Source organism: Nocardioides secundeburneus, assembly GCF_039939255.1.
Taxonomy (GTDB): domain Bacteria; phylum Actinomycetota; class Actinomycetes; order Propionibacteriales; family Nocardioidaceae; genus Nocardioides.
This window is the reverse complement of sequence record NZ_JBDUUE010000004.1, coordinates 113,890-171,266: the sequence shown is the minus strand read 5'-3', so window position 1 is coordinate 171,266 and position 57,377 is coordinate 113,890. Positions and strand designations below refer to the sequence as shown.

General features: G+C 73.2%; 48 protein-coding genes and 4 tRNA genes (2 of these 52 only partly in view). 21 read left to right on the top strand and 31 right to left on the bottom strand.

What is annotated here, in order from left to right:
• Positions 1-849, top strand: partial view of an MMPL family transporter gene (locus tag ABFT23_RS11775; protein ID WP_347895360.1) — the 3' portion only. Its footprint begins 1,323 nt before the window's first position; only the last 849 of its 2,172 coding nucleotides appear in the window; its start codon lies beyond the left edge, outside the window; the stop codon is at positions 847-849.
• A 57-nt stretch (positions 850-906) separates the two neighbouring features.
• Entirely contained in the window at positions 907-3,237 is a 2,331-nt protein-coding gene (locus ABFT23_RS11770) for a SpoIIE family protein phosphatase (protein WP_347895358.1), read from the top strand.
• Here the strand turns inward: ABFT23_RS11770 and ABFT23_RS11765 are convergent.
• The gene (locus ABFT23_RS11765) at positions 3,230-4,096 is read right to left on the bottom strand and encodes a helix-turn-helix transcriptional regulator (protein ID WP_347895356.1); all 867 of its coding nucleotides are present in this window, start codon (positions 4,094-4,096) and stop codon (positions 3,230-3,232) included. The two genes, ABFT23_RS11770 and ABFT23_RS11765, sit on opposite strands and share 8 nt — an antisense overlap.
• Before the next feature lie 102 nt (positions 4,097-4,198).
• Between ABFT23_RS11765 and ABFT23_RS11760 the strand changes: the two genes are divergently transcribed.
• Positions 4,199-4,957, top strand: a complete 759-nt coding sequence (locus tag ABFT23_RS11760; protein WP_347895354.1) for an SDR family NAD(P)-dependent oxidoreductase — start codon at positions 4,199-4,201, stop codon at positions 4,955-4,957.
• Positions 4,958-5,155: 198 nt separating this feature from the next.
• Here the strand turns inward: ABFT23_RS11760 and ABFT23_RS11755 are convergent, their stop codons facing one another.
• The 6 genes from ABFT23_RS11755 to ABFT23_RS11730 all read right to left on the bottom strand — a co-directional run bounded on the left by ABFT23_RS11755 (position 5,156) and on the right by ABFT23_RS11730 (position 10,177).
• Entirely contained in the window at positions 5,156-6,232 is a 1,077-nt protein-coding gene (locus ABFT23_RS11755) for a fatty acid desaturase family protein (protein ID WP_347895352.1), read from the bottom strand.
• 2 nt (positions 6,233-6,234) lie between these two features.
• Complete coding sequence (locus ABFT23_RS11750) at positions 6,235-6,639, bottom strand: DUF5994 family protein (RefSeq protein WP_347895350.1); 405 nt, start codon at positions 6,637-6,639, stop codon at positions 6,235-6,237.
• 403 nt (positions 6,640-7,042) lie between these two features.
• A complete protein-coding gene (locus ABFT23_RS11745; protein ID WP_347895348.1) occupies positions 7,043-7,540 on the bottom strand; it encodes a hypothetical protein in 498 nt (165 codons plus the stop codon).
• Complete coding sequence (locus tag ABFT23_RS11740; RefSeq protein ID WP_347895346.1) at positions 7,537-8,493, bottom strand: glycosyltransferase family 4 protein; 957 nt, start codon at positions 8,491-8,493, stop codon at positions 7,537-7,539. Before ABFT23_RS11740 ends, ABFT23_RS11745 begins: the two co-directional genes overlap by 4 nt.
• Positions 8,494-9,004: 511 nt before the next feature.
• Entirely contained in the window at positions 9,005-9,310 is a 306-nt protein-coding gene (locus ABFT23_RS11735; protein ID WP_347895345.1) for a hypothetical protein, read from the bottom strand.
• Positions 9,311-9,406: 96 nt separating this feature from the next.
• Positions 9,407-10,177, bottom strand: coding sequence for a GAF and ANTAR domain-containing protein (locus ABFT23_RS11730; RefSeq protein WP_347895343.1), 771 nt, complete (start codon positions 10,175-10,177; stop codon positions 9,407-9,409).
• A 420-nt stretch (positions 10,178-10,597) separates the two neighbouring features.
• Here ABFT23_RS11730 and ABFT23_RS11725 point away from each other — a divergent pair, with 420 nt between their 5' ends.
• A complete protein-coding gene (locus ABFT23_RS11725) occupies positions 10,598-10,831 on the top strand; it encodes a hypothetical protein (RefSeq protein WP_347895342.1) in 234 nt (77 codons plus the stop codon).
• 264 nt (positions 10,832-11,095) lie between these two features.
• Here ABFT23_RS11725 and ABFT23_RS11720 read toward each other — a convergent pair.
• Positions 11,096-11,168 (bottom strand) — tRNA-Lys (locus ABFT23_RS11720).
• 95 nt (positions 11,169-11,263) lie between these two features.
• Here ABFT23_RS11720 and ilvA point away from each other — a divergent pair.
• Complete coding sequence (gene ilvA, locus ABFT23_RS11715) at positions 11,264-12,538, top strand: threonine ammonia-lyase IlvA (RefSeq protein WP_347895340.1); 1,275 nt, start codon at positions 11,264-11,266, stop codon at positions 12,536-12,538.
• Here ilvA and ABFT23_RS11710 read toward each other — a convergent pair whose 3' ends face one another.
• The 3 genes from ABFT23_RS11710 to ABFT23_RS11700 form a co-directional block, all read right to left on the bottom strand.
• A complete protein-coding gene (locus ABFT23_RS11710; protein WP_347895338.1) occupies positions 12,539-13,483 on the bottom strand; it encodes a MerR family transcriptional regulator in 945 nt (314 codons plus the stop codon).
• Between the two features lie 79 nt (positions 13,484-13,562).
• Positions 13,563-14,219, bottom strand: a complete 657-nt coding sequence (locus tag ABFT23_RS11705; RefSeq protein ID WP_347895336.1) for a response regulator transcription factor — start codon at positions 14,217-14,219, stop codon at positions 13,563-13,565.
• Positions 14,220-14,362: 143 nt separating this feature from the next.
• The gene (locus ABFT23_RS11700) at positions 14,363-15,637 is read right to left on the bottom strand and encodes an acyl-CoA dehydrogenase family protein (RefSeq protein WP_457623343.1); all 1,275 of its coding nucleotides are present in this window, start codon (positions 15,635-15,637) and stop codon (positions 14,363-14,365) included.
• 145 nt (positions 15,638-15,782) lie between these two features.
• On the opposite strand from ABFT23_RS11700, the gene ABFT23_RS11695 reads away from it, so the two are divergent.
• Positions 15,783-16,481 (top strand): hypothetical protein, encoded by a 699-nt coding sequence (locus ABFT23_RS11695; protein WP_347895334.1) that lies wholly within the window; start codon positions 15,783-15,785, stop codon positions 16,479-16,481.
• 31 nt (positions 16,482-16,512) lie between these two features.
• Here the strand turns inward: ABFT23_RS11695 and ABFT23_RS11690 are convergent, their stop codons facing one another.
• A complete protein-coding gene (locus ABFT23_RS11690) occupies positions 16,513-18,024 on the bottom strand; it encodes an NAD(P)/FAD-dependent oxidoreductase (RefSeq protein WP_347895332.1) in 1,512 nt (503 codons plus the stop codon).
• Positions 18,025-18,265: 241 nt separating this feature from the next.
• On the opposite strand from ABFT23_RS11690, the gene ABFT23_RS11685 reads away from it, so the two are divergent.
• On the top strand, positions 18,266-19,261 hold the full coding sequence (locus ABFT23_RS11685; RefSeq protein ID WP_347895331.1) for an ATP-binding protein: 996 nt from the start codon (positions 18,266-18,268) through the stop codon (positions 19,259-19,261).
• An 83-nt stretch (positions 19,262-19,344) separates the two neighbouring features.
• Here the strand turns inward: ABFT23_RS11685 and ABFT23_RS11680 are convergent, their stop codons facing one another.
• The 3 genes from ABFT23_RS11680 to ABFT23_RS11670 form a co-directional block, all read right to left on the bottom strand.
• Positions 19,345-19,695 carry a metallopeptidase family protein gene (locus ABFT23_RS11680; protein WP_347896066.1) on the bottom strand — a complete coding sequence of 117 codons (351 nt, stop codon included), beginning with the start codon at positions 19,693-19,695 and terminating at the stop codon, positions 19,345-19,347.
• 58 nt (positions 19,696-19,753) lie between these two features.
• Positions 19,754-20,137, bottom strand: coding sequence for a hypothetical protein (locus ABFT23_RS11675; protein WP_347895329.1), 384 nt, complete (start codon positions 20,135-20,137; stop codon positions 19,754-19,756).
• Between the two features lie 176 nt (positions 20,138-20,313).
• A tRNA-Asp gene (locus tag ABFT23_RS11670) sits at positions 20,314-20,387 on the bottom strand.
• A 145-nt stretch (positions 20,388-20,532) separates the two neighbouring features.
• Between ABFT23_RS11670 and ABFT23_RS11665 the strand changes: the two genes are divergently transcribed.
• The 5 genes from ABFT23_RS11665 (at position 20,533) to ABFT23_RS11645 (ending at position 24,853) form a co-directional block, all read left to right on the top strand.
• A tRNA-Glu gene (locus ABFT23_RS11665) sits at positions 20,533-20,608 on the top strand.
• Between the two features lie 104 nt (positions 20,609-20,712).
• Positions 20,713-22,029 (top strand): TerD family protein, encoded by a 1,317-nt coding sequence (locus tag ABFT23_RS11660; RefSeq protein WP_347895327.1) that lies wholly within the window; start codon positions 20,713-20,715, stop codon positions 22,027-22,029.
• Between the two features lie 18 nt (positions 22,030-22,047).
• Positions 22,048-23,610 carry a TerD family protein gene (locus ABFT23_RS11655; RefSeq protein ID WP_347895325.1) on the top strand — a complete coding sequence of 521 codons (1,563 nt, stop codon included), beginning with the start codon at positions 22,048-22,050 and terminating at the stop codon, positions 23,608-23,610.
• Between the two features lie 65 nt (positions 23,611-23,675).
• A tRNA-Phe gene (locus ABFT23_RS11650) sits at positions 23,676-23,749 on the top strand.
• Between the two features lie 75 nt (positions 23,750-23,824).
• Positions 23,825-24,853: an Atu2307/SP_0267 family LLM class monooxygenase gene (locus tag ABFT23_RS11645; RefSeq protein ID WP_347895324.1), complete on the top strand. Its 1,029-nt coding sequence runs from the start codon at positions 23,825-23,827 to the stop codon at positions 24,851-24,853.
• A gap of 81 nt (positions 24,854-24,934) precedes the next feature.
• On the opposite strand, the gene ABFT23_RS11640 is transcribed toward ABFT23_RS11645, so the two are convergent.
• Positions 24,935-25,933, bottom strand: coding sequence for a phosphatase PAP2 family protein (locus ABFT23_RS11640; RefSeq protein ID WP_347895323.1), 999 nt, complete (start codon positions 25,931-25,933; stop codon positions 24,935-24,937).
• 305 nt (positions 25,934-26,238) lie between these two features.
• Here ABFT23_RS11640 and ABFT23_RS11635 point away from each other — a divergent pair, with 305 nt between their 5' ends.
• The 6 genes from ABFT23_RS11635 to ABFT23_RS11610 all read left to right on the top strand — a co-directional run bounded on the left by ABFT23_RS11635 (position 26,239) and on the right by ABFT23_RS11610 (position 34,681).
• Positions 26,239-28,170: an LTA synthase family protein gene (locus ABFT23_RS11635; RefSeq protein ID WP_347895321.1), complete on the top strand. Its 1,932-nt coding sequence runs from the start codon at positions 26,239-26,241 to the stop codon at positions 28,168-28,170.
• On the top strand, positions 28,149-29,486 hold the full coding sequence (locus tag ABFT23_RS11630) for a hypothetical protein (protein WP_347895320.1): 1,338 nt from the start codon (positions 28,149-28,151) through the stop codon (positions 29,484-29,486). Before ABFT23_RS11635 ends, ABFT23_RS11630 begins: the two co-directional genes overlap by 22 nt.
• A 69-nt stretch (positions 29,487-29,555) precedes the next feature.
• The gene (locus ABFT23_RS11625) at positions 29,556-29,708 is read left to right on the top strand and encodes a hypothetical protein (protein ID WP_347895318.1); all 153 of its coding nucleotides are present in this window, start codon (positions 29,556-29,558) and stop codon (positions 29,706-29,708) included.
• Positions 29,709-29,840: 132 nt separating this feature from the next.
• Positions 29,841-30,119 (top strand): HU family DNA-binding protein, encoded by a 279-nt coding sequence (locus ABFT23_RS11620; RefSeq protein ID WP_347895317.1) that lies wholly within the window; start codon positions 29,841-29,843, stop codon positions 30,117-30,119.
• Between the two features lie 118 nt (positions 30,120-30,237).
• Positions 30,238-33,486: a response regulator gene (locus tag ABFT23_RS11615; RefSeq protein WP_347895315.1), complete on the top strand. Its 3,249-nt coding sequence runs from the start codon at positions 30,238-30,240 to the stop codon at positions 33,484-33,486.
• A 103-nt stretch (positions 33,487-33,589) separates the two neighbouring features.
• Entirely contained in the window at positions 33,590-34,681 is a 1,092-nt protein-coding gene (locus tag ABFT23_RS11610; protein ID WP_347895314.1) for a Glu/Leu/Phe/Val family dehydrogenase, read from the top strand.
• Between the two features lie 577 nt (positions 34,682-35,258).
• Here the strand turns inward: ABFT23_RS11610 and ABFT23_RS11605 are convergent.
• From ABFT23_RS11605 to purF, 3 genes are all read right to left on the bottom strand, one after another.
• Positions 35,259-35,441 carry a DUF3073 family protein gene (locus tag ABFT23_RS11605; protein WP_347895312.1) on the bottom strand — a complete coding sequence of 61 codons (183 nt, stop codon included), beginning with the start codon at positions 35,439-35,441 and terminating at the stop codon, positions 35,259-35,261.
• A 162-nt stretch (positions 35,442-35,603) separates the two neighbouring features.
• Entirely contained in the window at positions 35,604-36,674 is a 1,071-nt protein-coding gene (gene purM / locus ABFT23_RS11600; RefSeq protein WP_347895311.1) for a phosphoribosylformylglycinamidine cyclo-ligase, read from the bottom strand.
• A gap of 13 nt (positions 36,675-36,687) precedes the next feature.
• Entirely contained in the window at positions 36,688-38,232 is a 1,545-nt protein-coding gene (gene purF / locus ABFT23_RS11595) for an amidophosphoribosyltransferase (RefSeq protein WP_347895309.1), read from the bottom strand.
• Between the two features lie 102 nt (positions 38,233-38,334).
• On the opposite strand from purF, the gene ABFT23_RS11590 reads away from it, so the two are divergent.
• Positions 38,335-40,122 (top strand): sensor histidine kinase, encoded by a 1,788-nt coding sequence (locus tag ABFT23_RS11590; protein WP_347895308.1) that lies wholly within the window; start codon positions 38,335-38,337, stop codon positions 40,120-40,122.
• Positions 40,123-40,132: 10 nt separating this feature from the next.
• On the opposite strand, the gene ABFT23_RS11585 is transcribed toward ABFT23_RS11590, so the two are convergent.
• Complete coding sequence (locus ABFT23_RS11585; protein WP_347895306.1) at positions 40,133-41,557, bottom strand: FAD/NAD(P)-binding protein; 1,425 nt, start codon at positions 41,555-41,557, stop codon at positions 40,133-40,135.
• Between the two features lie 91 nt (positions 41,558-41,648).
• On the opposite strand from ABFT23_RS11585, the gene ABFT23_RS11580 reads away from it, so the two are divergent.
• On the top strand, positions 41,649-43,997 hold the full coding sequence (locus ABFT23_RS11580) for an outer membrane protein assembly factor BamB family protein (protein ID WP_347895304.1): 2,349 nt from the start codon (positions 41,649-41,651) through the stop codon (positions 43,995-43,997).
• A 143-nt stretch (positions 43,998-44,140) separates the two neighbouring features.
• Here the strand turns inward: ABFT23_RS11580 and ABFT23_RS11575 are convergent, their stop codons facing one another.
• The 11 genes from ABFT23_RS11575 to ABFT23_RS11525 all read right to left on the bottom strand — a co-directional run bounded on the left by ABFT23_RS11575 (position 44,141) and on the right by ABFT23_RS11525 (position 56,772).
• Entirely contained in the window at positions 44,141-44,620 is a 480-nt protein-coding gene (locus ABFT23_RS11575; RefSeq protein WP_347895302.1) for a (2Fe-2S)-binding protein, read from the bottom strand.
• Positions 44,621-44,637: 17 nt separating this feature from the next.
• Positions 44,638-47,037: a molybdopterin cofactor-binding domain-containing protein gene (locus ABFT23_RS11570; protein WP_347895301.1), complete on the bottom strand. Its 2,400-nt coding sequence runs from the start codon at positions 47,035-47,037 to the stop codon at positions 44,638-44,640.
• Between the two features lie 155 nt (positions 47,038-47,192).
• Positions 47,193-48,380, bottom strand: coding sequence for a PucR family transcriptional regulator (locus tag ABFT23_RS11565; protein ID WP_347895299.1), 1,188 nt, complete (start codon positions 48,378-48,380; stop codon positions 47,193-47,195).
• 24 nt (positions 48,381-48,404) lie between these two features.
• Entirely contained in the window at positions 48,405-49,745 is a 1,341-nt protein-coding gene (locus ABFT23_RS11560; protein WP_347895297.1) for a dipeptidase, read from the bottom strand.
• A gap of 34 nt (positions 49,746-49,779) precedes the next feature.
• A complete protein-coding gene (locus ABFT23_RS11555; protein ID WP_347895295.1) occupies positions 49,780-50,136 on the bottom strand; it encodes a sterol carrier family protein in 357 nt (118 codons plus the stop codon).
• Positions 50,076-50,996 (bottom strand): NAD-dependent epimerase/dehydratase family protein, encoded by a 921-nt coding sequence (locus tag ABFT23_RS11550; RefSeq protein WP_347895293.1) that lies wholly within the window; start codon positions 50,994-50,996, stop codon positions 50,076-50,078. The genes ABFT23_RS11555 and ABFT23_RS11550 overlap by 61 nt, the downstream gene beginning before the upstream one ends.
• Positions 50,993-52,054 carry a hypothetical protein gene (locus ABFT23_RS11545; RefSeq protein WP_347895292.1) on the bottom strand — a complete coding sequence of 354 codons (1,062 nt, stop codon included), beginning with the start codon at positions 52,052-52,054 and terminating at the stop codon, positions 50,993-50,995. Before ABFT23_RS11545 ends, ABFT23_RS11550 begins: the two co-directional genes overlap by 4 nt.
• Entirely contained in the window at positions 52,051-53,598 is a 1,548-nt protein-coding gene (locus ABFT23_RS11540; RefSeq protein ID WP_347895290.1) for a YhjD/YihY/BrkB family envelope integrity protein, read from the bottom strand. Before ABFT23_RS11540 ends, ABFT23_RS11545 begins: the two co-directional genes overlap by 4 nt.
• A complete protein-coding gene (locus ABFT23_RS11535) occupies positions 53,595-55,025 on the bottom strand; it encodes a class I adenylate-forming enzyme family protein (protein ID WP_347895288.1) in 1,431 nt (476 codons plus the stop codon). The genes ABFT23_RS11540 and ABFT23_RS11535 overlap by 4 nt, the downstream gene beginning before the upstream one ends.
• A complete protein-coding gene (locus tag ABFT23_RS11530; protein ID WP_347895286.1) occupies positions 55,022-55,759 on the bottom strand; it encodes a glycosyltransferase family 2 protein in 738 nt (245 codons plus the stop codon). Before ABFT23_RS11530 ends, ABFT23_RS11535 begins: the two co-directional genes overlap by 4 nt.
• On the bottom strand, positions 55,756-56,772 hold the full coding sequence (locus ABFT23_RS11525; protein ID WP_347895284.1) for a 3-oxoacyl-ACP synthase III family protein: 1,017 nt from the start codon (positions 56,770-56,772) through the stop codon (positions 55,756-55,758). Before ABFT23_RS11525 ends, ABFT23_RS11530 begins: the two co-directional genes overlap by 4 nt.
• Positions 56,773-56,853: 81 nt before the next feature.
• On the opposite strand from ABFT23_RS11525, the gene ABFT23_RS11520 reads away from it, so the two are divergent.
• Positions 56,854-57,377, top strand: the 5' portion of a protein-coding gene (locus tag ABFT23_RS11520) for an SCO6745 family protein (RefSeq protein WP_347895282.1). Its footprint extends 325 nt past the window's final position; the window shows 524 of its 849 coding nt (coding positions 1-524); it begins with the start codon at positions 56,854-56,856; its stop codon lies beyond the right edge, outside the window.

The window sequence follows — 57,377 nt, the reverse complement described above, 5'->3', positions numbered from 1 at the left end:
GGCACCCTCCAGGTCGTCGCCGACGCCGGCGAGGCCGACGCCACCGCCGCCACCCTCGTCGCCGACGCCGGCGTCGCCGCCACGCTGCCGCCGCAGCCGGCCGACGACGGCAGCGGTCTCGTGCTGATCCAGGCCGTCCCCACGGTCGACCCCTCCGACCCCGCGCTCGCCGACACCGTCGACCGGCTCCGTGCCGAGCTGCCCGGCAGCGCCCTCGTGGGCGGCGCCGCGGTGGAGAACCTCGACCTCACGACCCAGCTCGACGACTCGACCCCACTGGTCATCGGGGTCGTCCTCGTCCTCGGCTTCCTGCTGCTGCTCGTCGCCCTCCAAGCGCCACTGATCAGCCTGCTCGGCACGGTGGTGAGCCTGCTGTCGACGGCTGCCGCGTTCGGCGTGGCCCGCCTGGTCTTCCAGGAGGGCATCGGGTCCGACCTGCTCGGCTTCGAGTCCCAGGGGTTCCTCGACGCCTGGGCGCCGGTGTTCTTCTTCGCCATGATCTTCGCCATCGCCATGGACTACACGGTGTTCCTGCTGGCCTCGGCCAAGGAGCACTACGAGCGCACCGGCGACCCGCGCGAGGCCATGGTCGGCGCCCTGGCGCACTCCGGGCGCGTGATCTTCGCCGCCGGCGCCGTCATGGTCGCGGTGTTCTTCACCTTCGCCCTCTCCGGACCCCTGCCTCCGAAGGAGATGGGCATCGTGCTCGGCGTCGCCGTGCTCCTCGACGCCTTCCTGGTCCGGCTCGTGCTGCTGCCCGTGATGCTCCGCCTCACCGGGGACGCCGCCTGGTGGAGCCCGGCCTGGCTGCGCCGGGTCCTGCCCACCATCACCTTCTCGCACGGCTGACCGCCTCAGGACGCCTCGGGTGCTGCGTCGCGCTCCGGCTCCTGGGAGCATCTCGTCATGACCACCCCTGGTGACACCGGCCTCGGCCCGGTGTCAGAGCTGCACTCGGTGATCCGCGACGCTCCGGCTGCGGTGCTGGTCGTCGACCTCGGCGCCGGGCAGGTGGTGCACGCGAACGACGTCGCCCAGCAGCTGGCGCCCGGGCTGAGCCTGCCGGTGGGCCTGGAGGCGTGGTCCGACGCGGCCGCGCTGCGCGACGCCACCGGTGCCGAGCTGTCCGAGACCGACCACCCGTTGACCAGGCTGTTGCGGTTCGAGGAGATCCCGGGCCAGCGGGTCACCGCCCGACGCCGCAGCGAGATGGGCGAGGCGCGCGAGCCGCTGTGGGTGGTCGGGCTGCCGATGACCGACGCGCCGGTGCTCTCCGACCACGCGCTGGTGGTGCTGTTGTCGGTGCGGGAGCGCGACGCCGTCACCGCGGTCGACGCCGTCACCGCGGCGGGGGCGTTCGGAAGGCACGACGCGGAGATCCGCGACCGTGCGGTCCTGGCGACCGGGCTGTCGTTCACCGTGGCCGACGTCAACGACCCCGACATGGCGTTGGTGTGGGTGAATCCGGCGTTCACCGCGACGACGGGCTACGGCTTCGACGAGGCCGTGGGGCGCAACTGCCGGTTCCTGCAGGGCGCCGACACCGACCCCGACGACGTCGCAGCCATCCGACGCGCGTTGGCGGCCCGGGAGTCGGTCTCGGTCACCGTGCTGAACTACCGCAAGGACGGCCTGGCCTTCTACAACCACGTGACGATGACCCCCGTCTACGACGGTGACGGCGTCGTCACCCACTACGTCGGCGTCCAGACCGACGTGAGCGGTCGCGTCGAGTCCGACCGCCAGCGCGACGCCGCGCTCGCCGCCGAGCACGAGGCACGCACCCGCGCCGAGCAGGCCCAGGACCGGCTCGAGCTCCTGGCGAGCGCCAGCGAGTCGCTGACCGGCGAGCTCGACACCCACGAGGCCCGAGCCCGGCTGCTGCAGCTGCTGGTGCCCACGCTGGCCGACCTGGCGATCTTCGTGCACGTCGACGACTCCGGCACAGTGACCGAGCACCTCACCCGCGACAGCGATCCCGAGCTCGCCGAGGTCACCGAGCACTACGCCTCGCTGATCCCCACCTTCGCGACGCCCGACGGCCTGATCACGACCCTGCTCGACGGAGCCGCGTTCCGGATGTTCACCGACATCGAGTCGGCGGCGAGCCAGGAGCTGCAACGCCGTCTGCTCACCAGCGACGACTACGCCCGTGAGAGCGTCGACGCCCTCCAGGTGGTCTCGACCCTCACCGTCGGGCTCCCGGGGCGGGGCCGGACCCGCGACGTCGTCATCCTCAACCGCCGTGCGGGCCGGGCGCCGTTCACCTCGGACGACGCCGAGGTCGCGGTCGACCTCGGCCGCCGGGCCGGGCTGATCCTCGACAACATCCGGCTCTACGCCACGCAGAGCAACATTGCGCAGACCCTCCAGCGCAGTCTCATCTCCGCGATGCCCGACCTCCCCGGTGCCGTCATCGAGGCCCACTACCTGCCCGGCGCCGACGGCGCCGAGGTCGGCGGCGACTTCTACGACCTCATCGAGGTGGCCCCGAGGTCACCCGACGCCCTGACCGAGGCGGTCCAGGCCGTCCGCTACGCCGCGAAGAACATCGCGGGCAAGGCGCTCGGCGCGGCCTCGAGCATGCTCGGCGCGACGCGCGACGACGCAGCCCCCGTCGACCACTGGCCCGCCGAGGAGCGCGAGGGCGACCGGCACGAACGGCGACCGTTCGCCGTGGTGGTCGGCGACGTCAGCGGGCACGACGTGTACGCAGCGGCAGCGATGGGTCAGCTCAAGGGGCTCGTGCAGGCGACCGCGACGCTGCAGGACCTCATGCCGGCATCGGTGCTGAGCCACGTCGACCGGTTGATGCAGGCGTTGAACGACGAGCCCCGCACGGCCACCATGGTGTTCCTGCACCTGGAACCGCTCGAGACCGGCGACTGGCTCGCCACCCTCTCCAGCGCCGGGCACCCCCCGCCCCTGCTGAGGCTGCCCGACGCCACGCTCGAGTTCGTCGACCCCGACGGCTCGCGCGGCCCCCTGCTCGGGCTGGGCACGCCCGAGCGGAGCGAGGTGTCGCAGGTCGTGCCCGCGGGCTCGACGTGGTTCCTCTACACCGACGGGCTGGTCGAGCGACGCAGTGAGCACCTCGACGTCGGCCTCGACCGGTTGCGCAGCGCGGTCGCCGACGAGCCGTCGTCCGAGGAGATGACCGGGCGCGTGATCGAGCAGCTCACCTCGGACCAGCCTCTTGGCGACGACGTCGTCGCCGTCGCCATCCACCTCACCTGAGGTCCGAGCCGGCGGCGTTACAGGAGGCGGATCCCTCCCACGATGCGAGGACCGGGAGGGCGCGAGCCGTCGCGGAGCCCGGCTCGACCGTGTAGACCACGAGACGTTGATCGGGGTCGTGGGGCGGCATCACCGCCTCGATGCCGAACTCGAGGGGTCCCACGACGGGGTGGTCGATGCGCTTGGCGACCGAGGTGCGGTCGGTGACGCCGTGGTCGTCCCACCACCGGGCCACGTCGGCGTCGGCGCCCCGGACCTCCTCCACGAGCTGCCGGAGCCGGCGGTCGTGAGGGTGACGACCGACCTCGTAGCGCATCGCCCCCACCGCGGCAGAGGCGTAGTCCGACCAGTTGACGATCCGTTCGCGAGCGCGCGGGTCGAGGAAGAGCCACCTCAGCAGCACGGCGCCCGGCTCGAGACCGGCGCCGAGGACCGCGGGCAGCAGCGAGTTGCACGCCAGCACCTCGGAGCGTCGTCCGAGCAGCAGGGTGGGGACGCCGTCCAGCGACGTCATCAGACGCAGCAGTCCGGGGTCCGGCCGTTGCGGTGCCTCCCACGCTGCCGGACGCCGGCGGCCGGCCGGCGCAGCCAGGTCGCGCAGGTGCGCCCGCTCCACGTCGTCGAGCCGGAGCGCTCGCGACAGCGCCTCCACCACGTCGTCGGTGACGGTGTGCTGGCGTCCCTGCTCGAGGCGGCTGTAGTGCTCGGCGCTCAGCCCGGCGAGGAAGGCCAGCTCCTCCTTCCGCAGGCCAGGGACCCGGCGCGGCCCGGGGAACGGCTCGATCCCCGCCTGCGACGGAGTGAGCCGGTCGCGACGCGACCGGAGGAACGCGCCGAGACCGGAACGGTCGACAGGCATGGGCTCAGCCTAGGACCGGCTCCGGGGGTCGTGACTGGTCACGGCGTGACCAGTCACCGTCTGCTCTGGCACGACCGACGAGGCCGGGGTGGACTCGACCCCATGAGCACACCCGACCTCACCGGACGCACCGCCGTCGTCACCGGCTCCACCAGCGGCATCGGCGCCGCCATCGCCCGCACCCTCGCCGCTCGCGGCGCCCGGGTCCTGGTCACCGGCCGCGACCCCGCACGCGGCCGGCTGGTCGTCGCCGAGATCGAGTCCTCCGGGGGCGCGGCCGTCTTCGTCCACGGCGACCTCTCCGCTCCCCCGGCCGAGCTGCGCGACCTCGCGGCCACGTGGTCCGCCGCCCTGGACGGGCGCGTCGACGTCCTCGTGCACAACGCGGCGCTGTGCCCCGCGGTCGACACCGTCACGCTCACCGACGCCGACCTGGAGGACACCCTGGCCGTGAACGTGCGCGCACCGCACGTGCTCACCGCCGCTCTTGCCCCGGCGATGGCCGAGCACGGCGGTGGGGCCATCGTGGTCATCGGCTCGTGGATGGCCGAGGTGGGTCACGCCTTCGTCGGCCTCTACTCGGCCACCAAGGCCGCCGAGGCCCAGCTCGCCCGCAGCTGGGCGGCCGAGTTCGGTCCCCGCGGGGTCCGCGTCAACACCGTCGCCCCGGGCGCGACCCGGACGCCGATCAACGCCGGCAGCGGCGACGTCATCTCGCAGATGACCGCCTCCACGCCGGCAGGCAGACCCGGCACCCCCGACGAGGTCGCCGCAGCCGTGGCCTGGCTGGTCTCGGACGACGCCGGCTACGTCCACGGTGCCCTGGTCCCGGTCGACGGTGGGATCAGCGCGACGCGGTGAGACGCGGTCGCAGGTGCCGCCCGGGCGCCCCGTGGCGTGCTAGCTCAGGACGTCGGAACGGGGTGTCTCGAGACCTCGACCCAGCACGACTCGAGCATGCCGCGCGTGCGTTCCGACCGACAGCCATGGCGGGATGGACGACGTCGGCGCCACCACGTCGAGCGCGTTGGCCCCGGCGCCTGGCCCGCGACCCGTCGGTCAGGCACGCCCGCCTCGGAGCTGCGCCGAGAGCGGGCAGTCGAACGGGTCGCGCGCCCGCAATCCCACGTGGTTGAGGTAGTCGACGACGATGGCGTACGAGCTCAGGAGGCCGACCTCGGTGTAGGCGACCCCGACCCGCTCGCAATGGGCGCGGACCAGGGGCTGGGCCAGCCGGAGGTGACAGCGCGGCATGCTCGGGAACAGGTGGTGCTCGATCTGGTAGTTGAGCCCGCCCATGGCCCAGTCGACGAGCACGTTGCCCCGCACGTTGCGCGAGACCATCACCTGACGTCGCAGGAAGTCGAGCTTCGTCGTCGGCGGCACGATCGGCATGCCCTTGTGCGCCGGGGCGAAGGAGGCGCCCAGGCAGACACCGAAGACCGCGACCTGGACGCCGAGGAAGGCCACGGCCTGACCGAGCGGCAGCACCACCACGACCACGGCGACGCAGGACCCGAGCCGGATGAGCACCACGGCCAGCTCGGTGCGTCGCCAGGGCTGGTCCGACCCGGCGCGCAGGAGGGCGCGCACGCCGGCCACGTGCAGGTTCAGGCCCTCGAGCGTGAGGAGGGGGAAGAACAGCCAACCCTGACGACGCACGAACCAGCCGGCGAAGCCGGTGGTGCGACCGGCGACGATGCCCGGGGTGAAGGCGATCGCCCCGGCCGCGATGTCCGGGTCGAGACCCTCGACGTTCGGGCCACGGTGGTGCGCGTTGTGCTTGGCCCGCCACCAGGCGCGGCTCAGGCCGGCGAAGCCGCCGGCGAGCACCCGCGCGGTCCACACGTTCCAGGTGGCGGACTCGAGGATCTGCCGGTGGGCGGCGTCATGGCCCAAGAACCCGAACTGCGTGACGACGACGCCCAGAGCGGCGGCCACCAGGAGCTGCCACCACGAGTCGCCGAGAAGAGCGAAGGCCACCCACAAGCCGGCGAACGCTGCCACGTGCGCCGCGATCTGGGTCAGGTAGTAGCCGCGGCGCCGCTCGAGCAGACCCGCCTCGCGGACGCCGCGCAGCAGGTCGGTGAAGTCGCTCGTGAACTCGCGTCCCGGTCGACTCGGCGCCGCGGACACGACTACGACCCGATCGCGGCGCCGTAGCCGAGCCGGCGGGCCTCGTCGGCGTCTGCCGTGCTCGGCACGACGGTGAGGTGCAACCCATCGCCCGTCGACATCGTCAGGACCATGACCCGGGTGTCGTCGCGCGGGAACGAGCCGACCTTCACCATGCCTCGCGTGGCCCGCACGCTGCGCACGCCACGGCCGTCGACGACGACGTCGTCCCAGTCGGGCCGCGAGAACAGCAACCGACTCACCCGCCCGGCGTCATGGGGGAAGTGATCGACGAGGTCGCGGACCTCCGCGCGGAGGTCGCGCGACCGCGGCCACCACGCCCCGTGCGGTCCCCGCGCGAGCGGGTTCGGGTCGAGCCACAGCCGAAGCGCCGACGGCGACCGAGGAGTGGCGGAGGATGCGGACATTGCTGGGAGCGTCGCCATGGACGTCTGCCCTTCGTCCTGCCTTGGCGGCTCGAAGAGCACAGGCGTGACAGGTTGGTTGAGCTCAACCATACGCACAGGCGCCGTCGATCGCGCTATCGCAGACAGCCGCACTCCCCACCCGACGCCGGCTGCTCCAGACCGATCGGCATCGGTGGCCGCTGATCCACCACCGGAGGACGGCTCAGCCTCCGAGTCATGAGTGCCCAGGAAAGATGTGCGACAGCGTCTCGACCCTCCACCATCGGCCGGGCTCGACGTGGGAGCGGCCTGGGTTCGAGTGCCGCGGAAGCGGTCCGGTCGAGCTCGGTCACGAGGCGGCCCCTCCACAGCGGTGAGCCTGGTCGTCCTGACGCCGGGGAGGAGCCTCGGCGGGCGTGCGAGGTCAGGCGGGCGCTGATCCACGGAGCCGGTGCTCGGGCGCGAGTGCACGCCGCAGCGCGGACAGGTGCCGGGCCGCGTCACGGAGGTGGTCCTCGGCGAGGTCCCGGGCGGCCGGCTCGCACCCGTGGATCATCTCCGCCCGGTCGCGCAGGATCGCCGCCTCGACAGACTCCGAGAGCGCCGCGACCAGCCGCAGGTCGTGCGCGGGTCCCGGAGCGATTGCCTGCAGGGGTGGCACGGACAGCTCCGTGGCTGCCTCCATGGCGGGGCGAGCCGTGCCCTCGGGCCGGTCCCACCGTGCGAGGAGCGCGACGATGCGGGCGTTGTCGTCGTCCCAGGCGACCTGACCGCGGCGGGCCACGTCTCGCAGAGCGGGTTCGTGCGCCTTGTCCGCGGCCAGACGGAAGGCCTCCCGCGCGTCCCGCGCGGCCCGCAGCGCGGACAGGACGTAGGCCAGGTCCGTGGCGGTGAATCGTAGTTCCCGAGCGGACGAGCTCACGAGGGGACCTCCTCGACCGGTCGCGTCGTGGTCGCGGGACGTCGTACCGAGGCGGGGGCGTCCGGCAGGCTGATGAGCGCCTCGAGCTCACGCACCATGCGGAGCGGGGTGACCGGCTCCGGCTCCTCGAACACGCCGAGCAGGGCGTCGACGGACTGCTCGATCGTGAAGCAGGTCGCCGCAGCCGCCCTCTGCGTCGGAGTAGGCGGGGCGCACGACAGCGCGTCCAGGATCCCCCGGGCCAAGGCCTCCGCATCGTCGGGTGCGACCAGGTGGAGGGCACCGCACTGCGTCTCGGGCAGACCTCCGTCGTCGGACGCGACCACGCGCGCGCCCGAGTGCTGCGCCTCGATCGAGACGATTCCGAAGGTCTCGTGCCAGTACTGACCGTTCGAAGGCATCACGACCACGTCGTGACCGGCCACCAGGACCGCCATCTCCTCCGGACTCACGCGCGCCGACACCAGGTCGACCCGGGGGTGGGCGCGCACCATCCCCTCGATGATGTGTCCTTGGGGTTTGTCCGCACCGGCGGTGGTGACGGTGAAGAACAACGACGGGTCATCCTCGACGATGTCGGTGTGCAGCATCGAGAGAAACGTGTAGATGCCCTTCTCGGGACTCAGCCTCCCGGCGTAGAGCACCCGAGCAACGCCCCGCGGTGAGGTCGTTCTGGCGACCTGGGCGAAGGCCGCCTCGGCGAACGGGTAGACGACGTGGACTGTCGCCACGTCGACGTCCAGGAAGCGCGCCCACAGGTCGGCGGCGTACCTGCTCGTCGCGATCGGGATCCGGTCCCGCATCGAGGCAGCCACCTCCGTCTGCCGCTGCCGGCGCAGGGGCGGCGGGACGTGGAGCATCTGGTACGCCGGGCGCCGGGTGGCGACGAACGGCGCCTCGCTCACGAACACGACGACGCCGGCCAGCTCGCCGACATCCTCGAGAGCGGGCACCGACGTGAACGGTATGTCCACGAACTCGTCGCGTCCGTCATCGGGTCCGAGACCGATCGTCACGACCTGCGCCGCGATCCCGCGACGGTTGAGCTCGCGGACCTGTCCCACCGTGTAGTTCTCCGAGCCTCCGGTCCCCGCAGGGAGGCGCTCGTGCGCCGTCCAGACGAAGGAGATCATCCGCGTCGTCCGCGTCGATGGGGCCGACGGACGTCAGGCACGCCCTCCCGGACGAGATCACCGTTGCACTGTCGCAAGCCCATTCGGGTGCCGCCTCGACTTGCTGCCTGCGCCGGCACCTGAGGCCGTAAGACACGGCAGGAGGCCTGGCACTCGCAGTCTCTCGGTGAGCATAGCCGAGTGACCCTCGAGGTGGGTGACACCGACCGCCGTCCGGCGGTGACGCCGACGGGCGGACAGTGCCCCACCAGCACGTGCCAGGAGCCGAGTCCGCCGGTCGTGGCCTCCAGGTGACCCGCGAGAGATCGATCACCTCCACGAGGTGGCGGCGCTACTCGGCAACCGTGGCGATGGGCGGCGTCGTCGACCGCTCGGGTGAGGGAGCGTCTCGAGAGGGGTCCATGAGCCCCAAGCGCACCTTCATGCTGGCGAGGTCGCCCAGGAGGGCATGGACTTGACGGTACGCGTCCCGCTCGGCGCCGTCCGGGGACCGCCGTAGCCCCTCGAGCGAGAGCAGAGCCCGAGCGGTGTGCCGTGCGATCAGGTCGACCATCTGGTCCAGGCTGTCGAACTCTCGCTGCTGCACCTGGTCCTCCGAGACGTCGACGTTCGTGCAGTGTGCGCTCTCCGTCGCCACGGGCGGCCCTCGGGCGGGGAACGGTTCCCCCACAGTCCGGGGGCGAGCGCAGCAGAACCGGCTCAGCTCACTGCATCGTCGGCGACTCCCGCGGGTCTACGAGGCCGGGGTGGACCTCTCGGGAAGTGCGCCGGTCTCGACGATCGACACCGCGAGATCGCGGATCTTGGTCTCGTGCTCGGTCGACAGGCGGCTGAGGACGGCGAAGGCTTCGTCCTGCGCGAGCCGGTAGCGACCCATGACGAAGCCGACGGCGGTACCGATGACGGTGCGGGTCCCGAGAGCGGTCGTGAGGTTGTCGATCTCCTCGGCGGCCGCGATGGCGACCGTGACGTGCGCGGCCAGCGCGATGGCGTCGTACCGGTCGCCTGCGGTGTAGCTGTCGCGGTCGAAGGCGAACATGTTGAGTGCGCCGAGGGTGTCGTCGTGCGTGAAGAGCTGTAGTGACATGACGCTCTGCAGGCCGGTCTCGGCAACGACTCGTGGTCCCCATGTGGGCCATCTCGGGTCGTAGGCCAAGCTCGGCGAGTGGACCAGGCTGTGATGCCAGACTGCGTCGAGACAGGGGCCCTCGTCGGTCTCGACCTGGAGTACGTCGGCACGAGCGGCCTTCGGGTCAGTGGCGGCACGGTTGTCCACCGTGCGCTTCGCCCGGACCAGCGACAGGCTGGCCATGTCGCAGCCTGCGATGTTCGCAACGGCTAGGTCGGTGGCCATCTGGAAGGTCAGGATCGATCCGTTCTCGTTCTGCAGATCCCGAGATGCGTCCGCCATCCTCGCGACGAGTGTGTCGGCGTCGGTGGTCCTGGAGGCGTGCGCTTCTCGTCGAGAGGCGCCTGTCGGGCGATCGTGGTCACTGCGGGCCATGTCGGGCTGCTCCTTCGATCAGAGGACGCTGTCCATCGATCACGCAACCGATGCGCGAGAGCAGCGAGTCGCCCCGACGCAGGGCGATGCCCGAGAGTAGCCCTACGGACCACGGCGCTCTGCCGTGTTCGACGGGGCAGTCAGCAGCTCCGTCGTCGCTGGCCCACCCAGGCGTGTCGGGGATGGTCGCGTGACCGGTCTTGGCGCACAGGTCCGAGGGTGTGGCGCCGCGGGGCCTCGAAGACAGGTCAGCGCCCCGCGACAGCGCGGATGACGACGGGGCGACCCGCGTGGGATGAGGTCTCGGCGCGTCGTCCAGACCGTCAAGCGGCCACGGACCTCTGACGATCACCCCGAGGGTGGCGGCTGCGGAACCGCCTGACACCTATCGCCGCACCGCTCCTGGTGAGACCGTTGATGATGGCTGACACTCCCGACTGGTCCAAGCGCATCAGCAGCGACGACTTCGAGCTCTTCCAGCGGGAGATCTTCGACCACCTCGGCGTCGAGCCGGGCACCGTGAAGGCCGACTCGATGGTGCTCGAGATCAGCGCCGGTAGGGCCACGATCACGTGGGAGGGCCTCGCCGTCATCGCTGAGGATGAGATCGCAGCGATCGTCGATCGCCTCGGCGGATCCCGGACCGAGGACTGAGGGGCGACGCGACCGCCTGCCTCACCCGTGCCGTCGCCAACGACCGCGACCCGGACCAGACGCAGACGCAGACGAAGCCGACGGCGGGCTGCGCCTGGCCCCCCGCCCCTTGCGCTGAGACGACCCATCACCTCGCGTGACGATTCGAGCGCCCCCAGCCCGCCGAGGCCACGTCCATCGGAGTGACCGACGTTGCCCCCGGAGCTGCTCCCATGGTCGACGAGCGCTGTTCGGCTGTCGCGCTTCCTCTGCCGGTGAGAGCGGTAGGCCCCGTGGGACTCGAACCCACAACCTAAGGATTAAAAGTCCTCAGCTCTGCCAATTGAGCTAGGGGCCCGCGCCGTCCGTGGTGGGACCACGGCCGACCGCACGAGTATGACGGGTCGCGAGCCGTCGTCCGACCACCCGGGCACCGTCGATACCGTGGACGTCATGGTGACCGGCCTCCCCCTGCCCACCGTGGCCGACGTCGAGGACGCCGCCCGGGTGCTCGCCGGGGTGCTGCCCGTCAGCCCGCTGCAGCACAGCGCACGGCTCTCGGCGGCGACGGGATGCGACGTCTGGCTCAAGCGGGAGGACCTGCACGAGGTCCGGTCGTACAAGGCCCGCGGGGCGTTCACCCTCGTGGCCTCGTTGACGGCCGAGGAGCAGGCCCGCGGTGTCACGTGCGCGAGCGCCGGCAACCACGCCCAGGGAGTGGCGTTCGCGTGCGCGCGTCTGGGCGTGCGGGCCACGATCTTCCTGCCCCGGACGACGCCCCGCCAGAAGCGCGACCGCATCGCGGCGCTCGGTGGACCGCTGATCGACGTCGTCGTCGACGGCGAGACCTACGACGAGGCCGCGCTGCTGTGCGCCGAGCTGGCCGCACGCACCGGCGCGGTCGTCGTCCCGGCGTTCGACGACCCGCGCACGATCGCCGGGCAGGGCACGGTGGCGCTCGAGGTGCTCGAGCAGCTCGGCCGGGCCCCCGACACGGTCGTCGTCCCGGTCGGCGGCGGGGGCCTGCTCGCGGGCGTGCTCACGGTGCTGGCCGAGCGATCGCCGAGCACGGCGGTCGTCGGCGTCGAGCCGGCCGGTGCGGCGTCGATGGCTGCGGCCCTGCGGGCCGGCGGCCCGGTCGACCTCGCCGACCTCGACTCGTTCGTCGACGGCGCCGCCGTACGTCGGGTCGGCGCGTCGACCTTCGCCGTGGTCGAGCAGAGCGCCGACCGGCTCGAGCTGCGCAGCGTTCCCGAGGGACTGATCTGCGTCGAGATGCTCGACCTCTACCAGGCCGACGGGATCATCGCCGAACCCGCCGGGGCACTGTCGAGCGCCGGGTTGCGCACCCTGGCCGAGCTCGGCAGGACCACTCCGGGCACGACCGTCGTGTGCGTGCTCTCGGGCGGCAACAACGACGTCAGCCGCTACGCCGACGTCGTCGAGAGGGCCCTCGTGCACGCCGGCCTACGGCACTACTTCCTCGTCGAGTTCCCGCAGGAGCCCGGCGCGCTGCGCGAGTTCCTCGACGACGTGCTCGGGCCGGAGGACGACATCGTGCTGTTCGAGTACATCAAGCGCTCGAACCGGGAGACCGGTCCGGCCCTGGTCGGCATCGAGCTGCAGCGAGCCGACGACCACCGGCCGTTGCTCGATCGCCTGGCGGCGTCACGACTGCGGGTCGAGCCGGTGGAGCCGAGCAGCCCGCTGTTCCGCTTCGTGCAGTAGTCAGCGGTCGCCCGACGGGCGCCCCCGACCGTCGACGTAGGCGATCGCGCGGTTGAACAGCGAGGTGACCTGCGCGACGTCGCTGGCCGTGCCTGTCATCGGCTGGGCGAGCTGTCCGGCGATCTCGTCGGCGCCGCCGACCCCGAGTCCGGCTGCCACGTTCGCGCACACGCGCGCCGCGTCGCGGACGGCGGCCCGCTCGACGGTCCAGATGGACTCGAAGACGCGGTCGGAGTCGCGGACACCGTGCTGACCCGGCAGCTCCCAGGCACTCAGCGCCACCCCGAGCCCGTCGTTCTCGCACACCACGGACCACTCCCGGCTCATGGGATGGTCGTCGGGCAGCGAGACGCGGGCCGGACGGCCGGCGCGGACGTGACGCGAGGAGTCCTCGAAGTCGGCGAAGACGAAGGTCGAGCGGGCGGTGCGGGCCAGGTCGCTCCACCGGGCGGCAGCGGCCTCGTAGTGCTTGACCCGCTGGAAGGCCCCGAACAGGTGCGCCTGCTGGGCGCGGGAGGCGAACTCGTCCTCGATCGCCCACGACAGACCGAGCAGCGTGCTCTTCGAGAGTCGCTGCGCCGTGATACCGGGATACCCGCGGCGGAGGGCGGCGAAGACGGACGGGGCGTCCGGCGCGGCCGTGGTGGGCCGCCCGGCCACCGGGCCGGACGACGTACGACGGGCGGCCGTGGCCTGCTCGATGGCGACGTCGAGCCGCACGCCGGAGTCACGGCGGCGGACGACGTCCTGGATGACGGCGACGTGGTCGTCGTCGTAGCGGCGGTGGCCCGACTCGCGCCGGTGCGGCACCGGGAAGCCGTGACGCGCCTCCCAGACCCGCAGGGTGGCGGCGCTGACCCCGGTGCGCTCGGCGAGGTCGCCGATGCTCAGGTTGCTGGCCTTGGCGGCCTCGACCGAGCTGTCGGTCTGCGTGGAGTTGGACATGTCGTCGACGTGGGCCTCTCAGGATCTCCACACAGTGTGGATGTCCCTGTGGAGAAAATCCACCGGAGGCCCGGCTCGGTCAGCCGACGAGCGCCGCGGACGACGTGGACTCCGCGCCGAGGCCGTGGTCGAGGCCCCACAGCACGGCCTGCGTCCGGCGCTCGACGCCCATCTTGCGGTAGGCGCTACGGATGTAGGTCTTGACCGAGTTGATGCTGAGCTGCAGGGACTCGCCGATCTCGCGGTTGCTCATGCCGGCCACGATCAGGCTGACGATCTCGCTCTCGCGCGGGGTCAGACCGACCTCAGTGGGCGGGTGGAGCGGGGTGTCGGCCGCGACGGCGACCGGCTCGGCGACCGCGACCGGGGAGACGATGACGGGCTGCTCGAAGCGACCCTCGCTCAGCCGCTCGAGCGAGACGACGAGCTGGGAGGCGGTCAGCGTCTTGGGCAGGTGCGGGTTGGTCGGCGCCGCGGGCAGCTGGTCGGGACCGGCCCAGCTGAACACGGCGGCCTGCGCCTGGCCGGCGGCCTGCAGGTCGCGCAGCAGCGACTGCGACATGCTGGACTGGCCGAGCGGCTCGTAGAGCACGACGTCGAGCTGGTCGGGGTGGGCGATCGCCTCGCGGTTGTCGACCACCTCGACGCGGGAGGAGTAGGGGGCCAACAGGGTCAGCAGCCCGGCCGAGGCCAGGTCGGAGTCGTCGACGAGCGTGATGCGCAGCGGTGCGGTCATGGCAACTCCTAGTGAGACTTCAACGTGTTGTTGAAGAATATATGGACATCCTCGACACGCTGTCCAGAAAGTCACCCTGCCGGGTGAAGGCCCCCCGGGGTGTAGCGCCGCCCTTCACCCCTGGGTGTGATCCGGGACGCGACTCACCGCTCGCGGAGCTGGTCGAACAGCGACGGCGGCAGGTCGAACAACGGCTCACGACTCAGCTCGGCGCGAGCGAGCGTCGTCAGGTGCGCCTCGTCGGGGCCGTCGAAGATGCGCATGGCCCGGTGCCAGCCGTACAGCATCGACAAGGGGGTCGCATCGGTGACGCCGGCGCCGCCGTGCAGCTGGATGGCTCGGTCGATCACCGAGAGCACGGCCCGCGGGACGGCGACCTTCGCCGCGGCGATCAGGTGACGCGCCGCCTTGTTGCCCTCGCTGTCGACGATGAACGCCGCGTGGTGGCACAGCGCACGGGCCTGCTCGAGCTCGATGCGCGACTCGGCGATGCGCTCGCGCACCGCGCTCTGCTCGGCCAGCGCGCCGCCGAACGCCGTGCGTTGCTGGGCCCGCTGCACCATCATCGCCAGCGCCCGCTCACCGGCCCCGAGCGCGCGCATCACGTGGTGGATGCGCCCCGGGCCGAGCCGGGCCTGGGCGGCCGCGAACCCGCCGCCCTCCTCGCCGAGGATGTTGGTCACCGGCACGCGGACGTCCGTGAGCTCGACCTCGCAGTGGCCGTGCTGGTCCTGGCGCCCGAAGACCGGCAGCGAGCGCTGGACGTCGACGCCCGGCGTGTCGACGGGCACGATCAGCATCGACTGCTGGCGGTGCGTGGCCGCCTCGGGGTCGGTCTTGCCCATGACGATGAGCACCCGGCAGCGCGGGTCGGCGGCCCCGGAGATCCACCACTTGCGGCCGTTGACGACGTACTCGTCGCCGTCGCGCACGATGCGGGTCTCGATGTTCGTCGCGTCGGACGACGCCACCCGGGGCTCGGTCATCGCGAAGGCCGAGCGGATCTCGCCGTCGAGCAGCGGGCGCAGCCAGCGGGCCTGCTGCTCCTCGGTGCCGATCAGGTGCAGCAGCTCCATGTTGCCGGTGTCGGGCGCCTGGCAGTTGATCGCCTCCGGCGCGAGCTCGTTGCTCCATCCCGACAGCTCGGCGATCGGGGCGTACTCGAGCTGCGTGAGCCCGCTCTCGGCCGGCAGGAAGAGGTTCCACAGGCCGCGGGCACGGGCCTTGGTCTTGAGCTCCTCGATCACCGGCGGCGGCGCGTGGTCGCCCTCGCCCGCCTCGTGCCGGAACCGCTCGTAGGCGGCCTCGGCCGGGAACACCTCCTCGCGCATGAACGCCACCATCTCGGCGTGGTGCCGGACGGCGGCCTCGCTGGGCGCGGGGTAGGCGGGATTCATGCCGGACGGCCCGAAGGACATGGCGACTCCTGTACGACGGCGGACGGGTCGCGGTCAGTCTGGCAGCACGTTCCGGCAGCAGGTGTGCCATGACTCACCCGTCCCGGACCCGTGATCTTTCAACCAACCGGGGACGTGAGCGACGGGTGGGACTAGCGTGGTGTCCATGCCTTCGCGTCCCGGCGGACAGCCGGATCCCGCGGAGGAGCTCCTGGGGCGCTGGCAGGCGCACCACGCAGGAACACCGGGGTCCTCGGGGGACGGCCCGCTGCCCGAGGAGACTCCCCCCGCCGCCGACCCCGACGAGTCCGACGAGCCCGCCGCCACGACACCCGCGGCCGGGTCGGCGAGCGACCACGTCGAGCCGGTCGAGCCCGCAGACCGCCCGGCGTCGACCGCCGCACCGGTGCTCGCTGCCCGGCACGCGCCGTCCCTCGGTACCACCACCGACGTCGAGTTCCCGCCGCGGATGCTGCTGCGTCGCATCCTCGGGGGGCTGACCGGCGTCACCCTGGTCAGCGCCGCCGGCGCGGGGCTGCTGGCCTACGACGACCCCACCACGCTGACCGTGGGGGTCGCCGGCACCCTCGCCGTCCTGACCCTCGTGCTCTACGGCCTCCGGGTGAGCGCCGCGCCGGCTCGCGTCGCGATCCACGCGGGCCAGCTCGAGGTGGTCCGCGGCAGCACCCGTGAGGTCTTCGACCTGACCAGCCGCTTCACGCGGATGGAGGTCGTCGGCAAGCCCGGGCGCCCCGGCTGGAAGGTGCTCATGGGCCGCTTCGGCCGCGACCCGCTCGTCATCGACTCCTCGATGGTCGACCCGGCCCAGTTCACCGCGGCCCTCGAGCGGCACCGCCCACGCTGACGGCGCGCTTGCTCGCGGCCGTCGGCGTGGCTCAGACCTTGCCGGCCGACACCTTGACGCCGCGCTTGCTCTCGTCGGTGAGCCGGACCTCCTCGGCCGCCTGCTCCTCGAGCTCCTCGCGGCGGTGGGCCTCGTCGTCGGCGCTGACGAGCTCGCCCGGGGGCGAGACGAGGTCGGTGGCGCCGCGCTTGAGCCGCGACAGGGCCAGCCGGCCGAAGATCTGCTGCTCGGTCGCCGTGCGCTCGCTGCGGCCGCGGCCGAGGAACGAGACGAACCAGTGCATGACCGCGGTGATGCGGTTCTTGAAGCCGGTGATGTAGACGAGGTGGACGGCGAGCCACATCAGCCAGGCGATGAAGCCGGTGAGCCGGATCTTGCCGATCATCGCGACGGCGTTGAAGCGGCTGATGGTGGCCATCGAGCCCTTGTCGAAGTACTTGAACGGCTTCTGGGCGGGCTTGCCCTTGAGCCGGCCGTCGATCTCCTTGGCGGCGTACTTCGCGCCCTGGATGGCGACCTGCGCGACGCCGGGGAGGTTGTCGAGCGCGATCATGTCGCCGACCACGAACACCTCGGGGTGGCCGGGCAGCGTGAGGTCGGGGTTGACCGAGATGCGGCCGGCCCGGTCGAGCGGCGCGCCGGTCTGCTCCGAGAGCGTCTTCGACAGCGACGACGCCTGCACGCCGGCGGCCCAGACCTTGGCGACCGAGTCGATGCGCTCGGTCGTGCCGTTCTTGAACTTGATGGTCAGGCCGCGCTCGTCGACGTCGGTGACCATCGCGCCGAGCACGACCTCGACGCCGAGCCGCTCGAGGCGCTCCTTGGTCCAGAGGCCGAGCTTGCGGCCGAAGGGCGGCAGCACCTGCGGGGCGGCATCGACCAGGACGACGCGCGCGGAGCGGGTGTTGATGGCCTGGAAGTCGCGCTTGAGCGTGCGGTGGGCCAGCTCGGCGATCTGCCCGGCCATCTCGACGCCGGTCGGGCCGGCCCCGACAACGACGAAGGTGAGGAAGTGGTCGACGTTGTCGCCCCGCGCCGCGCCGAGCTCGGCCATCTCGAAGGCGCCGAAGATCCGCCCGCGCAGCTCGAGGGCGTCGTCGATGCTCTTCATGCCGGGGGCGAACTCGGAGAAGTGGTCGTTGCCGAAGTAGGACTGGCCGGCACCCGCGGCGACGATGAGCGAGTCGTAGTGGTTGACGGTGGTGCGGCCGAGCACGTGCGAGGTGACCGTGCGGTTGGTGAGGTCGATGTCGGTGACCTTGCCGAGCAGCACCTGGGCGTTCTTCTGCCCCGACAGGATCTCGCGCGTCGGCGGCGCGATCTCGCCCTCGGAGAGGATGCCGGTCGCCATCTGGTAGAGCAGCGGCTGGAAGAGGTGGTGCGTGGTCTTGGCGACCATCGTCACGTCGACGTCGGACCGCTTGAGCGCCTGCGTGCCGAAGAGTCCGCCGAAGCCGGAGCCGATCACGACCACCTGGTGGCGGTCGGAGGCGGGTCGGTTGGCGGCGGGGAGAGAGGTCTCGGGCCGGGGTTCGGTCGACATCGGGCGCTCCATCTAGCTGGGTTTGGACGGCCTGTCGGTACCCACTCTCCCGCGTTCCGCCGCGCGATGGGTAACCCGCAGGGACGTCTCGTGCATCACAGGTCGTCACGCTCCCACGAACTTTGTGCGACAAACTTCAACCGCCCGTGTTTCACCCGTGCCTCGTCGGGTACACGACCCGGGATCGGCCACACGCTGGCCGGAGCCACCTCGCCCTCGACCGACCGCTCGGAGAAGCCCGATGCCCCTGAACAGGCCCGCCCTGTCCTTGGGCAACGGACCCCGCGGGGTCCAGGACGCCCGGCGGTGGGTCGTCACGGCGATCCGGGAGATCGGGCGCGACGAGCTGGTCGAGTGCGCCGAGATGGCGGTCTCGGAGGTGGTCACCAACGCGCTGCTGCACGGCGAGCAGCCGATCCAGGTGCGGGTGCGCGGCACCCGGGAGCACCCGCGGGTCGAGGTCCGCGACGGCTCCACCGAGCCGCCCACCCTGCCCGCACCGGCCTCCGGTCTCGGCGCGTTCGGCGGCGAGGCGGGCGACGACGGCGACCTCGACTTCGACCTCGACGCCCTCGACGAGGCGCTGCTCACCTTCGGCCGGGGGCTCAGCATCGTGGCGCGGGCCTCCGACGCCTGGGGTGCCGAGATCGAGGCCGACGGCAAGATCGTGTGGTTCTCCCCCGCGGCCGAGTTCAGCGACGACGCCGGCTCCGAGGGCCAGATCACCGGCGAGGTCGGCGACGCGACCGGCGAGCAGCCGGTCGACCCCGTGAAGGTGCGTCTGCTCGACGTCCCCGTCAAGGACTACGTGTTCTTCCACAACCACTTCCGCGAGCTGCGGCGCGAGGTGCGGCTGCTCGCGATGGCCCACGAGGCCGACTACCCGCTCGCCAAGGACCTCTCCGACGTCTTCCACCGGCTCGGGCGCCCGCTCACGCTCGACAGCGTGCGCGAGAAGGTCGACCGCGCGTCGCGGGCCGGCCACGCCACCACCGACCTCGAGGTCGTGCTCGGGCGCGCCGAGGCCCAGGGCGTCGGCCGGCTCGTCGAGCTGCTCGCCCTCACCGACGCCTTCGCGCGCGAGGAGAAGATGCTGGCCCTGGCCCGCACCCCGCGCCAGGTCGAGTTCCAGACCTGGATCCTCGGCGAGCTCCTCCACCAGGCCGACGGCGACGAGCCGCACGCGTGGGTCGAGCAGTCGCCGGTCGAGCAGTCACGGCGCACGTCGGTCAGCTGAACGCAGCCCGCGCGGGCGGCCTGGGCGCCGTCCCGGACCGCACGATGGTGCAGCTGCGGCGCGCCCCGTCGGCACCGATCGGGTCAGGCGTACCCGAGGTCGTGCAACCGGTCGTCGTCGATGCCGAAGTGGTGCGCCACCTCGTGCACGACGGTGATGCGCACCTCGTGCTCGAGCTGGGCCTCGTCGTCGCAGAAGTCGAGCAGCGGGTTGCGGAAGATGAAGATCCGGTCGGGCAGCACGCCCCCGTACATGTCGTTGCGCTCGGTGAGCGCGACGCCGTCGTAGAGACCGAGGAGGTCGTCCGGCTCGTCGTCCGGCGGCTCGTCCTCGACGAGGACGACGACGTTGCGCACCAGCGTGGCCAGCTCGTCGGGGATCTGGTCGAGGGCTCGGTCGACGAGCGCCTCGAAGGCCTCGCGCTCCATGTCCATCGGCACGACGCCATCGTGCCCGACCGCCCCACACGGGGCGGCCGTCACGACGTCCGGCTCACGACACGTGGACGACGACCCGGGCCCGGCTGGTGCGGACGCCGGCGGCGTCGGGGTCGCCGACGACGCGCAGCACCCGGTCGCCGGCACGTGACAGCACGACCCGGACGGCGTAGCTGCCGTCGCGCCGGGTGTGCACGACGGCACCGGTGAGCGGCGTCCAGGACGTGCCGTCCTTCGCGACGACGCGGACGACGCCGGCCTGCGACAGCCGGCCGGACAGGACGAGCTGCTCGCCCGACGACACCGAGGTGTCCGAGGCGGCGACGGTGATCCTGCTCGGTGTCGCGGCGTGGGCGCCGGCGGCGGGCAGGGTGGCGCCCAGGCCGGCGAGGGCGGTGGCGGCGACGAGGGCGGCGGTACGGCGGGGGTGGTGGGTCATGACGACTCCTTCTGCTGTGGGTGATGGGTGCTCACAGCGAAGACGCCCGTGCTTGCGGGGAAGTTGCGACCACCTGGCACCCGGGTGCCAGCGCTGCCAGCCGCACGTCGACGGGGGTGGAAAAGCAGGACATGCCCCAGGTCGGTGACCTGGAGCATGTCTGGTGTGCTTCTCTGCGACCCCGACGGGACTCGAACCCGCGGCCTCCGCCGTGACAGGGCGGCGCGCTAACCAACTGCGCTACGGGGCCATTGACTTCTTGGTGCTCCCCGAGGGCAGCGGTGAGAACACTAACGCACGCCCGCCCGGAGTTCCCAATCGGTCGCCACCCGCCGTCCCCGGGCCCACTCGGCTGCGGCTCCCGGGCGGCGACCACTACGATGTCGACCAGTCCGGCCCCCATCGTCTAGCGGCCCAGGACCCCGCCCTTTCACGGCGGTAGCACGGGTTCGAATCCCGTTGGGGGTGCCACCGCTCGTCCGACTCCACGCCCCCCGCCGTTCCGCGCGCGCAGGTAGGTTGCCTCCAGCGATCCCGCCCACCGCCGAACCGACGAACGAGGACGACGCACGCACATGATCCAGCTGACCAAGGGCACCAACGCCCCCCTGCAGGCCACGCAGGTCACCGTGACGGTCGACGTCAACGCCAACGCCGACCTCTCCGCCCTGCTGCTCGCCGCGGGCGGCAAGGTGCGCAGCGAGAGCGACTTCGTCTTCTACAACGCTCCGCAGGGTCCCGGCGTGCAGTGCAAGTCCCCCTCGGGCAGCACCGGCTGGCAGGTCGTCGTCGACCTCGACGCGGTGCCGGCCGACGTCGAGATCGTCCGCCTGGTCACCTCGATCGACGACGACGGCTTGACGTTCGGGCAGGCCGGGCAGCCGGTGGCCCGGGTCAGCGACCAGTCCGGGACGCCGCTGGTCGAGTTCACGATGACCGACCTGTCGTCCGAGACCATCGTGATGCCGCTCGAGCTCTACCGCCGCCAGGGCGCGTGGAAGGTGCGTGCCGTCGGCCAGGGCTACGCCGGCGGCCTCGTGGCGCTGCTCGGCGACCACGGCATCGACGCCTCCGACGACCCGGCACCGGCCGCCCCGGCCGCCGCAGCCAGCCCGGTCCCGCCGCCCCCGCCCGCCGCGCCGTCGCAGACCTCGACGCCGGCCCCGCCGCCCCCGGCGCCCACCTACGGCCAGGCCGCCACGCCGCCGTCCAGCCCGGTGCCGCCCCCGCCGCCCGCCGCCCCGCAGGCGTCGACGCCGCCGCCCCCGGCCCCCGCTGCGCCGTCCGGTGGCGGCGTCAACCTCACCAAGGGCCGCCCGGTCAGCCTGACCAAGGGCCAGACGGTCAACCTGGTCAAGGACGGCGGCACCAAGCTCACGATGGTGCGCATGGGCCTGGGCTGGGACGCCGTCAAGAAGGGCGGCTTCTTCGGCAGCCGCGAGGTCGACGTCGACCTCGACGCCTCGGCCGTGCTGTTCGCCGGCACCCAGGTGGCCGACCTGGCGTTCTACAACAACCTGACCACCAAGGACGGCTCCATCCAGCACATGGGTGACAACCGCACCGGTGAGGGCGAGGGCGACGACGAGGTCGTCGCGGTCGACCTCACCCGCGTGCCGGTGCACGTCGACACGGTGATCTTCATCGTCACCAGCTACCAGGGCCAGACGTTCGAGCAGATCCAGAACGCGTTCTGCCGCCTCGTCGACCACCAGGACGGCGAGCTCGCCCGCTACACGCTCGCCGGCGGCATGCCGTTCACCGGCATGGTGATGGCCAAGCTGACCCGCGACGGCGGCACCTGGCAGTTCACCGCGATCGGCGACGGCATCCAGGCCAAGACGCCGCTCGACGCGCTGCCGCAGCTCGAGCGCTACGTCGGCAAGCGCTAGCCGAGCCCGAGGGCGACGATGACCGAGCTGCGCAGCGGCGAGAACCGCCCGTGGCCCGAGGCGCGTGCGACGGTCTACGTCGCGGGCGCGCGCGTCGCGGCGCTGCTGCTCGGCGCCGACGGCCGGGCCGTCGACGCGACGCCGTGGGCCGACGCCGCCCGCCCGTCGGTGCGCGGCGTCGTCCACCTGCCCGGGGAGGTCGAGGGAGTCACGGCCGACCTCACCGCGGTCGACGCCGGCGTCGCGCGCGTCGTCGTCGTGGCCACCGGCTTCGCCGGCCCGCCCACCGCGCAGCTGCTCACGTCCGACGGTGCCGTGGCCTTCACCGTGACGCCGGCGGGGTTGAGCAGCGAGACCGCGCTCGTCATGGTCGAGGTCTACCGGCGCGACGGCGCGTGGAAGGTGCGGGCGCTCGCCCAGGGCTACGCCGGCGGGCTCGGCGCGCTGGCCGCGGCCTACGGGACGACGGCGCCCGCCGTGCCGACGCCGCCCCCACCACCCTCGTCGCCGACCGCCCCCGCGGCCGCCCCCGCCGCGGCGCCGCCCACGGTCGACGACCCGGTGCGCCACATCGGCATGATCCTCGACGACGCCTCGCGCACCACGGCCTCGTTCGAGTCGTCGGCGGCCTACGCCCAGCGCCGGCTCGAGGCCGACCTCGAGCACCTGGTCGGCGACCCGTCGCTGCGCATGGGGCCCGCCGCCGACGCCGCCCGGGCCGAGGCCCAGCAGCGGCACGACGAGCTGGTCGGCCAGGCCGCCGAGCGCCACCGGGCCGACCTCGCCCAGCTCACCGACGAGCTCCGCCGACTCGACCAGGTGCTCCCCGGCTCGCTCGCCTCGTGGGGTGCGCCCGCGTGGACCCGGCCTCCCCTGCACGAGGCACCGTGGGCGTTCCGGCTCGGCGAGATCGCCCTGCGGTCGGCGCCCGACTTCCGGCTGCCGATGGTGCGCCACGTGCCCCTCGCCCCACCGGTCTGGATCGAGACCGACACCGGCGGCGAGGTCACCGCGGCCCGGATGATGGCCGCGATCACCACCCGCATGATGGTCGCGCTGCCCCGCGCCCCGCGCGTGAGCGTCGTCGACGTCGGCGACCGGGCCAGGCTCGGCCACCTGCCGGCGTCCACCCCACCGGCCACCGACGCCGCCGAGGCCGCCCGGCTGCTCGACGAGCACCTCGAGCACCTGCGCATCCTGTCGATGGCCCGCCAGTCGGGCGCGGTCGACGACCTGCCGCCCGAGCACCGGCCCGGTCGCCTGCTCCTGCTGCCCGACTTCCCCGGCGCGCTCGACGAGTCGTCGGTCAACGCCGTGCACCAGCTCGTCACGCACGGCGCCGAGCTCGGCGTCAGCGTCGTCATCTCCGGACGACGCCCCGAGAGCCTGGGCATCGCCGTCCTCGACTTCCTGCACGAGGCGTGCCTGCGCATCCCCTCGGAGCCGGGCGGCGACCTCGTCGACGCCTACGGCGGGGTCGGCTGGATCTTCCACCCCGACCTCGGCCCCGACGACCCGCGCACGGCCCAGGTCGTGAACGAGGCCGTGACCCGGCGCGTCGCCGACCGCGACCGGCCCTAGGGCCTGTCGCCGGAGATACGGATTCGGAGCCGGGCGCGGCCTCTAGTAAGGTTCTCTCCGTTCGAGGGCAGGTAGCTCAGTTGGTACGAGCGATCGCCTGAAAAGTGATAGGTCGGCGGTTCGACCCCGCCCCTGCCCACCGAATGACGAAGCCCCCGCCGGGTCTCCCGGCCGGGGGCTTCGCTCGTGCGCGACCACCTGTCAGGCTGGGCGCATGCACGTCGGCGTCGACAGCTTCGTCTCGCGGGTCACCGACCCCACCACCGGCCACGTCGTGGGCCCCGCCGAGCGCCTCGCGCACCTGCTCGAGGAGATCGAGCTCGCCGACCGCTCGGGGCTCTACTCGTTCGGCATCGGCGAGCACCACCGCGAGGAGTACTACGACTCCGCGCCTCCGGTGATCCTCGCCGCGGCGGCCGCCCGGACGACGCGCATCCGGCTCGGCAGCGCCGTCGCCGTGCTCAGTGCCAACGACCCGGTCCGGGTCTTCCAGCAGTTCGCCACCCTCGACCTGATCTCGGGCGGGCGCATCGACCTGGTCGTCGGGCGGGGCTCGTTCACCGAGTCGTTCCCGTTGTTCGGCCTCGACCTGCACGACTACGACGAGCTGTTCTCCGAGAAGCTCGACCTGCTGCTGAAGATCCGCGAGTCACCCCACGTCACCTGGTCCGGTCGCCACCGGCCGGCTCTGACCGGGCAGGGCGTCTACCCGCGCCCGGTGCAGGACCCGTTGCCGGTGTGGGTCGGCGTCGGCGGCACGCCCGAGTCGTTCGTGCGCGCCGGCCTGCTCGGCCTGCCGCTGATGGTGGCGATCATCGGTGGCGAGCCGCGGCGCTTCGCCCCGCTCGTCGACCTCTACCGCCGCGCGGGCGCCGAGGCCGGCCACTCCCCCGAGACCCTCCAGGTCGGCCTGCACGTCTTCGGCTACGTCGGCGAGAGCCGACAGCAGGCGGCCGACACGATCTACCCGGGCTGGCACGAGATGTTCACGAGCGTCTCGCGCGAGCGCGGGTTCGCACCGCCCAACCGGGCGCAGTTCGACGCCACCAGCGGCCCCGACGGCGCGTTCTTCCTCGGCGACCCCGACGAGATCGTCGCCAAGCTGGGCCGCGTGGCCGACCAGCTCGGCGGCGTCGACCGCATCGCCCTGCAGATGACCAACCCGCGCCTCGCCCATGCCGACCTGCTGCGCGGCATCGAGCTGCTCGGCACCGAGGTCGCGCCCCGCGTCACCGACGTCTGACGTCGTCCTGCTGCTGGCCCGCTGCTGACCCGCTGCTAGCGCCCCGGACTACCGCAGCGTCGGCCCAAGGGACGACGGCCGCTAGCCAGCAGCGAGCGGGGTGGCGTCGGGCTCGGTGCCGGCGTCGGACTCGGGCTCGGCCGGCGGCTTGCGCCTCGCCCGCCACCGCTCCCAGGCGGAGGCGCCGACCATGACCAGCCCGGCCAGCACGATGCCGGCGAGCTCGTCGACCACGTAGTGCTCGGCGAAGTAGACGAGCGCGACGCACATCGACAGCGGGTAGAGCAGCAGCAGCCAGCGCCAGGCCGTGCGGAGGCGCCAGATGCCGTAGAGCGCGACGAGCATCGCGGTGCCGGCGTGCAGCGAGGGCATCGCGGCGACCGGGTTGCCGACGCCGTTGAGGATGACGTTGGCCCGGTGCAGGCCGAGGTCGCCCCAGCCGCGGGAGGTGATGCGCTCCATCGACTCGACGTAGCCCTCGTCGGAGGCCATCCACGGCGGGGCCATGGGGTAGGCGATGTAGATGACGAGGCCGGCGAAGTTGAGCCCGAGGTAGCGACGCATCCAGACCAGCCACTCGGTGCGGTTCTTGGCCCAGAGGACGACGGCGAGCGTGAGCCCGACGACGAAGTGGGTGGCGTAGACGGTGGTGAAGTAGCTGTCGTACCAGCGCACCGGGCCGTCGAGCGTGCACGGCTGGCCGCACCAGGCCTGCTGCAAGGTGGTCGTGGGCAGCTCGCCGCCGAACATCCACCGGTCGACGTCGATCGGCATGGTCCAGTGCACGGTGATGTCGAACTCGTCGACCCAGCCGCGACTGTAGAAGTAGACGGCGAGCAGCAGCGCGGGCACGGTCCAGTCGCGCAGGAACCCGAGGTGGTGGCGCCACGGGGCCTCGATGTTCCAGGCGATCGTGAACAGCCACAGCGTGATCAGCACGCCCCACGGGTCGTTGGGGATGCCGCGCAGGTCGGACCAGACGACGAGCAGCAGCGTCCACACGCCGACGGCGATGACCCGCGGCACGCGACGTGTGGTCGCGGGCTCCGCCTCGACCCTCGGCTCGATCGTCGCCGTCACGCAGTCTCCCGTCCCCGGTCGACGCCCACCGCCGCACCGTGTCCGGACAGTATGCCGCCGTGCCGCGGGGGCACATCCAACCCGGGGATGACGTCGGCAACCCGAAGGTCGCGCATGCTGCCGGAACCTTCGACGAACCCGTGCCCTCGCAGCGTGACGTCGATCACGACGCCCGCGGAAGTTTGACGCTCACCGGAACGGGGAATGAACGCGCGACGTCCCAGTCCGTAAACTAGGGACTTCTGCCAGCCGCACGCTGCGGTCCGGCATCCCTCAGCCACCTACCGCGGAAGCAGGGTCCACGCGTGTCCGAGCAGCTTCTCGACGAGCCCGCCCAGGCCTCCGTCGACGACGGCGCCGCGCGTGAGCGTACCCCCTGGCAGGCCCTGGTGTGGGCCCAGAAGGTCTCGTGGCTGGCCGCCATGGCCTGCGCGTTCGTGCTGGAGGCCTCGACCCTGCTCGGCCAGCCCTCGTACTTCTGGCGGTCGACGTTCTTCGACGGCCTCAGCTTCGCCGCCGACAGCCTCGTGATCTGGCTGATCATCGTCGTGCTGATCGGGCTCACCAACCGGGTGCTGCTCTCCGTCGGCCTGGTGGCGGCCTTCAGCCTCGTCATCGCCGTGGCCAACCGGGTCAAGCTCGGCACCCGCCTCGAGCCCATCTACCCCAGCGACGTCGACTTCCTCACCCAGCCGAAGTTCCTGACCACCATGGTCGCGCCACGCATGCTCGTGGTGGCCGGCATCGGCCTCGCGGCCCTGGTCTGGGCCGCATGGTTCCTGGGCCGCAAGTACGAGCCCAAGCTGCTCTCGATCTGGCCCGAGCACCTCGACCTGCGCCGTCAGTTCGGCGCGGTGCTCGTGCGGGCCCTCGTCGTCACCGCGGCACTGGCCCTGCTCGCCGACGCCACGCGGTTCAACGACCCCGGCAACCCGTGGCGCGCCGCCTACGAGGTGGGCGACGGGCGCAAGTGGCGCTACTGGAACCAGCAGTCCAACTACAGTGCCAACGGCTTCGTCGGCGGCTTCCTCTACAACATGCCCACGGTCGCGATGGAGACGCCCGAGGGCTACGACCAGGCCACGATGGACGCCCTCACCGCGCGCTACGAGCGGCTCGCCGCCAAGGTCAACCGCACCCGCACGGGCTCGCTCGACGACACCAACGTGGTCGTCGTCCTCAGCGAGTCGTTCTCCGACCCCACCCGCCTGCAGGGCTTCCAGCTGCAGCAGGACCCGATCCCGCAGACCCGCGCCACGATGCAGGCCGGCACCTCGGGCACCATGCTCGCCCAGCTCTACGGCGGCGGCACGGCCAACATGGAGTTCGAGGCGCTCACCGGGCAGTCCATCGGGCTGTTCTCCCCGCAGATGAGCTCGCCCTACCAGATGCTCGTGCCGGAGTACGACCAGTACCCGTCGGCGGTCGGCTGGTTCGCCTCCCACGGCCACGAGCCCGTGGCCGTGCACCCCTACATCACCAGCTTCTACAAGCGCGACCAGGTCTACGACGTGCTCGGCTTCGACAAGTTCGTGCACGACACGACGCTCGCCGAGCAGGACCGCATCGAGGACAACGAGTTCATCTCCGACCAGGCGGCCTTCGACGAGGTCCGCAAGCAGATCGACGACTCCGACTCGCCGCTGATGGTCAACCTCGTCACGATGCAGAACCACATCCCGGTCGACGGCAACTACACCGACCCGATCGGCGTCGACGGCGTCGACGGCGACCAGGCTGACCGCATCGGCAACTACGCCCGCGGCCTCGCGCACACCGACGAGGCGCTCGCGTCGTTCCTCCAGGGCCTGGAGCAGTCCGACGAGAAGACCGTCGTGGTCTTCTACGGCGACCACCTGCCGGGCATCTACGACTCCTCCATCACCGACCAGAACCCCGGCGAGGACATGTACACCACGCCGTTCCTCCTCTGGAGCAGCGAGGGCAACACCAAGAAGGTGCTGCCGCAGAGCAGCCCGATCATGTTCCTGCCGATGCTCTACGAGATGGCCAACGCGCCCATCCCGCCCTACTACGCGATGCTCGACCGGCTGCGCACCCGCGTCAGCGCCCTCGAGCAGGGCCGCATGCTCGACCCGCAGGGCAACGAGATCACCGAGGACGACCTCGACAAGCAGGGCCAGCGACTCCTCGCCGACGCCCGCCTCGTGCAGTACGACTTCTCGATCGGCGAGCGCTACTCCGTCGACCGCATGTGGCCGGGCTCCCTCCGCTGACCGAGTCCCCCGGCCCCCTCGATCCCCTCGGCCTGCCGCGCTTCGCGCCGGTCGCCCGTCTCGACCGGGTCGACGTCGTCCAGCCCGGCACGGCCCTGCCACCGGCTCCGTACGCCGCCGCGTCGACGCCGGTCGCCGGCCCGGCGCGCGTCGTCCTGCGGTCGGGGGACGACGTGCTCACCGCCACCTGGGACGGCGCTCGCGTGGCCCTCGAGGTGGTGGCGGACGGCCGCGCTTCGCGGCACGTCAGCCGGCGACACGGACGCGGCGACGACCCCACCGAGCTGGCCGTCGCGCTCACCGGCCCGTTCGTCACGGCGTTCGTGCGCGAGCGCGGCGACTGGGTGGCCCGGGCCGTCGTCGACCTCGCCGAGCACCTGCACGCCCCCGACGTCCACGACGAGGGCTGGCTCGCCGGCCTCACCGCCGACGCCGCCCGGGCCGGCACGTTCGGCCAGCTCGGGTTCCGCGACGTGCGGGTGGTCTCGCACGCCGACGGCGCCCCCGTGCTCGACCCCGACGACGACGCGCGCGTGCTGCTGACCGCGACCGGCGCCGGCCCTGGGGGCTTTCGCACCGGGCACACCTCGGTGTGGTCGCTCGACGCCGTCACGCTCGACCTGCGCCACCGCGGCGACCTGTTCTTCCGGCGGCCCGAGCGCGCGGGCGTGCTCGGCGACCACGCGACGCACCTCGTGCGGCACGACGACTCCTGGCTCGTCGCGACGAGCACCTGGGGCGACTTCGACAGGGCCCGGAACCCGCGGGTCACCACGACGCTGGCCAGCACGGCCGACGACGTCACCCGCGGCTCGCACGTGCTCGACACGGTCGCCCTGGCGCTCCCGGTCGACGGCCTGCGCTCGGTCGGCACCTGGGACCCGCACCTCGCCCTCGACGACGACCACGGCTGGCTGGTCGGGTTCGTCAGCGCGACGCGGTTCTTCCGGTTCCACCCCGCGCTCGCCTCCGGTCCCGCGCTCGACGACCTCGCCCTGCGCGGCAGCGCGTCGTCCCGGACGGCGACCGAGGGGCCCACGCTGCTGCGGGGCGCGGGCGCGTGGTGGTTGGCGGCGTCCGACGGCCGCGACGGGCCGCGTCGACACCGGGCGGCCTACCCGGTCTTCGACCTCGACCTGCACGAGCGCGGCCGCCTCGACGCGTTCTACCCCACCAACCTGCCGTGGCCGAGCGTCGTCGACCTCCCGCCGGAGCGCGGCGGCCCGCTGCTGCTCGGCTTCAACGGACGGCGGACCGGCGGGGCGCTGCTCGGCTACGGGACCCACGGCGCCCTGGTGGTGCAACGACCGTCGTGACGACCGGCCTGGGCTGCCTCCGCATCGTCGGCTACTATGACAAGTAAGTCAGTCGAGTTTGGAGGCGCAATGTCCGCGGCGAACCACCCCACCCCCACCGAGCACCGTCCCGAGGAGCGTCGTGTCGACCTCGACCGCGACCTCGTCGCCGTGCTCGGCGCGGTCGCGATCCTGCTCCTCGCCGTCGCCTGCTTCCTCGGCAGCTCGGCCCTGCCGCTGTAGGCGTCCATCAGCCGGACACCAGGCGCGTCGCGCCCCCGCTGCGTGGGTTCTCCCGCCCGCTGCGCTACGGTCGTCAGTCGCCGGTCCCCCGGGGCCGAGACGTGACCAACTCCCGAGAGGACGTACCACTCCATGAACCGCACCGAGCTGCGCGAGGCCATCGCGACCGAGACCGGCCTCAGCGGCGCCCAGGCCGACCAGGCGCTCACCGCCGTGCTCGACGCCATCACCGGCGCGCTGGCCAAGGGTGACAAGGTCACCCTGCCGGGCTTCGGCACCTTCGAGACCCGCGAGCGCTCCGCCCGCGAGGGTCGCAACCCGCAGACCGGCGAGACGATCCAGATCGCCGCCAGCACCGCCCCGGCGTTCAAGGCCGGCGCCGCGCTCAAGAAGGCCGTCTCCGGCAGCTGAGCCAGCACCACCGCGAGCCTCCGTTCGGGGCCGGACGCACCTGCGTCCGGCCCCGCGCGACTTTTTCCCGCACCCGGCCCCGCGACGCGGCAAGATGATGCGACGAAGGAGGTCGTCCATGCCGCCCGAGGCCGACAACGGATCGGACGACGCGCTGATGCGTCGCCTGTTCGAGGCGAGCCCCGACGGCATGTGGCTGCTCGGCTTCGACGGCGAGACGATCCTGGTCAACCAGCACTTCGCCGACATGACCGGCTACCCCATCGACGAGCTGGCCACGATGACCGGCTACCAGCTCGCCGACGAGCAGGGGCAGGCCGACTTCGAGCGACACCTCGAGCGGATGCGGGCCGGCCACCCCGGCGGGCACAACGAGGACGTGCTCGTCGTCCGCCGCGACGGCACCCGCCTGTGGGCCCTCAGCAGCTGGGCGCCCGTGCTCGACGAGACCGGCAGCCGGCCGATCGGCTACCTGCACCGGCTCACCGAGTACACCGAGCGACGTCGCCTGCTCGACGAGCTGCGCGACCGCGAGGTCCAGCTGGCGTCGTCCCAGCGCATCGCCCGCCTCGGCAGCTGGACGTGGGACGTCGTCACCGACACCGTCGGGTGGTCCGACGAGCTGCGGGCCATCTTCGGCGTCTCGCCCACGGCGAGGGTGCAGACCTGGCGGGCCGCGTTCGACCGGCTGCACCCCGACGACCGCGAGAGCGTCGTGTCGATGATCCGCTCCGGCATGCGCCACCACGACGACGTCACGTGGGAGGCGCGCCTGCTCCCGGCGGCCGACGACGAGCAGCACCGCTGGATCCGCGGCTACGGCCGCTACGAGCGCGACGACGACGGCGAGGTCGTCCGGATGACCGGCATCTGCCAGGACATCACCGACCTGCGCCAGGCCGCGATCGCCGCCGACGAGGCCACGCGACGCTTCCAGCTGGCCCAGCAGCTCGCCGAGGCGGCCAACCGCTCCACGACCCTGGCCGACGCCCTCGTGCGCTCGGCGGCCGTGCTGGCCGGCGACGACGAGTGGCAGCCCATCTGCATCTTCGTCCGGCAGGAGCGCGGCGGGCCGCTGACACCGCTGCAGCTGCCCGAGCCGCCGCCCGTCGGGCTCCCGCGGCCCGACCGCGCGCAGGCCGAGGAGTCGTGGGACTCGCGCGAGGTGATGATCACCCCCGTGCCCGACCGCGAGGGTCACGCACGCATCAGCCTGCCCGTGCTGAGTGGCGGGCGCACCGTCGGCGTCGTGCAGCTGCTCGCGAGTGCCGCGGCGGTCGACGTCTACACCTGGACCCTGCTGCGCCAGGTGAGCGACCAGCTCGGCCGGGTCGCCGAGCGCGAGCGCACCGCCCACCAGGTCGCGGAGGCGCGCGACGAGGCGATGGCCGCCTCGCGGCACAAGTCGGAGTTCCTGGCCACCATGAGCCACGAGATCCGCACTCCGATGAACGGCGTCATCGGCCTCACCGACCTGCTCCTGCGCTCCGACCTCGACGACCACCAGCGCCGCCTGGCCGAGGGGCTGCGCGGCGCCGGCCTCACGCTGCTCTCGCTCATCAACGACATCCTCGACCTGTCGAAGATCGAGTCGGGCAAGCTCGAGCTGGAGGCGATCGAGTTCGACGTGCGCGCCGTCGTCGAGGACACCGTGATGATCCTCGCCGGCCCGGCCCAGGACAAGGGGCTCGACCTCGTCGTCGGGGTCGCGCCCGACGTCCCCCGGCTGGTGCTCGGCGACCCGGTGCGGCTCGGCCAGGTGCTGACCAACCTGGGCAGCAACGCGGTGAAGTTCACCGACGCCGGCGAGGTGGTCGTCGACGTCCAGGTCGGGACCGACGACGGGGACGACGACGGGGACGACGACGGGGACGACGACGGGGGCGGCGTCGTGCTGCGCGTCGAGGTGCGCGACACCGGCATCGGCATCGGCGAGAGCGAGATGGACGGCCTCTTCGACGCCTTCACCCAGGCCGACCGCTCGACCACCCGTCAGCACGGCGGCACCGGCCTCGGGCTCGCGATCTCCCGCCAGCTCGTCGAGGGCATGGGCGGCGACATCGGCGTGCGGAGCGTGCCGGGCGCCGGCAGCGCGTTCTGGTTCACCGCGCGGCTCGGCGCCGTCCCCGACGGCTCCGACGCCCACCTCGACCGTCCGCTGCACCGCCGGCGCGTGCTCGTCGTCGACGACAACCCGACCGCGGGCGGCTTCCTCGTGCGTCAGCTCGCCGCCTGGCAGCTGCAGGTCGACCAGGTCGCCGACCACGACGAGGCGTTCGACGCCGTGGTCGAGGCGGCCGACCAGGGCAGCCCGTTCGACGCCGTCGTCGTGCACCTCGTGCACGCCGACCCGCTCGCCGTCGGGCGCGACCTCGCCTCCGACGCCGTCCGACCTCCCGTCGACCTGGTGCTCGTGGCCGACGACGGCACCGTCGCCGACGACGACGTCGCAGCGGCGGGGTTCCGGGCCCGGGTGGGGACGCCCGTGCGCCCGGCCGCCCTCTACGCGGCGCTGCTCGACGCCGCCGCCCCCGGCCTCGAGGACCCCGCGTCGACCACGCGCGTGGCCGACGCCGACCAGCCCCGGCTCGCACTGCGGGTGCTCGTCGTCGAGGACAACCCGGTCAACCAGCTGGTCGCCGCCGGGCTGCTGGAGAACCTCGGCTGCACCGTCGTCACCGTCGGCAACGGCGCCGAGGCCGTCGAGGCGCTCTCCGGCGAGCACGACGTCGACGTCGTGCTCATGGACTGCCGGATGCCGCGCCTGGACGGCTTCGACGCGACCCGGGCCATCCGGGCCCAGGAGCGCGGCACCCGGGTGCCGATCATCGCGATGACGGCCTCCGCCCTGCCGGGCGAGCGCGACCGCTGCCTCGAGGCCGGCATGGACGACTTCCTCACCAAGCCCGTCGACCCGCCGCAGCTGGCCGCGGCCATCGCCCGCGCCGGGCTCCGCACCCGCTCCGCCGACGGGTCGCCGCCGACGCCCTCGCCGCCGGCGACGAGGACCGAGCCCGACGACGTCGTCCTCGACCTCGAGCGGGTCGAGCTGCTCAGCGAGCTGGTCAAGGACGGCGTGTCGTTCTTCGAGCGCACCCGCATGTCGTTCCTCTCGCGCATCGACGGAGCCCTGGCGCGCATCAGCATCGCCGTCCAGGACGGCGACCCCGAGCGCGCCGTCACCGACGCCCACCAGCTCAAGGGCAGCGCGCTCAACCTGGGCCTCAACCGCGTGGGGGCGGTCGCGGCCGCGATCGAGGACGCCGCCCGCACCGGCGACCTCACCGACGCCGACGTGCTGGTCGCGCGGCTGCGAGACGCGGTCGCCGAGGGCGTCGAGGCCCTCGCCGCGGTAGCTCGCGCCTGACCCCGAGCCCGTCCTACCCTGGGGCCAGGCCCGCGCCACCCCTGCGGGCCGCCCGAGACCACCCACCACCCGTGGTCGCCCACCCCAGAACAGGACACCATCCATGTCTCTCGACGTCTTCGAGCTCGGTCCCGACCACGAACAGGTCGTCTTCGCCCACGACCCCGCCACCGGTCTGCGCGCCATCGTCGCGATCCACTCCACGGCCCTCGGCCCGGCCCTCGGCGGCACCCGCTTCCACCCCTACGCCTCCACCGCCGACGCCCTCGCCGACGTGCTCGACCTCTCGCGCGGCATGAGCTACAAGGCCGCCCTCGCCGGGCTCGACCTCGGCGGCGGCAAGGCCGTCATCATCGGCGACCCGGCCACGCTCAAGTCCGAGGCGCTGCTGCGGGCCTACGGGCGGTTCGTGCAGACGCTGGGCGGGCGCTACTACACCGCCTGCGACGTCGGCACCTACTCCGAGGACATGGACCACGTCGCCCGCGAGTGCTCCTTCGTCACCGGCCGCACGGTCGCCCACGGCGGTGCCGGCGACAGCTCGGTCCTGACGGCCTTCGGCGTCTTCCGCGGCATGCTCGCCGCCGCCGAGTCGGTGTGGGGGACGCCGTCCGGCGCCCTCGAGTCGGTGCTCGAGGGCCGCGTGGTCGGCGTCGCCGGCGTCGGCAAGGTCGGCCGCCACCTCGTGCGGCACCTCGTCGAGGCGGGCGCGCAGGTCGTCGTCACCGACCCCTACGCCCCGGCGCTCGAGCAGGTGCGCGAGACCCACCCGTCGGTGCGCGCGGTCGCCTCGACCGAGGCCCTGGTCGCCGAGCCGCTCGACGTCTACGCCCCGTGCGCCCTCGGCCACGCCCTCACCGACGACGTCGTCGACGTGCTCTCGGCGCGCGTCGTGTGCGGCGCGGCCAACAACCAGCTCGCGCACCCCGGCGTCGAGAAGACGCTCGCCGACCGCGGCATCGTCTACGCGCCCGACTACTGCGTCAACGCCGGCGGACTCATCCAGGTCGCCGACGAGCTCGAGGGCTTCTCGTTCGAGCGCGCGCAACAGCGCGCGGCCCGCATCTACGACACCACCCGGGCCGTGCTCGAGCTCGCCGCCACCGACGGCGTCGCGCCGGCCCTCGCCGCCGACCGGCTCGCCGAGCAGCGCATGCGCGACGTCGGGCGGCTGCGCGGCATCTGGGTCGGCTGACCGTCGTCCCCCGTCCCCTCCCCGGTCGGCGCATACCCGTGCCGGCCGGGGCGGGGAGTACCCGGCGCACCGGCTACTCCTGACGTTCCCAGCGGTTGCAACACCTCAGAAGCGCCAGCAGAAGCCGAGAAGCTCGGGGGGTTCCCGCCGCCGGCGCGATGCCGGACGAACGCGTTGTCCTCAGCCCGACGGGCGCGTCGTCTCGCGGCGTCCGCGACCGGCGACCGTCCAGCGCATGACACGACCCAGCACCTCGCAGGCGCCCCGGGCGCCCTGGGCGCCCGAGGACCCTCGCACCACCGCCGTCGCGGATCACGTGGGCCGACCTGCAGCACCCGGAGCGCACAGCCGAGCTGATCCGCCGGGTGCTCACCGAGGAGGCCGCCGTCCGGTCGGGCCGGATCGGCTGACGCGCGGACAGCGAGCCTCTCGGGGTGTTCTACGCGTTCTCAGGTGTTGCAAGACCCGAGAACGTCAGCAGTACCCGGTGCACCGGGTACTCCCCGCCCGGGCCCGCAGAGCGCGCCGGTGACAGCTCGGCCCCCGGAGGGCCCGGGAGCCGGAGGAGACGCGAGGGTCAGTCGCGACGGTCGGCGTAGTCCGACCACTTGTCGTCGACGCCGTCGTCCTGGTCGGCGTCGTCGTTGGCTTCGTCGCCGTGCAGCTCCTTGGCCAACGCCCCGAAGTCCGTCTCATGCGTCCGGTACTTCAGGTCGCGCGCGACCTTCGTCTGCTTGGCTTTCGCTCGGCCGCGGCCCATAGGGTCCAGCCCCCTCGCACACTTGGCCGGGCGCGCTGGGCGACCCGGGCTCTCTCGACAGTTCTCGTGAGGGCAACGCTACCTGTTGGGCGTCTGTTCCGGCACGTCGGAGCCCCGATTGGTGACGTGATTTGTTCGGCGACCGCTCCGGACGCCGTCGGATCAGCGTTGCGCGGGGTGCGAACCCACCAGCTCGACCGTGCCGGCCTGCTCGGGGTCGACGTCGACCTGACCGGCCACCCAGGCCTCGACACCGAGGCTCTCGAGCAGGTGGAGGGCCGGGTCGACGGAGTCCGGCGGCAGGACGACGACCATGCCGACGCCGCAGTTGAGCGTGGCCTCGAGGTCGGCCTGGCTCACCGAGCCGACCTCGCGGACCACGTCGAAGACCGGCGCCGGGTTCCAGGTGCCGCGCTCGATGGTGGCACGCAGCTCGGCCGGCATCACCCGGGCCAGGTTGGCGGCCAGGCCGCCGCCGGTCACGTGCGACATCGCGTGCACCGGGGTGTGGTCGGCCAGGGCGAGACAGGTCTTGGCGTAGATGCGGGTGGGCTCGAGCAGCTCCTCGCCGAGCGTGCGTCCGAGCTCGGGCACGACGCGGTCGAGCGACCACTGCGCCTCGGTGAGCAGCACGTGGCGCACCAGCGAGTAGCCGTTGGAGTGCAGGCCGGACGACGCCAGCGCGACGACGGCGTCGCCCGGGCGCACGCGGCCGGGGCCGAGCAGCCGGTCGGCCTCGACGACGCCGGTCGCGGCGCCCGCGACGTCGTACTCGTCGGGGGCGAGCAGGCCGGGGTGCTCGGCGGTCTCGCCGCCCACGAGGGCGCAGCCAGCCTGGACGCACGCCTCGGCGATGCCCTGCACGATCGCCGCGACCCGCTCGGGCACGACCCGGCCGGTGGCGATGTAGTCGGTCATGAACAACGGCTCGGCCCCGCAGACGACGAGATCGTCGACGACCATGCCGACGAGGTCGAAGCCGATGGTGTCGTGCTTGTCGAGGGCCTGCGCGATGGCGACCTTCGTGCCGACGCCGTCGGTCGAGGTCGCCAGCAGCGGCCGGGTGTACGACGTCAGGGCACTGGCGTCGAAGAGCCCGGCGAAGCCGCCGAGGCCGCCGATGACCTCCGGCCGCGAGGCCTTGGCCACCGAGGCCTTCATCAGCTCGATGGCGACGTCGGCCGCCTCGATGTCGACGCCGGCGCGCGCGTAGGCGCTCTGCTGCTCACTCACGTGGTGCTGGTCCTCACGGGTTGTTGAGCACGGGCAGGGCCTTGCCGTGCGTGGGTGCCTTGATCGAGGTCTCGAGCAGGTGCTTGCCGAGCAGGCTCTCGTCGGGCAGGGCGACGGGGTACTCGCCGGTGAAGCAGGCCTGGCACAGCGACGACTGCGGCTGCGAGGTGGCCTCGATCATGCCGTCGAGCGAGATGTAGCCGAGGCTGTCGGCGCCGATGCTGGCCGCGATCTCGTCGGGGCTGAGCCCGTTGGCGATCAGCTCGGCCCGGGTGGCGAAGTCGATGCCGTAGAAGCAGGGCCACTTCACCGGCGGGCTCGAGATGCGCACGTGCACCTCGGCGGCGCCGGCCTCGCGGAGCATCCGCACCTGGGCACGCTGGGTGTTGCCGCGCACGATCGAGTCGTCGACGACGACGATCCGCTTGCCCCGGATCATGTGCTCGAGCGCGTTGAGCTTGAGCCGGATGCCGAGCTGGCGCAGGGTCTGGCTCGGCTGGATGAACGTGCGTCCGACGTAGGCGTTCTTGACGAAGCCCTGGCCGAACGGGATGCCGGACTCCTCGGCGTAGCCGGACGCCGCCGGCGTGCCCGACTCGGGCACCGGGATCACCAGGTCGGCCTCGACGCGGAACTCGCGGGCGAGCTGGCGACCCATCTCGACGCGCGACTCGTGCACGCTGCGGCCGCTGATGGTGGCGTCGGGCCGGGCCAGGTAGACGTACTCGAACACGCAGCCCTTGCGCTCCGGCTGGGCGAACTTGTAGGTGCGCAGGCCGTTCTCGTCGATGACGACCATCTCGCCCGGCTCGATCTCGCGGACGACGCTCGCACCGACCGTGGCCAGCGCGGCGTCCTCGGAGGCGACGACCCAGCCCCGGTCGAGGCGGCCGAGCACCAGCGGGCGGATGCCCTGCGGGTCGCGCGCGGCGTAGAGGGTGTCCTCGTTCATCCACACGAAGCAGTAGGCCCCGCGCAGCTGCGGGAGCACCTCGAGCGCGCGCTCCTCGAGCGTGGTGTCGGGGTGGTGGGCCAGCAGGGCGGTGACCAGGCTGGTGTCGTTGGTCGACTCGAGCCCGGCCGAGTGGATGTCGAGCTCGCCCTCGTCGCTGGGCAGGGCCGCGACGAGCTCGCGCAGCTCGGCGGTGTTGATGAGGTTGCCGTTGTGGCCGAGGGCGATCGAGCCGTCGAAGGTCGGGCGGAACGTCGGCTGGGCGTTCTGCCAGGTGCTCGCCCCGGTGGTCGAGTAGCGGCAGTGACCGATGGCCAGGTGGCCGTTGAACGAGGCCAGCGTGCTCTCGTCGAAGACCTGCGAGACCAGGCCCATGTCCTTGTAGACCAGGATCTGGCGGCCGTTGCTGACCGCGATGCCGGCGGACTCCTGCCCGCGGTGCTGCAGCGCGTAGAGACCGAAGTAGGTCAGCTTGGCGACGTCCTCGCCCGGGGCCCACACCCCGAAGACGCCGCAGGCGTCCTGGGGACCTGCGTCGTGGGGATCGAGGGCGTCGGTGAGCCGACCGTCGCCGCGTGGCCGGGAGCTGTTGCTCTGGAAGGGCACCGCTCCAGTGTAGGGCTGGTGCTTCGGTTCGTGCCCAATCCCCGCAGTGCGCCCCGTAGGCTTGAGGGACTCCTGACAGCCGTGTCCATCGAGAGCCCGAGTTTGACCGCAGGCAGCAAGCTTCCCCGCCCCCAGATCGACGTCGCGACCTGGTCCGACGCCGGCTCTCGCGATGCCCTCGACCTGGTCGCCTCGTCGGTCGCCGAGATGGTGGGCTTCGAGATCGCCATCATCAGCGTGGTGCGCGGCGAGCAGATGTACGCCGTGTCGGTCGAGGGCAGCAACGAGGCCGCGACGGCGATGCTCGGGCTCTCCACCCCGATCGCGATGGTGCTGCCCGAGCTCGAGCGGGCCGACGACTGGGGCCGGTTCCACTTCGTGCCGCACGAGCGGCTCGAGGTCGACGCCGACGCGCTCGGCTGGGTGCCCGACATCCAGCCGCTCGACGCCCCCGACGCCTGGCACCCGCTCGACCTCCTCATCGCACCGCTGTACGCCGACGACGAGACGATGATCGGGATGCTCTCGATCGACGTCCCGATCAGCGGCTTCCGCCCCGACCCGACGCAGCGCCACCTGCTGGAGCGCTACGCGGTGCAGGCCGAGCGCACCCTGCGCATGGCCGTCGAGCGCAACGAGCTCGCCGAGCGCATCCGGCTCGCCGAGGCCGCGCGGCGCGTCGTCCGGTTCGCGACGTCGCAGGACGACCTCGAGAGCGTGCTCGACGACTGCCGGCACCCGCTCCTCGAGGGGTTCCGCGCCGACTTCATCTCGCTGCGCACCTACGCCACGGGCGACCTCGCCGCCGCCGGCACCCCCCTGACCGGGTTGCCCGACCACATGACCGAGACCGTCCGGGCCGTCGCCCGCCGCGGCTGGGCCGCCCAGCAGGTGGTCATCGTCGGCGACCAGACCCCCGGCGACCCCTTCCTCGACGACGTCGAGCAGGGCATCGGCACCGAGGCGATCGCCACCTTGGGGCTGGGCACCGTGATGCTGGTGCCGCTCGGCGCCGGGCACGAGTGCCTGGGCCACATCGTCCTCGGTCGCAAGGACCCCAACCTGCTCTGGAGCCCCGACGAGCAGAGCGGCGCCATCGACATCGCCCGCGACATCGGCCAGGCCGTCGTCAGCTCGCGCAACCTGTTGCGCGAGCAGCGGCTCGTCTCCGAGCTGCGTCGCCTGGCCACCTACAAGTCGCAGGTGCTGAGCACCGTGTCGCACGAGCTCAAGAACCCGCTGAGCGCCGTCACCGGCTACGTCGAGCTGCTCGAGGCCGACCCCTCGATCGACGGCGACGCGCGCCGCTCGGTGCTCGCGCTCGACCGCGCGGCCCGGCGCATGAGCCGGGTCGTCGACGACCTGCTGCTGCTGGCCCAGGTCGAGGACCCCGAGGGGGGCCGGCCCACCGAGCCGATGGACGCCGTCCCGGCGCTGCTCGACGCGCTCGAGCTCACCCGCGTGGCGGCGCGGCGCCGCGAGCTGACCCTCGAGGTCTCCGCACCCGAGGGCGAGGTCCCGGTCTGCTGCGACCCGGCCGATCTCGACCGGGTGCTGACCAACCTGGTGAGCAACGCGGTGAAGTACTCCCCTGCCGGGGGCACGATCTCGCTCGCCCTCGTCGACCACGACGACTCGGTCGAGCTCACCGTCACCGACCAGGGCATCGGCATCTCCGCGGCCGACCAGGAGCGGCTGTTCACCGAGTTCTTCCGCTCGACCAACCCGCAGGCGGTCGCCCAGCCCGGCACCGGCCTCGGCCTGACGATCTGCCGGCGCATCGTCGAGCGCCACGGCGGCCGCATCGAGGTCGAGTCCGCCCTCGGCGAGGGCAGCACGTTCCGGGTGTTCCTGCCGGCCCCCGAGCGGGCCGGCACCTCCCTGTCCTGATCCGCCGCGGCTACCCCGCCGGGACAGCCGCGGCGACCGCGGGCAGCTCGGCGCGCGCGATGACGCCGTCGGCCACGGCGGCGGCCTGGGCACGGATCTCGGGGATCGCGGTCGACTCCCACAGCGTGCCCTTGCGGGGCGGCCCGACCGCGTAGAGGCCGGGGACGGCGCGACCGGATTCGCCGACCAGCTCGCCGCCGTCGAGGGTGTCGACGCCGAGGCGCAGCGGGTCGGGCGTGACGAGGCCGCGCTCGCGCAGCGCGAGCAGCAGCGCGTCCTGGCTGCGGGTGATGTCGGTCGACGGCCCGGTGCAGTTGACGACGGCCTGGGCGGTGATCGGCGTCGGGATGCCACCGACCTCGACGAGGCAGTGCGTGCCCCGGTCGGCGACCGAGGCGAGGCCGCCGGGCAGCACGCCGAGGCGGCCGTCGGCCTGGTAGGCCCGCAGGCGGTCGGCGACCTCGGGCGCCATCCGGTGCCGGCGCACCTCCCACTCGCGGGCGTGCACGTCGAGGAAGCGCCGCCGCTCGGCGAGCGGCAGCCGCTGCCACAGCGACGTGGTGGCCGCGCGCAGGCCGTCGACCACCGGCCGCCAGTCGACACCCTGCGCGGCCGCGGCGCGGACCTGGTCGCGCACGTGCTCGGCGAGCAGGTCGGCGGTGAGGGCGCCCTCGGGCACCGGCTGCACCCAGGCGGTCGACTGCTGCTCGACGTGGGCCTCCGGCAGCCGGCCCTGCCGGCTGACCATGACGACGCGGCGGCGCGGGCCGTCCTCGAGCAGGGTGATGACGGTGTCGACCGCGGTCAGGCCGGTGCCGACGACGACGATCGTGGCGTCGTCCGGCAGCAGGCGCAGCGCGCCGAGGTCCCACGGGTCGGCCAGGTGCCACGACGCCGGCGGGAGGTCGTCGCCGTCGAGCACGAGCGGACGCGGTCGCTGGTTGCCGTAGGCGAGGACGACGCTGTCGGCGCGGCTGGTGACCTCGCTGGTGCGGACGTCGTAGCCCGCGCGGGTCGGGACGACGTCGTCGACGCGACCCGCGCAGATGCGCAGCCGGTGGTCGGCGACCTGGGCGAGGCGGTCCTGCAGGTAGGTGGCGTAGTCGAGGCGGGACAGGAACGCGAGCGGGTCGTCGCTGCGGCCGGTGCGCCGGGCCCAGTCGATGAGGTCGGAGGGGACGTCGGGGAAGGCGCTCATGTGGCGCGAGCGCACGTTGAGCAGGTGGCGCGGGTCGTTGGTGCCGTAGGCGATGCCGCGCCCGACGATGCCGGTGGCCTCGTGGATCTCGACGCAGAGCCCGGGGTCGGTGCTGCGCGCGAGGAGGTTGATCGCGGTCAGCACGCCGCTGGCACCGCCGCCGATGACGGCGACGCGGTGGTGACGGCGCTGCTCGAGGGCCGTCGGGGCGGGGACGGGGAGATGCCGGACTACCATCCTTCAAGTCTACTGACAAAGTCTCCTTTATGGCGAAACTCGGGTACGGCGGGTCGGGTTGGCCGGCGTCCTGGCGGGGAAGCAGACCTCCATGTCCTCCCGCACCCTCGCCGCCGCCGTCGCCCTCACGGTGGCCGTCGGCCTCGCCGCCTGCTCCGGCGACGACGACGGCCCCGGCGGCGACGACCCCTCGTCGTCCCCGGTCGCACCCGTCGAGACGCCGCCCGGGCTCGAGGCCACCTGGACGCAGCCCGGCCTCGCCCTGAGCTCCTACCGCGCGCCGGTCGTCGTCGGCGACGTGCTCGTCGAGTCCGTCGACCGCACGGTGCGCGGGCTCGACCTGACCACGGGCGAGACGTCCTGGACCGCGACGATGCCCCCCGGTCTCCGGACGTGCCAGGTCGCGCCCCAGGGCAGCGAGAGCGGCTTCGTCGGGCTCCTCCTGCGCGGCGGTGGCCGGCGGTGCACCGTGGTCGCGGCCCTCGACACCCGCACCGGCGAGCTCGCCTGGACCCGCGAGGTCCCGGGCGAGCCGCCGTACCACGAGGGGCGCAGCGTGGCGACGGGTGCGACCACGATCGCGGCGACCTTCAACTGCGACGCGCTGCACCGTTTCCGGCTCCGCGACGGCAAGCCGCTGGGGGTCATCGCCCCCACCGACCGCAAGTGCGCCATGGAGACCGCGACCGACGGCCGCGTCGTCCTCGCACTCGACGACCCCGAGACCGCGGCCACGCCCGACGACCGCGGGACCGGCTGGATCCCGCCCCACGACGCCGCCGGCGCGTTCGAGCTGTGGGACCTCGACTCCGGCCGGCTCCGCTGGCGCCGTCCGATCGCGACGACGCGGGGTGCCTCGGTCAGCGCCGTCATCTCCTCGACCGGGCCCACCACCGTGCTCGCCCTGGAGGAGAAGTCGTTCCACACGATGCGCGTGGTCGGCCCGCAGGGCCGCCCCGGTCCCTACCTCGGACGACGCCTCGGCTCCGAGCCGCCCACGGTCGTCGGCGAGCACGACGGCGTCGTGGTGCTGCGCTACGACGCGAGCCTGCTGTTCGCCTACGACACGACGACCGGCGAGGAGCTGTGGCACCTCGCCCACGCCGGCCCCGCCGACGTGACTGACGAGGGGGTCGTGCTCGCCACCGACGCCTACGTGCCCACCGACGGCACCTCGGGCTGGCAGACGTGGTTGACCCGCGTCGACCTGCGCGGAGGCGACGACGTCGTCACCCTCGGCTCCGCACCCGGGCAGGGCGCGCTGTTCCTCGACGGCGACCGCGTCGTCGTCGGCGGGGCGCTCTACGCGCTGCCCGACGACGGCGAGGAGCGCGCCTACGACGTCCCGCCGTCGCCGATCGGCCCGGACTGGGGCGCGGACGACCTCACCGACGACGACGTCCTGCTCGCCTGCGACGCCGTCGGCTCGGAGACCCTCGGGCTGCTCGGGCTCGACCACCCCGACCTGCCCCGACCGGCCGACTGCACGTGGCGCGACAGCGCCGACCCCACCTACCTGGAGCAGTCGCTGCGGGTCTCGGTGCAGGCGTTCCGCCCGGGCCGCGCCCTGTCGGGAGGCGCCCGGGCGACCTCGCCGAGCGAGGAGCCCCGGGAGCTGACCGGCCCCGAGATGGCCGCCGACCAGGTCGCGTGGCAGGTCGAGAACGGCACCGCGTCGTACCTCGCGCCCGTGCGGGAGGTCAGCCTGCCCGGACTCGGTGAGCAGGTGTGGGCGGCCTCGCCCTACGACAGCACGACGGGCGGGTCGTCCGCCCGGGTGGTGGTCCGGTGGCGCAACGTGCTCGTCGACGTGATCGGCTCGCAGGACACCCGGGTCGAGGACCGGCGCTACGGCGCCGTGCCCGACGACCAGGTGCAGCCCGCCGTCCTGGCGGCGGTCGGCGAGGTGCTCGAGGGGCTCGGCGCCGCACCCGAGGAGCGCGTGGTCCCGGCCACGCCGACGACGGAGGCCGTCGTGCCGTCGGTGTGCCGCACCCTGCGCGCCGAGGCCGCGACCCTGGCGCCCGGCACCCGCGCCTCCGACCAGACGCCGCGCGGCGACGGCTCCACCGGGCCGTCGCGCCAGTCGGCGTGCGTGTGGTGGGGACCCGACGACGACGACGTGCCCGACCTCGACGCGATGGTGCACGTCGTGCCGGCCGGCCCGCTCGGCACCACCGCCGAGGAGGAGGCGCGCGAGCTGCTCCGCGGTGGCTTCGCCCGCGCCAAGCCGGTCGAGGGACTGCCGGGTGTCCGCGCCCGGTTCTTCCGCTACGTCAGCGACGACGGCACGTACCGCTCGGTCGGCATCGACGCGATCCGGGGCGACACCGTCGTCTCGATCGACTACACCGACCCCGAGGGCGGCTTCGACCGCGCCGAGGGCGACCGGATCGCCGTCCGGCTGGTGCGGCGGTTGCTGGCGTCGGTGCAGCGCTGAGCGCCACCGAGCGCCGCTGACACGCGACGGCGTCGAGGGTCTCGAGACGCGAGAGAACCCCCCGCGAGCAAGCTCGCAGGGGTTCCTCGCTCCTCGACCCGGTAGCGCCACGGCCGACGCGAGCAAGCTCGCGTCAACCTGCGCTACCGCATCCGGCGGGCGCCCGCCTCGATCGCCTCGCGGATGCGGACGTAGGTGCCGCACCGGCAGATGTTGCGGATCGAGTCGAGGTCGGAGTCGCGGATGCCGCGGCCCTCGCGGCGCACCTTCTTGACCAGCGCCACGGCGGCCATGATCTGGCCGGGCTGGCAGTAGCCGCACTGGGCGACGTCGAAGTCGATCCAGGCCTGCTGCATCGGGTGCAGGTCGCCCGGGGCGGTCTTGGCGAGGCCCTCGATGGTGGTGACCCGGTCCTTCTTCTTCAGGTCGCCCACCCGCACGGAGCACGGGTTGAACGCCTTGCCGTTGATGTGCGACGTGCACGCCTTGCACACGTTGATGCCGCAGCCGTACTTCGGGCCGGTGACGCCGAGCAGGTCGCGCAGCACCCACAGCAGGCGCACGTTGTCGGCGACGTTGAGGGTGACGGTCTTGCCGTTGAGGATGAAGGTCTGCTTGGGCATGGCTGGTCCTCCCCCGCTCAGCGGGTCTTCTTGAGGCCGTTGGTCGGCGACGGCGGAACGGGCGGGACGAAGGACTTCGGCTTGAACGAGACCTTGCCGTGGTTGATCGGGAAGAAGGCCGGCACCTTCTTCGTGGCCCGGGCGTAGGCGCAGGCGACGGCGGCGGCCGAGGAGCCGACGGCGGCCTCGCCGGCCCCGCCCGGCGTCTTGGAGTCGGATCTCATGATGTGCACCTCGACCTGCGGCGGCACGTTCCACTGCCGGGTGTAGAAGTAGTTGTCCCAGCTGGCCTCGAGGAACCGGCCGTCCTTGAGGTGGCAGCTCGAGGTCAGGGTGAGGGCGAGGCCGTCCATGAAGCCGCCCTGCATCTGCGCCTCGAGACCGCGCGGGTTGATCACCAGCCCGGCGTCGACGGCGATGACGGCCTTGGTCACCCGCGGACCGGTGACGGTCTCGGGTCCGAGCTTGCGGTTGACCGTCTGCGGACGGCAGTCGATCTCGACCAGGACGGCGGTGCAGCCCTTGTACTCCTTGTGCAGCGCGACGCCCTGCGCCATGCCGGCCGGCATCTTGCGACCCCACCGGCCCATGGTCGCGACCTTCTCGAGCGCGGCCTTGACGCGGTCGTTCTTGATCAGCTCGAGCCGGAGCTGGAGCGGGTCCTTGCCCATCTTCTTGGCGATCTGGTCGATGGTGAGCTCGGCGGCGACGCAGACGTCGGGTGAGTAGATGTTGCGCATGCTGCCGGTGGAGAACTTGTCCTCGAACTCGAGCGGCTCGTTGAGCAGCTGCGTGACGACGCCGAAGTTGTAGGGCAGCTCCTGGGTGAGGGTGAAGATCGACTGGGCGAAGGTGAACCCGCCGAGCCCGATCGGGTCGAGCTCGTCGGCCTGCGAGGTGATCATCTCGCCGAGACCGTGGCTGAAGTCGGTGGTCACGCTCGTGTGGCGCTGCTCGAACGAGAGCACCTGGTTGCCGAGGATCGTGGCCCGGGTGCGGGTCGTCGCCATCGGGTGCAGGCGACCCTGGCGCGGCTCGTCGGCGCGGTGCCACATCAGCTTCACCGGCACCTTCATCGCCTTCGAGATGCGCGCCGCCTCGATGGCGTGGTCGCCGAAGAGCTTGTGCCCGAACGAGCCGCCACCGGTGATGACGTTGACCTTGACCTTGCCCTGCGGGAGGCCGATCGCCTCGGCCACGCGCTGCTGGGCCAGGATCGGCACCTTCAACCCGGCCCAGATGGTCGCGCGGTCCTTGCGGACGTCGGCGATCGCCGCGTAGGGCTCGAGCGCGGCACTGCTGCGGAACGCGAACGCGAAGTTGGTGTTGACCGTCTGCGCGAGCACGGGCACGTCGGGCACGACGAGGGGCAGCTCGGCCTTGCGCAGCTTGGCGAGCACGGTGGCGTCGGACTCCTTGGCCACCGGCCCCGGGTTCCAGTCGACCTGCATCTTGCGGATGGCGTCGATGCACTGCCCGAACGTCTTGGCCCGGACGGCGATGCCGGTCGGCACCTGCGCGACGTGGGTGACGCCGGGCATCTTGAGGATGGCGGCGCGGTTCTTGAGCCGCTTGGGCGTCCCGCCGTGCGTGGGCGCCCGGCACACCATGGTCGGCAGCGCGTTGGGCACCTTGAGGTCGGTGGTGAACTTCTTCGCGCCGGTGACCGCGGCGCGGGCGTCGGTGCGGTTCCTGGGCCGGCCGATGACCTTGAACTTCTCCTTCGGCCGCAGCACCACCTCGACCGCCCTGACCACCTGGCTGGCCGCGCCGACCGAGAGCTCGCCGTAGGTGAGCTGGTTGCCGAGGTTGTCGCTGACGATGCCGCCGGTGGTGAAGAGCCGGTCGACCGTGGTGCCGAGCTGGATGGCGGCGGCCTCGAGCAGCTTCTGCCGGGCGATCGCGGCCGCGACGCGGATCGGGGTGTAGGTGGAGAACGTCGAGTTGGACCCGCCGGTGAGCTGGTTGAGGAGCAGCTCGGGTCGCGCCGGCGCGAGGGTGACGTCGATCTTGCTCATCGGCAGGTCGAGCTCCTCGGCGAGGATCATCGTCGTCGAGGTGACGATGCCCTGGCCGACCTCGGTCCGCGGCAGCGCGAACTGCGCGCGTCCGGTCTTGGTGATCTTCACCGTGATGAACAACGACGTCGGCAGGGCCGAGTCGGTCTGGAGGTCCTCGAGGTCGTAGATCTCCGGCACCTGCGGCGGCGACGGGACGGCGCCCCGCGCCGGTCGGGCGCTCGCGATGTCGGCAGCGACCACCAAGGTGCTGCCGGCGAGCACGTAGCCGATGAACTTGCGCCGGTCGAGGCCCGCGAACGGGTCGTCGCGGTCGTAGGGCACGGCCCCACCGGCAGAGCCGCCGGAGTCGTCGAGGTCGTGGTGCAGGTCGTCGGGCGCGCCGAAGTCAGTGGTCACAGATTTTCACCCCATGTGTGGCGGACGACCCGGGCTGTCCGAGGAGCATCCGGGTGAGCGACGTCCGTCTGACCACTGTGGCAGCGGTCACAGGCGCCCGCCAGTAGGTGCGCGCCCACGAAGATCGGCGATTGTCTGTGCAATCCGCACAACTCTCAGCGGTGCACGTCGAGCCGGTGCGCCCGCAGGGCGAGGTCGAGGTCGACCAGCGGGACGCCGTCGTCGAGGCGCCGTCCGACGACCTCGCCGATGCGGCGCAGCCGGTTGACGACCGTGTTGCGGTGGCAGTGCGCGGCCGCGGCGGTCGCCGTCGTCGAGCCGCCGGCCGCGACCCAGGCCTCGAGCGTGCCGACCAGCACCCGCGACTCGGCGTCGGGCAGCGCGAGGAGCGGGCCGAGCCAGCGGTCGACGAGCCGGGTCGCCACGTCGGGCGAGCCGAGGAGCAGCGCCTCCGGCAGGCGGTCGTCGAGGGTCGCGAGACCCGGTCGACCGCCCTGGGCGCGCCACGCCACGACGGCGTCGCGGTGAGCGCGTCCGACGGCGGCGAACCCGGCTGCGACGGGCGAGGCGCCGAGCGGCACGTGCGACTCCAGCGCTGCGGCCCGGAGCGCGGTGAGCACGTCGGCCGGGTCGTCGTCGCGGAGGGCGACGAGGCCGACGACGCCGTCGGTGCGCAGCACCCAGGCGGTGGCGTGCGGCGCGAGCCGCTGGTCGGCGAACCGGCGGTCGAGGTCGGGTCCGGCCACGACGACGAGGTCGGCGTCGTAGGGCAGGTCGAGCAGAGCGGCCGCGTCGCGGGCGAACCCCGGCTCGCGGCCCCGCCCGGCGAGCAGGCCCTCCCAGACCTCGGCGCGGTGCTGCTCGTCGGCGCGCACCAGCGACCGCTCCTGGTCGTGGTAGGCGACCGCGACCTGGCCCGACGTCGCGTCGACGACCTCCCACAGCTGGGTGCCGACGACGCGCAACTCGGCGGCGTCGAGCACGTGCTCGCCGCGGTCGACGAGGTCCTCCCAGACCAGTCGGCCACCCATGCGGAACGAGCGCAGCACGTCGTCGAGCTGCACGCCCTGGTCGGCGCGGCGTCGTCCGGTGGCCCGGGCGGCGTCGTAGGCAGGGTCGTCGTCGTGCCGGTCGGGCCGGACCCCCGTGCGCACCGCGTCGGCGAGCAGCTCGAGGATCCGGTCGACGTTGGTCACGCACGAGTGCCGCAGGTCGCCGCTCGAGACCCGGTCGACGCGGTAGGCGGGGTTCTCGCGCTGGATCGTCTCGACGAGGCGGTCGCTGATCGGGTCGAGCCGCTCGCGCCGGTGCCGCGCCAGGAAGTCGAGGGTGGCGGCGCGCATGGAGCGAGGGTAGAGGGGCGGCGCCTACAGCGCCCCGAGGTTGCGCAGCAGGAACGCCTCGGCGAGCACGACCTTCTCGAACTCGGCGAGGTGCAGGCCCTCGTTGGCGCCGTGGGCGCGGGTGTCGGGGTCCTCGACGCCGGTGACGAGCACGCTCGCCTCGGGGAACGCCTCGAGGAACTCGGCGATGAACGGGATCGAGCCGCCGACGCCCATGTCGACCGGCTCGGTGCCGTCCCAGGCCTCGGTGAACGCCGCGCGGGCGGCGTCGTAGGCGGGGCCGGTGGCGTCGATCTGCGTGGCCTCGCCGGTGTCGACGGTGGTGACCGTGAGCTCGGCGCCCCACGGCACGTTCTTCTCCAGGGTCGCGGTGAGGCAGGCGAGCGCGTTGGCCGTGGCGTCGCCCGGGGCGACGCGCAGGCTCAGCTTGGCGCGCGCGGCGGGGGTGAGGGTGTTGCTGGCGCCGTCGACCTTCGGCGCGTCGAGGCCGGTGATGGTGAGCGCCGGCTGGGTCCACAGGCGCTCGACGACCGGGCCGCGGCCGATCCACTCGACTCCCGGGTTGGCGCCGGACTCGGCGCGCAGCCGCGCCTCGGGGTACTCGACGTCGGCCGCGGGCTGGCTGTGCAGGCCCTCGATGGTGAGCGCGCCGGCGTCGTCGTAGAGGCTCGCGAGGAGCTTGGTCAGCGCCATGATCGCGTCGGGCACGAGGCCGCCCCACATGCCCGAGTGCACGGCGTGGGTGAGCGTGCGCACCTCGACGTCGACGCGCACGAGGCCCCGCAGGCTGGTCGTGAGGGCCGGCTCGCCGATGTCCCAGTTGCCGGAGTCGGCGATGACGATGACGTCGGCGCGCAGCGCCTCCTGGTGGGCCGCGAGCAGCGCGGGGAGGGTGTCGGAGCCGACCTCCTCCTCGCCCTCGATGAACATCGTGACGCCGACCGGCAGGTCGTCGCCGAAGACGCGCAGCGCGCCGAGGTGGGCGGCGATGCCGGCCTTGTCGTCAGCCGCACCGCGGGCGTAGAGGCGGTCGCCGCGCTCGGTGGGCTCGAAGGGCGGGGAGTCCCAGTCGGCGTGGTCGTTCTCGGGCTGGACGTCGTGGTGGGCGTAGAGCAGCACGGTCGGCGCGCCCTCGGGGCCGGGCTTGTGCGCGATGACGGCGGGGGCGCCGCCGTCGGCGCTGACGATGTCGACCGAGGCGAAGCCCTCGGCGCGGAACAGCTCGGCGACCGCCTCGGCGCTGCGCTGCACCTCGTCCGCCCGCGCCGGGTCGGCGCTGACGGACTCGATGCGGACGAGGTCCTCGAGGTCGCGGCGGATGCCGGGCATCAGCTCGGTCACGCGGGCGCGGATGTCATCGCTCATGCCGCCCAACCTAGTAGTCGGCACGCAGCGGAGCTCAGAGCGGCAGGTAGGGGGTGAGGTCGGTGCGCTCGCCCGAGGCGATCACGGTGCCGTCGGTGATCGTGTCGACGTAGGCCAGCGCCCCGGTGGCGAGGGCGATGAACGTCTCGGCGTCGGTCTCGACGACGGCGGGCGGGGTGCCGCGGGTGTGCTTGACGCCGGGCACCACCTGCACGGCGGCGAACGGCGGCACGCGCACCTCGACGGAGTTGCCGGGCACCTTGGCCTCCAGCAGAGCCAGGTAGTGCTTGACCAGCAGCTTCAGGTCAGCGCGGTCGTGGGTGCGCGCGCTCAGCCGCTCGCGGGCCGCGGCGACGTCGGCGGCCGGAGCAGGACGGAGTCGGGCGGGCACGTCCCGAGGCTAGCCAGGTACGCCGGGAGCAGCGCGGCCGGCCGCCAGCCCGTCGCCCGGGCCCGGGTGGTGTCGAGGCAGAAGTCGTGCGCGAGCTGGTCGACGGCGTACGGCGTCAGCAGCGGCTCGCGGCCGGTGACGCCGGCGACCGTCGAGAGCACACGCGCCGCGCCCCGTGCGACGGGTACCGGCACGTGCGCGACCCGTGCGCCGGTGGCCGCGGCCACGAGCGCGTCACGAGCGACCGGCACGTCGTCGGCGAGGTTGTAGGCGCCCGGGTCCCACCCCAGGGCGGCGACGCACCCCGAGGCGAGGTTGTCGACGTGCACGAGCGAGAGCCGGACGTCGTCGCCCGGCAGCCGCACCCTCCCCCACCGGACGGCGGCCCGCAGCCGGGGCAGCAGGTGGGGGTCGCCCGGCCCGTAGACCGCCCGCGGGCGCAGGACGACGGCGCCGGCGTCGAGCGCGAGCCGGTCGCCGCGTGCCTTGGTGCGCCCGTAGGCGCTCAGGTGGCCCGACGTCGTCGGGTGGTCCTCGGTGACGAGGGCCCGCGACGGCCGCGGGTCGTAGACGCTCGACGAGCTCACCCAGACCACCCGGCGCCCGGCCGCAGCCGCCAGCAGCCGGCGGGCGCCGTCGACGTTGACGCGCTCGTAGTCGCCCGGGCCGTCGCCCACGGCGGCGGCGAGGTGCACGACGGCGTCGCAGCCTCGCAGGTCGGGGGTGTCGCGCGCGGCGTCCCAGCGCCGGTCGGCACCGGCGCGGCGCCCGAGCGTGACCACGTCGTGGCCGGCGTCGACCAGCAGCCGTGCGGCCGCGCCGCCGCAGAAGCCGGACGCGCCGGTGAGCGCGACCCTCATCGCGCGATCCTCAGCTCGCGCCAGGCCGGCAGGGCGGCGTGCCGGTCGGGCACCGCCCTGACCACCCGCGAGGGCTGCAGCGCCAACGCGCCGAGCACGTCGGCCAGCTGGGCGCGGGCGAGCGCGGCACCGGGGCAGGCGTGGGGGCCGGCCCCGAACACCAGCGCGCTCTGCGCCCGCGGGGCCGGGTCGTCGACCGACGGGTCGCGCCGGTGCGCCTCGACGGCGTGCCGGACGACGAGCACCAGCTGGTCGTCGGGCGAGACCGCCACGCCACCGACGACCGCCGGGCCGGCCGGCACGCGGGGCAGCAACGGCGTCGGCGCCAGCACGCGCAACAGCTCGTCGACGAGCACCGGGAGGAGGGTCTCGTCGCGGCACAGGTCCCACCAGCCCTCGTCGGCGACCCAGGCGACGGCGCGCGGCACGGCGGCGTAGGTGGTGGTGACGGCGGCCAGCGCGAGCATCTTGCCGAGCGGGTCGACGCGGCCGCCGAACGTCTCGGCGAGGTGGTCGCGGTAGGGCGGGCGTCGCCGGCCCGGCACCGACGGCAGCTCGGCGGCCGCCGCGGCGGACGCCGTCCGACGGGCGGCGCGGGCGAGGTCGGTGCTCTGCGACGGGGTGAGGCCGAGGTCGAGGAGCGCGTCGACCGTGCGGCCGGCGACGGCGTCGGCGACCTCGCACACGTCGACCTCGTGGCCGGCCCGCAGCAGGTCGACGGCGTCGTCGATCGGCGGGCGGTAGTGCCGCTTCAGCTCGAGCACGCCGCGGTGGTCGAGGCGCTCGGCGAGGCTGCGCCGCGAGGCACGGTGGGCCTCGCCCGACTCGTCGAACAGCGCCCCCTCGCCCTCGTGCTTGCGGATCGCCCCGCCGGTGGTGCGGGCGTCGGTGCGGTCGAGCGGCACCTTGGTGAGCACGTGGCGCGCCTCGTCGTAGCCGTTGACGACGACGCGGGAGCCCAGGCGGCGCACGGGTCTCGACGCGGTGCGCGACAGCAGCCGGAAGAGCACGGGGTGCGACGCGGTGTAGACCTGCCGGTCCCTGCGCCTGGCCTTCACCGGACGTGCACCTCCTCCGGCGTCTCGGGCACGTAGCGCCGGTCCCAGTACCAGAGCAGCGTGCGCCGCACGCCCCAGGCGCGCAGCCGCCGCAGCGAGCTCTCGACGACGACCTCCTCGGCGCGGGCGACGTGCGGCGTCACGCGTCGCGCCCGGTTGAGCAGCTCGACGTCCTCGGAGCCCTCCTCGAGCCGTTGCCGCTCGGCGCCGCCGGCGCGCTCGTAGACGTCGGCGGTGATCGCGAACGAGTGGCCGTGGGTGAGCACGTAGGGCGCGAGGTACTCGGGCCCGCGGTGCGCGCCGCGCAGGCGGCCGTAGACGGCGAGCAGACGCTGCACGTTCGGCAGGACGATGCGTTCGGCGAAGCTCGGTGACTCGTCGCGACGCGGGATGCTGGCGCCGGCGATCACCTCGGCGCCGCTCGCGAACCGGTGTCGGATGCGGCGCACCCAGTCGGGGTGCGGCAGCGCGTCGGCGTCGGTGCGGGCGATGAGCGCGGCCCCGTGGGCCGTGGCGAACCGGACGCCGGCGTCGAGGGCCCAGCCGACCCCTCGCTCGGGCTCGACGACGACGTGCACGGCGAACGGGGCGGTGGCAGCGAAGGCCTCGACGACGGCGACCGTGTCGTCGCGGGAGCCGTTGTCGGCGACGACGAGGGCGAACCCGACGTCGTCCTGGCGGGCGAGGGCGGCGAGGGTGGCCCCGATGCCGGCCGCCTCCTCGAACGCCGGGACGACGACCCACAGCGCGCGCTCGTCGGGCGGGGTCGGCCGCGACCACTCCTCGACGACCGAGGCGATCGACAGGGCCCGCAGGGCCGCACGCACCGAGAGCGCCACCCAGAGCGCGGTGGCGACCAGGGTCGCGACGACGCCGAAGACCTCGCTGCGCCCGGGCATCGTGGCGTCGAGGTAGGCGCCGCCGGCCGTGCCCAGCAGCAGGATCACGACGGTCGCGCCGACCGCGGCCCACGCCGTCCGCCGGGGCGAGGGACGGCGCCCGTCGGGCCACGGCAGCAGCCACATGGCACCACCGACCAGGCCCAGCAGGCACCCGGCGCCGAGCACCTCACCGACCAGGCGGCCCGGGGCGAGGGCCACGAGGACGACGGACAGCGTCGCGGCGAGGTAGGTCGCGCCGGCGAGCCACACGTCGCGCAGGTTGTCGGTCACCACGTTGCCGGAGCCGTTGTCCTGGCCGCAGACCGCGCGGAAGGCGGTGCGCAGCGCGCGGATCGAGCGGACCGAGAGCCAGAGCACGATCGCGACGGACACCCAGGTGAGGCGGCGGTCGACGTCGGCGCTCGCCGCCTCGACCACCAGCGCCACCTCGTGCGGCAGCACCCGCTCGGCCGCGGTCCAGACGCCGTCCGCCACCGTCGACGGGCTGGCCCCGGCCCAGCCGAGCACCCCGCCGACCAGGATCAGCACCGGCACCAGGCCGACCAGGAGCGAGTAGGTGGCCGAGCCGGCCAGGGCGTCGCCGTTGGCCCGGGTGTAGCGCCGGTGCGAGGCCATCAGCAGCTCGCGCCAGCGCCGGGTCATGTGAGCATCCTCGCGGCTGCGGCCCGGTCGGGCTTGCGCGACCGGCCGCTGGTCGGCACGGGCGCGAACACCACCTCGTCGGGCGCGGCGGGGCCCATCGCGGCGAGCGGCGCGCGCAGCCGACGTCGGACGTCGTGCGCGGCGGCACCCGGCTCGGTCTCGACGACGAGCACGAGCCGCTCGTCGAGGTCGTCGCCGGGGACGCCGACCAGCACCGCCAGCGCCACGCCGGGCACCTGCAGCGAGGGCTCGTGGAGTCCGGGATAGATGTTCTCGGCACCGCGCAGCACCATGTCCTTGAGTCGTCCGTGCAGCACGACCCGCCGCCCGGAGACGGTGCCGCGGTCGCCGGTGGCCACCTCGGCGAGCGGCGGGCCGCCCAGGTAGCGCGCGGCCGTGCCGGCGCCGGCGACGAGCACCTGGCCGTCGGCGTCGGTGCGGGCGGTCATGCCCGGCACCAGGTCGCCCACCAGGTCACCGGCCGGGCCGCCGTCGCCACCGTGGGCCGCCTTGGTGCGGGCCTCGACCGCCGCGACCGGGAACGCCTCGGTGAGGGCGTAGACGCCCCACGCCTCCTCGGCTCCCGCGTCGCGGAGCCGGGTGAGCAGCCGCGCCGAGACGGGGGCCGAGCCGGCGAACACCCGTCCGGTGAGCCGCGTGCCGTCGTCGAGGAGGTCGCGGGCCTGGGGCGGCGTGACGTAGGTGAGCTGGGGGCGCAGCGCCTCGACCTCGCGACGGCGGGCCCGGGTCGCGACCGGGGCCCCCGCGAGCAGGGCGGGGGCCATCGCGAAGAAGGTGCCGGCGACGACGGGTCGCCCGCCCCGGACCTCGGTCAGCCCGGTGACCGCGCCCAGCCCGGCGGAGATCGACGCCGTCGTGTGGACGACGGCCCGCGGGTCGCCCGTGGTGCCGGAGGTGAAGACGACCAGTGCCTCTGCAGCTTCATCGGACGAGCGGTCCGGCGAAGACCGTGACGGCAGACGTCGCGGGAGCACGAGCACCGGGGCGATGGCGTCGAGCGGGGCGAGACGCAGGCCCGCTCGACGGGCGAGCGGCGCGGCCCAGCCGGCCGCGGCGCGCACGACCGGGTCGGCCACGACGAGCCGCGCGGCGGCGGCGTGCAGCCGGGCGGTGAGCAGGTCGGCCGGCACGGCCGGGTCGACCAGGGCCACCCGCAGGCGCAGCCGCAGGCACGCCAGGACGACGGCCAGCGCCGCCGGCCCGGGGCGGACGGCGAGCGCGACCGTGTCGCCGGCGTCGAGGCCGCGAGCGTGCAGCAGGCCGGCGACGGCCAGCGCGCGGTCGGCGAGCTCACCGCGGGTGACGCAGGTGGTCCTGGTCCGTCGCACCGAGACGAACGCGGCGTCGTCCGGGGTCGCGAGCAGGGCGGGGAGCAGGTCGTCGATCACGGTCGTCGCGGCCGTCATCGCGGGTCGGGGGTCAGGCGTCCGGGACCGCGGTCGAGGTACCACCGCGCCGCCCCGACGACGCCGTAGGCGTCGATGCGCCGCATCGAGTTCTCGGAGACCATCGTGCGGCGCTGCTGGACGCGTGTGGTGCACCGGCGCACACGGTTGAGGAACGTGCGGTCGGTCGGCGAGGGCATGCGGGGCATGCCGCCGCAGCGCTCGTAGAGCTCGGCCGTGATGGCCATGTTGTTGCCGGCGTGCATCTGGTACGGCACCAGGTAGTCGTCGCCCCGGTTGGCCGCCCGGTAGCGGCCGAAGGCCGCCGCGCCGACGACCATGCCCCGGAAGGCGGCCCGGGCGAGCAGGCCGTTCTCGTCCTTCCGCGCGACGAGGTGTCCGCACACGAGCTCGGCGCCGTCGGCGAACCCGGCCTTCACCTCGGCGACCCAGTCGGCGCGGGGCAGGCAGTCGGCGTCGGTGCGGGCGAGGTGGGTCGCCCCGCCGCGGATCGCCGTCCGGAAGCCGGTGTCGACGGCGCAGCCGACCCCCTTCTCCGGCTCGTCGAGCACGTGGACGACGAGCGGCACCGTGCGGGCGAACTCGCGTGCGACGGCCGTGGTGCGGTCGGTGGAGCCGTTGTCGACGACGACGAGCGTGAAGTCCTGGTCGGTCTGCGCGGCGAGGGCGGCCAGCGTCTGCGGTAGCCCGGCCTCCTCGTCGTAGGCGGGGACGACGACCCACAGGTCCGTCACGACTTCTCCCACAGCGTCGCCATCACCGAGACGCCGCCGCCCAGGCCGAGGAACAGCGCGCGGTCGCCGGAGCGCAGCGAGTCCCAGCGCCGGCTCAGCTGCAGCGGCAGCGTGGCCGAGGCGACGTTGCCGTGCGTGGCGACGGTGACGTCGAGCAGCTCACGGGGCGCACCGGTGACCTCGCAGAAGCGCTCGACGTAGGGCGCGGTCACCTGGTGCACGAACACGGCGGCGAGGTCGCCCCACTCGAGCCCGGCGTGGGCCATCGTGGAGTCGACGATGGCGGGGCCGATCTTCTCGAAGACCCGCTTGAGCTCGCGGCCGGCGCCGGTGAAGTAGGTCTTGTCGAGGTCGCGCGGCCAGCGGGTGCCGCCACCGAAGATGCCGCCGACCTCCCAGTGCTCGCTGTGGGTCTCGCTCTCGGTGCGCCCGAACCCGCCGGTCTCGACCGGCTCGAGGACGACGGCCGCCCCGGCGTCGCCGAACGTGTAGCCGGCGAAGTGGTGCGCGGCGTCGGCGACGTCCTTCACCTGCCAGCGGGTCGAGAGCGACGGCGCCTCCCCGGTGACGACGAGCGCGGTGCGGGCGCGGCCGACCTCGATCATCGCCCGGGCCAGGTCGAGGCCGTTGACGAAGGAGTTGCAGGCGTTGGTGACGTCGAGGCAGTGGGCGCGCGAGCCCAGCGCGTGGTTGACGACGTGGGCGGTGGCCGGCTCGACGAAGTCGGCGCTGGCACTGGCGAAGACCAGCAGGTCGACCTCCTCGGCGTCGCGGCCGGCCCGCTCGAGCGCGCGGCGTCCGGCCTCGATCGCGAGCGACGAGGCCCACTGCTCCCCCTCGACGACGACGTGCCGCTCCCGGATGCCGGTGAGGTTCTCGAGCAGGCGGGCCGGCAGGGCGAAGCCGGAGGCGGCCTCGATGCGGGCCTGCACCTCCGCGGTGGTGAGCACCGTGGGCGGCAGCGCGTGGGCGGCGGCGGTGATGCCGACGCGGGGCAACGTGGTCGGGGCCATGCGGCGAGGCTAGGCGGGGCGGGCCGCGTGCGGGTGAGTATCCCTACGCATCCTGTCCCCGCCGGCGTGTAGACAGGGACGGTGGACGCCACCGTCGCCGGCCGCACGGCCCGCACCCTCGAGACCCTGCACGCGCTCTGCTACTTCGCCCCCGAGGTCGACGCCGAGCTCGTCGAGCTGGGCGTGCGCACGGGCCGCACCACCTACTTCGCCTCGCGCGCCGCTCCTCTGGGCGCGGTCACGCCCGGCGTCGTGGCCGCCACGTTCTTCGTCTTCAACCCGTCTCTCGTCGCCAAGCTCCTGCCGCCCGCGTGGGCGGCGGCCTCGCCCGACGACGTCGTCGCCGCCCGCCTCCGCGGCGTCGACACGGCCTACCGACGCCTTCTCGGCGACGACGCGCTCGCCGCTCCCGAGATCGCCGAGGCCGCCGGGCTCGCCCGCACCGCCGTCGAGGGCGCCGACCCCGCCGGACGCCCGCTCTTCGCCGCCCACGCCGACCTCGACTGGCCCGACGTCCCCCACCTGGCGCTGTGGCACGGGCTGACCCTGCTGCGCGAGTTCCGCGGCGACGGGCACATCGCGGCCCTGCACGCCCACGGTCTGTC

Coding starts and splice junctions, on each gene's coding strand:
- ABFT23_RS11770 (WP_347895358.1), top strand. CDS start 907: ATGACCACCCCTGGTGACACCGGCCTCGGCCCGGTGTCAGAGCTGCAC.
- ABFT23_RS11765 (WP_347895356.1), bottom strand. CDS start 4,096: ATGCCTGTCGACCGTTCCGGTCTCGGCGCGTTCCTCCGGTCGCGTCGC.
- ABFT23_RS11760 (WP_347895354.1), top strand. CDS start 4,199: ATGAGCACACCCGACCTCACCGGACGCACCGCCGTCGTCACCGGCTCC.
- ABFT23_RS11750 (WP_347895350.1), bottom strand. CDS start 6,639: ATGTCCGCATCCTCCGCCACTCCTCGGTCGCCGTCGGCGCTTCGGCTG.
- ABFT23_RS11730 (WP_347895343.1), bottom strand. CDS start 10,177: ATGGCCCGCAGTGACCACGATCGCCCGACAGGCGCCTCTCGACGAGAA.
- ABFT23_RS11725 (WP_347895342.1), top strand. CDS start 10,598: ATGGCTGACACTCCCGACTGGTCCAAGCGCATCAGCAGCGACGACTTC.
- ilvA (WP_347895340.1), top strand. CDS start 11,264: ATGGTGACCGGCCTCCCCCTGCCCACCGTGGCCGACGTCGAGGACGCC.
- ABFT23_RS11710 (WP_347895338.1), bottom strand. CDS start 13,483: ATGTCCAACTCCACGCAGACCGACAGCTCGGTCGAGGCCGCCAAGGCC.
- ABFT23_RS11705 (WP_347895336.1), bottom strand. CDS start 14,219: ATGACCGCACCGCTGCGCATCACGCTCGTCGACGACTCCGACCTGGCC.
- ABFT23_RS11700 (WP_457623343.1), bottom strand. CDS start 15,637: ATGTCCTTCGGGCCGTCCGGCATGAATCCCGCCTACCCCGCGCCCAGC.
- ABFT23_RS11695 (WP_347895334.1), top strand. CDS start 15,783: ATGCCTTCGCGTCCCGGCGGACAGCCGGATCCCGCGGAGGAGCTCCTG.
- ABFT23_RS11690 (WP_347895332.1), bottom strand. CDS start 18,024: ATGTCGACCGAACCCCGGCCCGAGACCTCTCTCCCCGCCGCCAACCGA.
- ABFT23_RS11685 (WP_347895331.1), top strand. CDS start 18,266: ATGCCCCTGAACAGGCCCGCCCTGTCCTTGGGCAACGGACCCCGCGGG.
- ABFT23_RS11680 (WP_347896066.1), bottom strand. CDS start 19,695: ATGGACATGGAGCGCGAGGCCTTCGAGGCGCTCGTCGACCGAGCCCTC.
- ABFT23_RS11675 (WP_347895329.1), bottom strand. CDS start 20,137: ATGACCCACCACCCCCGCCGTACCGCCGCCCTCGTCGCCGCCACCGCC.
- ABFT23_RS11660 (WP_347895327.1), top strand. CDS start 20,713: ATGATCCAGCTGACCAAGGGCACCAACGCCCCCCTGCAGGCCACGCAG.
- ABFT23_RS11655 (WP_347895325.1), top strand. CDS start 22,048: ATGACCGAGCTGCGCAGCGGCGAGAACCGCCCGTGGCCCGAGGCGCGT.
- ABFT23_RS11645 (WP_347895324.1), top strand. CDS start 23,825: ATGCACGTCGGCGTCGACAGCTTCGTCTCGCGGGTCACCGACCCCACC.
- ABFT23_RS11625 (WP_347895318.1), top strand. CDS start 29,556: ATGTCCGCGGCGAACCACCCCACCCCCACCGAGCACCGTCCCGAGGAG.
- ABFT23_RS11620 (WP_347895317.1), top strand. CDS start 29,841: ATGAACCGCACCGAGCTGCGCGAGGCCATCGCGACCGAGACCGGCCTC.
- ABFT23_RS11615 (WP_347895315.1), top strand. CDS start 30,238: ATGCCGCCCGAGGCCGACAACGGATCGGACGACGCGCTGATGCGTCGC.
- ABFT23_RS11610 (WP_347895314.1), top strand. CDS start 33,590: ATGTCTCTCGACGTCTTCGAGCTCGGTCCCGACCACGAACAGGTCGTC.
- ABFT23_RS11605 (WP_347895312.1), bottom strand. CDS start 35,441: ATGGGCCGCGGCCGAGCGAAAGCCAAGCAGACGAAGGTCGCGCGCGAC.
- ABFT23_RS11585 (WP_347895306.1), bottom strand. CDS start 41,557: ATGGTAGTCCGGCATCTCCCCGTCCCCGCCCCGACGGCCCTCGAGCAG.
- ABFT23_RS11580 (WP_347895304.1), top strand. CDS start 41,649: ATGTCCTCCCGCACCCTCGCCGCCGCCGTCGCCCTCACGGTGGCCGTC.
- ABFT23_RS11575 (WP_347895302.1), bottom strand. CDS start 44,620: ATGCCCAAGCAGACCTTCATCCTCAACGGCAAGACCGTCACCCTCAAC.
- ABFT23_RS11565 (WP_347895299.1), bottom strand. CDS start 48,380: ATGCGCGCCGCCACCCTCGACTTCCTGGCGCGGCACCGGCGCGAGCGG.
- ABFT23_RS11560 (WP_347895297.1), bottom strand. CDS start 49,745: ATGAGCGATGACATCCGCGCCCGCGTGACCGAGCTGATGCCCGGCATC.
- ABFT23_RS11550 (WP_347895293.1), bottom strand. CDS start 50,996: ATGAGGGTCGCGCTCACCGGCGCGTCCGGCTTCTGCGGCGGCGCGGCC.
- ABFT23_RS11540 (WP_347895290.1), bottom strand. CDS start 53,598: ATGACCCGGCGCTGGCGCGAGCTGCTGATGGCCTCGCACCGGCGCTAC.
- ABFT23_RS11535 (WP_347895288.1), bottom strand. CDS start 55,025: ATGACGGCCGCGACGACCGTGATCGACGACCTGCTCCCCGCCCTGCTC.
- ABFT23_RS11525 (WP_347895284.1), bottom strand. CDS start 56,772: ATGGCCCCGACCACGTTGCCCCGCGTCGGCATCACCGCCGCCGCCCAC.